This is a genomic window from Phytopseudomonas straminea, from assembly GCF_900112645.1.
Lineage (GTDB): Bacteria > Pseudomonadota > Gammaproteobacteria > Pseudomonadales > Pseudomonadaceae > Aquipseudomonas > Aquipseudomonas straminea.
The window spans coordinates 114,905-170,806 of sequence record NZ_FOMO01000003.1 but is presented as its reverse complement, the minus strand read 5'-3'; the positions used below and the strand labels follow the sequence as shown (position 1 = coordinate 170,806).

The 55,902-nt window shown below is 63.7% G+C and carries 53 protein-coding genes and 1 tRNA gene (2 of these 54 only partly in view); 20 read left to right on the top strand and 34 right to left on the bottom strand.

The window, feature by feature from the left end; all coding sequences use genetic code 11:
- On the top strand, positions 1-283 hold the end of the coding sequence (locus tag BM279_RS08550) for a DMT family transporter (protein WP_093502815.1). 605 nt of this gene lie to the left of the window's left edge; the window shows 283 of its 888 coding nt (coding positions 606-888); the start codon falls outside the window, past its left edge; its stop codon occupies positions 281-283.
- An 11-nt stretch (positions 284-294) separates the two neighbouring features.
- Positions 295-1,455 carry a cyanate transporter gene (locus tag BM279_RS08545; RefSeq protein ID WP_093502813.1) on the top strand — a complete coding sequence of 387 codons (1,161 nt, stop codon included), beginning with the start codon at positions 295-297 and terminating at the stop codon, positions 1,453-1,455.
- 4 nt (positions 1,456-1,459) lie between these two features.
- On the opposite strand, the gene mnmH is transcribed toward BM279_RS08545, so the two are convergent.
- Positions 1,460-2,551 carry a tRNA 2-selenouridine(34) synthase MnmH gene (gene mnmH, locus BM279_RS08540; RefSeq protein ID WP_093502811.1) on the bottom strand — a complete coding sequence of 364 codons (1,092 nt, stop codon included), beginning with the start codon at positions 2,549-2,551 and terminating at the stop codon, positions 1,460-1,462.
- On the bottom strand, positions 2,551-3,585 hold the full coding sequence (gene selD, locus BM279_RS08535; protein ID WP_093502809.1) for a selenide, water dikinase SelD: 1,035 nt from the start codon (positions 3,583-3,585) through the stop codon (positions 2,551-2,553). The genes mnmH and selD overlap by 1 nt, the downstream gene beginning before the upstream one ends.
- Before the next feature lie 159 nt (positions 3,586-3,744).
- Here selD and BM279_RS08530 point away from each other — a divergent pair, with 159 nt between their 5' ends.
- From BM279_RS08530 to uvsE, 5 genes are all read left to right on the top strand, one after another.
- Positions 3,745-4,596, top strand: a complete 852-nt coding sequence (locus BM279_RS08530) for a putative selenate ABC transporter substrate-binding protein (protein ID WP_093502807.1) — start codon at positions 3,745-3,747, stop codon at positions 4,594-4,596.
- Positions 4,593-5,390, top strand: coding sequence for a phosphonate ABC transporter ATP-binding protein (locus BM279_RS08525; protein WP_093502805.1), 798 nt, complete (start codon positions 4,593-4,595; stop codon positions 5,388-5,390). Before BM279_RS08530 ends, BM279_RS08525 begins: the two co-directional genes overlap by 4 nt.
- On the top strand, positions 5,384-6,211 hold the full coding sequence (locus BM279_RS08520; RefSeq protein WP_093502803.1) for a PhnE/PtxC family ABC transporter permease: 828 nt from the start codon (positions 5,384-5,386) through the stop codon (positions 6,209-6,211). Before BM279_RS08525 ends, BM279_RS08520 begins: the two co-directional genes overlap by 7 nt.
- Positions 6,208-6,975: a phosphonate ABC transporter, permease protein PhnE gene (gene phnE, locus BM279_RS08515; RefSeq protein ID WP_093502801.1), complete on the top strand. Its 768-nt coding sequence runs from the start codon at positions 6,208-6,210 to the stop codon at positions 6,973-6,975. The genes BM279_RS08520 and phnE overlap by 4 nt, the downstream gene beginning before the upstream one ends.
- A gap of 66 nt (positions 6,976-7,041) precedes the next feature.
- Positions 7,042-8,067: a UV DNA damage repair endonuclease UvsE gene (gene uvsE, locus BM279_RS08510; protein WP_093502799.1), complete on the top strand. Its 1,026-nt coding sequence runs from the start codon at positions 7,042-7,044 to the stop codon at positions 8,065-8,067.
- Positions 8,068-8,134: 67 nt separating this feature from the next.
- Here the strand turns inward: uvsE and fadD1 are convergent, their stop codons facing one another.
- Positions 8,135-9,823 carry a long-chain-fatty-acid--CoA ligase FadD1 gene (gene fadD1 / locus BM279_RS08505; RefSeq protein WP_093502797.1) on the bottom strand — a complete coding sequence of 563 codons (1,689 nt, stop codon included), beginning with the start codon at positions 9,821-9,823 and terminating at the stop codon, positions 8,135-8,137.
- A gap of 506 nt (positions 9,824-10,329) precedes the next feature.
- On the bottom strand, positions 10,330-12,039 hold the full coding sequence (gene fadD2, locus BM279_RS08500; RefSeq protein WP_093502795.1) for a long-chain-fatty-acid--CoA ligase FadD2: 1,710 nt from the start codon (positions 12,037-12,039) through the stop codon (positions 10,330-10,332).
- Positions 12,040-12,183: 144 nt separating this feature from the next.
- On the opposite strand from fadD2, the gene BM279_RS08495 reads away from it, so the two are divergent.
- Genes BM279_RS08495 through BM279_RS08485 form a run of 3 tightly spaced genes read left to right on the top strand, consistent with a single transcriptional unit; the run spans position 12,184 to position 14,178 of the window.
- Positions 12,184-13,146, top strand: coding sequence for an alpha/beta hydrolase (locus tag BM279_RS08495; protein ID WP_093502793.1), 963 nt, complete (start codon positions 12,184-12,186; stop codon positions 13,144-13,146).
- Positions 13,143-13,613 carry a MaoC family dehydratase gene (locus BM279_RS08490; RefSeq protein ID WP_013790676.1) on the top strand — a complete coding sequence of 157 codons (471 nt, stop codon included), beginning with the start codon at positions 13,143-13,145 and terminating at the stop codon, positions 13,611-13,613. The genes BM279_RS08495 and BM279_RS08490 overlap by 4 nt, the downstream gene beginning before the upstream one ends.
- A gap of 58 nt (positions 13,614-13,671) precedes the next feature.
- Positions 13,672-14,178: a DUF1993 domain-containing protein gene (locus BM279_RS08485; RefSeq protein WP_093502791.1), complete on the top strand. Its 507-nt coding sequence runs from the start codon at positions 13,672-13,674 to the stop codon at positions 14,176-14,178.
- Between the two features lie 147 nt (positions 14,179-14,325).
- On the opposite strand, the gene BM279_RS08480 is transcribed toward BM279_RS08485, so the two are convergent.
- From BM279_RS08480 to BM279_RS08470, 3 genes are all read right to left on the bottom strand, one after another.
- Positions 14,326-15,042, bottom strand: a complete 717-nt coding sequence (locus BM279_RS08480) for a GntR family transcriptional regulator (RefSeq protein WP_093502789.1) — start codon at positions 15,040-15,042, stop codon at positions 14,326-14,328.
- 160 nt (positions 15,043-15,202) lie between these two features.
- Positions 15,203-15,568, bottom strand: a complete 366-nt coding sequence (locus BM279_RS08475; protein ID WP_093502787.1) for a hypothetical protein — start codon at positions 15,566-15,568, stop codon at positions 15,203-15,205.
- Between the two features lie 43 nt (positions 15,569-15,611).
- Complete coding sequence (locus BM279_RS08470) at positions 15,612-16,094, bottom strand: VOC family protein (protein ID WP_093502785.1); 483 nt, start codon at positions 16,092-16,094, stop codon at positions 15,612-15,614.
- A 493-nt stretch (positions 16,095-16,587) separates the two neighbouring features.
- Here BM279_RS08470 and codB point away from each other — a divergent pair, with 493 nt between their 5' ends.
- Genes codB through codA form a run of 3 tightly spaced genes read left to right on the top strand, consistent with a single transcriptional unit; the run spans position 16,588 to position 20,329 of the window.
- The gene (gene codB / locus BM279_RS08465; RefSeq protein WP_093502783.1) at positions 16,588-17,859 is read left to right on the top strand and encodes a cytosine permease; all 1,272 of its coding nucleotides are present in this window, start codon (positions 16,588-16,590) and stop codon (positions 17,857-17,859) included.
- Positions 17,856-19,097, top strand: a complete 1,242-nt coding sequence (locus BM279_RS08460) for a PucR family transcriptional regulator (RefSeq protein WP_093502781.1) — start codon at positions 17,856-17,858, stop codon at positions 19,095-19,097. Before codB ends, BM279_RS08460 begins: the two co-directional genes overlap by 4 nt.
- Positions 19,094-20,329: a cytosine deaminase gene (gene codA, locus BM279_RS08455; RefSeq protein WP_093502779.1), complete on the top strand. Its 1,236-nt coding sequence runs from the start codon at positions 19,094-19,096 to the stop codon at positions 20,327-20,329. Before BM279_RS08460 ends, codA begins: the two co-directional genes overlap by 4 nt.
- A 164-nt stretch (positions 20,330-20,493) precedes the next feature.
- On the opposite strand, the gene BM279_RS08450 is transcribed toward codA, so the two are convergent.
- The 7 genes from BM279_RS08450 to BM279_RS08425 form a co-directional block, all read right to left on the bottom strand.
- Positions 20,494-21,345 carry an efflux RND transporter periplasmic adaptor subunit gene (locus tag BM279_RS08450; RefSeq protein WP_093502777.1) on the bottom strand — a complete coding sequence of 284 codons (852 nt, stop codon included), beginning with the start codon at positions 21,343-21,345 and terminating at the stop codon, positions 20,494-20,496.
- A 10-nt stretch (positions 21,346-21,355) separates the two neighbouring features.
- Positions 21,356-21,559 (bottom strand): DUF1656 domain-containing protein, encoded by a 204-nt coding sequence (locus BM279_RS08445; RefSeq protein WP_075932084.1) that lies wholly within the window; start codon positions 21,557-21,559, stop codon positions 21,356-21,358.
- Positions 21,546-23,531 carry an FUSC family protein gene (locus BM279_RS08440; RefSeq protein WP_093502775.1) on the bottom strand — a complete coding sequence of 662 codons (1,986 nt, stop codon included), beginning with the start codon at positions 23,529-23,531 and terminating at the stop codon, positions 21,546-21,548. The genes BM279_RS08445 and BM279_RS08440 overlap by 14 nt, the downstream gene beginning before the upstream one ends.
- Before the next feature lie 194 nt (positions 23,532-23,725).
- A complete protein-coding gene (ccoM, locus tag BM279_RS23655; RefSeq protein ID WP_279626491.1) occupies positions 23,726-23,842 on the bottom strand; it encodes a cytochrome c oxidase subunit CcoM in 117 nt (38 codons plus the stop codon).
- Positions 23,843-24,192: 350 nt separating this feature from the next.
- Positions 24,193-24,354: a hypothetical protein gene (locus BM279_RS23355; RefSeq protein ID WP_093502773.1), complete on the bottom strand. Its 162-nt coding sequence runs from the start codon at positions 24,352-24,354 to the stop codon at positions 24,193-24,195.
- The gene (locus BM279_RS08430) at positions 24,351-24,974 is read right to left on the bottom strand and encodes an alpha-ketoglutarate-dependent dioxygenase AlkB family protein (protein WP_093503513.1); all 624 of its coding nucleotides are present in this window, start codon (positions 24,972-24,974) and stop codon (positions 24,351-24,353) included. Before BM279_RS08430 ends, BM279_RS23355 begins: the two co-directional genes overlap by 4 nt.
- Positions 24,975-24,979: 5 nt before the next feature.
- Complete coding sequence (locus BM279_RS08425; RefSeq protein WP_093502771.1) at positions 24,980-25,276, bottom strand: aspartate-semialdehyde dehydrogenase; 297 nt, start codon at positions 25,274-25,276, stop codon at positions 24,980-24,982.
- A gap of 176 nt (positions 25,277-25,452) precedes the next feature.
- Between BM279_RS08425 and rapA the strand changes: the two genes are divergently transcribed.
- The gene (gene rapA, locus BM279_RS08420) at positions 25,453-28,296 is read left to right on the top strand and encodes an RNA polymerase-associated protein RapA (protein WP_093502769.1); all 2,844 of its coding nucleotides are present in this window, start codon (positions 25,453-25,455) and stop codon (positions 28,294-28,296) included.
- Positions 28,297-28,396: 100 nt separating this feature from the next.
- Here the strand turns inward: rapA and BM279_RS08415 are convergent, their stop codons facing one another.
- Positions 28,397-29,218 carry an aldo/keto reductase gene (locus BM279_RS08415; protein WP_093503511.1) on the bottom strand — a complete coding sequence of 274 codons (822 nt, stop codon included), beginning with the start codon at positions 29,216-29,218 and terminating at the stop codon, positions 28,397-28,399.
- A gap of 168 nt (positions 29,219-29,386) precedes the next feature.
- Between BM279_RS08415 and BM279_RS08410 the strand changes: the two genes are divergently transcribed.
- The gene (locus tag BM279_RS08410) at positions 29,387-32,497 is read left to right on the top strand and encodes a transglycosylase domain-containing protein (RefSeq protein ID WP_093502767.1); all 3,111 of its coding nucleotides are present in this window, start codon (positions 29,387-29,389) and stop codon (positions 32,495-32,497) included.
- Between the two features lie 304 nt (positions 32,498-32,801).
- Here BM279_RS08410 and BM279_RS08405 read toward each other — a convergent pair whose 3' ends face one another.
- The 3 genes from BM279_RS08405 to putA form a co-directional block, all read right to left on the bottom strand.
- Entirely contained in the window at positions 32,802-33,014 is a 213-nt protein-coding gene (locus tag BM279_RS08405; RefSeq protein ID WP_093502765.1) for a VF530 family protein, read from the bottom strand.
- 100 nt (positions 33,015-33,114) lie between these two features.
- The gene (gene putP, locus BM279_RS08400) at positions 33,115-34,605 is read right to left on the bottom strand and encodes a sodium/proline symporter PutP (protein WP_093502763.1); all 1,491 of its coding nucleotides are present in this window, start codon (positions 34,603-34,605) and stop codon (positions 33,115-33,117) included.
- Between the two features lie 183 nt (positions 34,606-34,788).
- Positions 34,789-37,965 carry a bifunctional proline dehydrogenase/L-glutamate gamma-semialdehyde dehydrogenase PutA gene (gene putA, locus BM279_RS08395; RefSeq protein ID WP_093502761.1) on the bottom strand — a complete coding sequence of 1,059 codons (3,177 nt, stop codon included), beginning with the start codon at positions 37,963-37,965 and terminating at the stop codon, positions 34,789-34,791.
- A gap of 457 nt (positions 37,966-38,422) precedes the next feature.
- Between putA and BM279_RS08390 the strand changes: the two genes are divergently transcribed.
- Positions 38,423-39,334 (top strand): pyridoxal-phosphate dependent enzyme, encoded by a 912-nt coding sequence (locus tag BM279_RS08390; protein ID WP_093502759.1) that lies wholly within the window; start codon positions 38,423-38,425, stop codon positions 39,332-39,334.
- Positions 39,335-39,382: 48 nt separating this feature from the next.
- On the opposite strand, the gene BM279_RS08385 is transcribed toward BM279_RS08390, so the two are convergent.
- The 4 genes from BM279_RS08385 to dapA form a co-directional block, all read right to left on the bottom strand.
- Complete coding sequence (locus BM279_RS08385) at positions 39,383-39,985, bottom strand: recombinase family protein (protein ID WP_093502757.1); 603 nt, start codon at positions 39,983-39,985, stop codon at positions 39,383-39,385.
- Between the two features lie 348 nt (positions 39,986-40,333).
- Positions 40,334-41,200, bottom strand: a complete 867-nt coding sequence (locus BM279_RS08380; RefSeq protein WP_093502755.1) for a phosphoribosylaminoimidazolesuccinocarboxamide synthase — start codon at positions 41,198-41,200, stop codon at positions 40,334-40,336.
- A 154-nt stretch (positions 41,201-41,354) separates the two neighbouring features.
- The gene (gene bamC, locus BM279_RS08375; RefSeq protein WP_093502753.1) at positions 41,355-42,473 is read right to left on the bottom strand and encodes an outer membrane protein assembly factor BamC; all 1,119 of its coding nucleotides are present in this window, start codon (positions 42,471-42,473) and stop codon (positions 41,355-41,357) included.
- A 17-nt stretch (positions 42,474-42,490) separates the two neighbouring features.
- Entirely contained in the window at positions 42,491-43,369 is an 879-nt protein-coding gene (gene dapA / locus BM279_RS08370) for a 4-hydroxy-tetrahydrodipicolinate synthase (protein ID WP_093502751.1), read from the bottom strand.
- Between the two features lie 212 nt (positions 43,370-43,581).
- Between dapA and BM279_RS08365 the strand changes: the two genes are divergently transcribed.
- Entirely contained in the window at positions 43,582-44,139 is a 558-nt protein-coding gene (locus BM279_RS08365) for a glycine cleavage system transcriptional repressor (RefSeq protein ID WP_093502749.1), read from the top strand.
- 13 nt (positions 44,140-44,152) lie between these two features.
- Entirely contained in the window at positions 44,153-44,623 is a 471-nt protein-coding gene (locus BM279_RS08360; protein ID WP_093502747.1) for a peroxiredoxin, read from the top strand.
- Positions 44,624-44,680: 57 nt separating this feature from the next.
- Here BM279_RS08360 and BM279_RS08355 read toward each other — a convergent pair whose 3' ends face one another.
- Positions 44,681-44,932, bottom strand: coding sequence for a sulfurtransferase TusA family protein (locus BM279_RS08355; RefSeq protein WP_093502745.1), 252 nt, complete (start codon positions 44,930-44,932; stop codon positions 44,681-44,683).
- 108 nt (positions 44,933-45,040) lie between these two features.
- On the opposite strand from BM279_RS08355, the gene BM279_RS08350 reads away from it, so the two are divergent.
- A complete protein-coding gene (locus tag BM279_RS08350) occupies positions 45,041-46,477 on the top strand; it encodes a M48 family metalloprotease (protein WP_093502743.1) in 1,437 nt (478 codons plus the stop codon).
- Between the two features lie 253 nt (positions 46,478-46,730).
- Here the strand turns inward: BM279_RS08350 and nadA are convergent, their stop codons facing one another.
- Entirely contained in the window at positions 46,731-47,789 is a 1,059-nt protein-coding gene (gene nadA, locus BM279_RS08345; protein ID WP_093502741.1) for a quinolinate synthase NadA, read from the bottom strand.
- Positions 47,790-48,155: 366 nt separating this feature from the next.
- Between nadA and BM279_RS08340 the strand changes: the two genes are divergently transcribed.
- A complete protein-coding gene (locus BM279_RS08340) occupies positions 48,156-49,175 on the top strand; it encodes a branched-chain amino acid aminotransferase (protein WP_093502739.1) in 1,020 nt (339 codons plus the stop codon).
- A 120-nt stretch (positions 49,176-49,295) separates the two neighbouring features.
- Here the strand turns inward: BM279_RS08340 and BM279_RS08335 are convergent.
- The 10 genes from BM279_RS08335 to ybgC all read right to left on the bottom strand — a co-directional run.
- Positions 49,296-49,371: transfer RNA gene (locus tag BM279_RS08335), tRNA-Lys, on the bottom strand.
- Positions 49,372-49,451: 80 nt separating this feature from the next.
- The gene (queC, locus tag BM279_RS08330) at positions 49,452-50,126 is read right to left on the bottom strand and encodes a 7-cyano-7-deazaguanine synthase QueC (RefSeq protein WP_093502737.1); all 675 of its coding nucleotides are present in this window, start codon (positions 50,124-50,126) and stop codon (positions 49,452-49,454) included.
- A gap of 1 nt (position 50,127) precedes the next feature.
- Positions 50,128-50,775: a 7-carboxy-7-deazaguanine synthase QueE gene (queE, locus tag BM279_RS08325; protein WP_093502735.1), complete on the bottom strand. Its 648-nt coding sequence runs from the start codon at positions 50,773-50,775 to the stop codon at positions 50,128-50,130.
- 175 nt (positions 50,776-50,950) lie between these two features.
- Positions 50,951-51,757, bottom strand: a complete 807-nt coding sequence (gene ybgF, locus BM279_RS08320; RefSeq protein WP_093502733.1) for a tol-pal system protein YbgF — start codon at positions 51,755-51,757, stop codon at positions 50,951-50,953.
- Positions 51,758-51,763: 6 nt separating this feature from the next.
- Positions 51,764-52,261 (bottom strand): peptidoglycan-associated lipoprotein Pal, encoded by a 498-nt coding sequence (pal, locus tag BM279_RS08315; RefSeq protein WP_093502731.1) that lies wholly within the window; start codon positions 52,259-52,261, stop codon positions 51,764-51,766.
- Positions 52,262-52,318: 57 nt separating this feature from the next.
- Complete coding sequence (gene tolB / locus BM279_RS08310) at positions 52,319-53,617, bottom strand: Tol-Pal system beta propeller repeat protein TolB (RefSeq protein WP_013790641.1); 1,299 nt, start codon at positions 53,615-53,617, stop codon at positions 52,319-52,321.
- Positions 53,614-54,633, bottom strand: coding sequence for a cell envelope integrity protein TolA (gene tolA, locus BM279_RS08305; protein WP_027904827.1), 1,020 nt, complete (start codon positions 54,631-54,633; stop codon positions 53,614-53,616). The genes tolB and tolA overlap by 4 nt, the downstream gene beginning before the upstream one ends.
- The gene (tolR, locus tag BM279_RS08300; RefSeq protein ID WP_013790639.1) at positions 54,630-55,088 is read right to left on the bottom strand and encodes a protein TolR; all 459 of its coding nucleotides are present in this window, start codon (positions 55,086-55,088) and stop codon (positions 54,630-54,632) included. The genes tolA and tolR overlap by 4 nt, the downstream gene beginning before the upstream one ends.
- 33 nt (positions 55,089-55,121) lie before the next feature.
- Positions 55,122-55,793: a protein TolQ gene (tolQ, locus tag BM279_RS08295; RefSeq protein ID WP_036986435.1), complete on the bottom strand. Its 672-nt coding sequence runs from the start codon at positions 55,791-55,793 to the stop codon at positions 55,122-55,124.
- 32 nt (positions 55,794-55,825) lie between these two features.
- Positions 55,826-55,902, bottom strand: partial view of a tol-pal system-associated acyl-CoA thioesterase gene (gene ybgC / locus BM279_RS08290; protein ID WP_093502729.1) — the final stretch only. The gene runs 379 nt beyond the window's last position; only the last 77 of its 456 coding nucleotides appear in the window; the start codon falls outside the window, past its right edge; it ends in the stop codon at positions 55,826-55,828.

Sequence of the window (55,902 nt, the reverse complement as noted above, 5' to 3'; positions counted from 1 at the left end):
CACAGCGCTGTTTGGCGTGGACTTCTCGCCCAACCTGAACACCCCCCTGGCCGTCGGCCTGATGCTGGTGCAGATGCTGTTGTTCGCAGCGGTCTATGCGCTGTTCTTCATCCTGCAGAAGCTGGCGGGCACGGTATTTCTCAGCCAGATCGGCTCGGTGGCGGCGATCACGGGGGCGGCCATGGCCATCGGCCTGCTCGGCGAACAAGGTAGCCTGAGTCTGGCACTGGCAGCGCTGTGCATCGTCATCGGCGTTTTGCTGGTGGCCTGGCGCGGGGCCTAGGAGAACGCGCAATGAAACGGCAAACCCTGTTGCTGCTGGCGATCATCCTGCTCGGCCTGAACCTGCGCCCGGTACTGGCGGCGGTGGGCCCGCTGCTCGACCGCATCCAACTGGACACGCACCTGGGGCATGTGGGCGCCAGCCTGCTGACCAGCCTGCCGATCGTGATCATGGGCCTCGGCGCCCTGGCTGCGACCTTTTTGCGCGGACGGCTTGGCGAGCGACGCGGCATCCTGCTGGGTACCTTGCTGATCGCCTTCGCCTGCCTGGCCCGCGGCCTGCTGCCGGGCGCCACGCCGTTATTGGTCAGCGCCCTGCTGGCCGGCGCCGGCATCGCTTTAGTACAGGCGTTGCTGCCAGGGTTGATCAAGGCGCGCTTCAGCCACGACGCTGGCCGGCTGATCGGTTTCTACAGCTGCGCGATCATGGGCGGCGCGGCCTTCGGTGCCGCGCTGACGCCCTGGCTGGCCCAGTGGCTGGGCTGGGCCTGGGCACTGGCGGCCTGGGCAGTGCCGGCCATCGCCGCCTGCACAGTGTGGAAGCGCGCCGCGCCGGCGGACGAGCCAACCGCGAAAAGCTCGGCTGCGCCGCTCAACCCCTGGCGCTCGCCACGCGCCTGGCTGCTGATGGCGTTCTTCGGGGTCGGTACGGCGGGTTACACGCTGGTGCTGGCCTGGCTGCCGCCCTACTACACATCGCTGGGCTGGAGCGCCGAATCCAGCGGCCTGCTACTGGCCGCCCTGACGCTCTGCGAAGTAGCGGCCGGCCTGCTGGCGTCGAGCCTGCTGGCACGCTGCCCGGATCGCCGCCTGCTGTTGGCTTTCGTACTGACGTGCCTGCTGCTCGGGCTGATCGCCCTGGTGGTAGCACCCTTGGCGCTGGTGGCGGTGATCTGCGTGCTGATCGGCATCGGTATCGGCGCGCTGTTTCCACTGTCGCTGGTGGTGGCTCAGGACCATCTCGACGACCCACGCCAGACCGGCGACCTGCTGGCCTTCGTACAAGGCGGCGGTTACCTGATCGCTGCCACCTCGCCACTGCTCGCCGGCCTGCTGCGCCAGTACACCAACGATCTGCGCCTGAGCTGGCTGATGATGGCCGCCGCCACGCTGCTATTGATGATCATGGCCGCGCGCTTCAAACCGGGCAGCGGGCATTTTCGCACCCGCTGATAGGTCAGCGCGCCTCGCGCAGGTAGGCGACCACCGCAGCCTCGTCGCCGGCGAACACGATGCGCTCGGCCTTGCTGTCGCGCTGGTAGGCGTACATGGGGTCGTAGTACTCGCGCAGCAGCCCGGCAATCCAGTCGCGGTGGAGGTCCACGGCGCCGCTACGCTGCTGGGCGCCGAGGGCATCGACCATGATCGCCCGCAAGCGCTGGTGGCGTTCACCGCCCAGGCGCTTGTGGATGTTGTCCAGGCTCTGCAGCAGCCGCGCAGCGAACAGGTCGAAGCCGCGCGCCTCACCGTTTACGGCGATGAACTCGGCGCAGAGGTCGATCACGTAGTCACGCAGGATGCGCTCCACACGCCCGTCGAAACTGTCTTCAAGCCACACCAGCGGGTAGCCCTGCATGCCCTGATGCAGCGACAGCGGCACGTTGCAGCTGCCGACGATGCGCCCTTCGTCTTCGATCACGAAGCGCTCGATACCCGCCGCCCGCTTGCGCAGGATGTCCACGGCCAGGGCGTTCTCGAAATCGATCTGTGCCGGCTGCCCGGTGGCGCGTTTGCCGAAGCTGGAGCCGCGGTGGTTGGCATGGCCTTCCAGGTCCAAGCCATCGGGCAGTTGGGCCAGCACGTCGGTCTTGCCGGTGCCGGTCATGCCGCCGACCACCATGAAGCGGCACTGCGCCACAGCGTCTTCGATAGTGTCGAGCAGGAAGGTACGCATCGCCTTGTAGCCGCCGGTGATGCGTGGATAGTCGATGCCCGCCTCGCGCAGCCACTGCTGGACGATCTGCGAACGCAGGCCGCCGCGAAAGCAGTAAAGATAACCGTTCGGGTGGGCGCGGGCGAAGGCCGCCCAGGCGGCGACGCGTTCGGCCTTGATGTCGCCGCCGACCAGTTGATGGCCGAGCTTGATGGCGGCGTCCTGACCGTGCTGCTTGTAGCAGGTGCCGACCTTCTGGCGCTCCAGGTCGGTCATCAGCGGCAGGTTGACCACGCTGGGGAACGCGCCCTTGGCGAATTCCACCGGCGCGCGGGTATCCATCATCGGCACGCCGTCGAGGAAGATCGTTCGAAAATCGCGGGCATCGTCGCGCATCAGAACACCTCGACGGCGTGACGCTGTCGCTCCACCAGTACGCCGATGGGCGCCAGGCGCAGACCCAGCTCGGCCGCCACGGCCAGAAACTCGTCCTGGCCCGCTTCGCTGACGGCGATCAGCAGGCCGCCACTGGTTTGCGGGTCGCACAGCAGGTCGCGCTGGCTGTCGCTCAGGGCGGCGATGCGCTCGCCATAGCTATCGAAGTTGCGCAGCGTACCGCCGGGCACGCAACCTTCGGCCAGGTAATGCTCGACGCCCGGCAGGCGCGGCACGGCGGCGTAATCCAGGCGTGCGGTGAGGCTGGCGCCGTCGGCCATTTCCACCAGGTGGCCGAGCAGCCCGAAGCCGGTGACATCGGTCATGGCGTTGATGCCGGTCAGCTTGCCGAAGCGGCTGCCCGGCTTGTTCAGGGTGCACATCCAGTCGCGGGCCAGGCCCACGTCCTCGGCGCGTAGCTTGGCCTTCTTCTCGGCGGTGGTGAGGATGCCGATGCCCAGTGGCTTGGTCAGGTACAGGGTGTCGCCGGCCTGGGCGGTGTCGTTGCGTTTCATGTTCTGCTTATCGACGACGCCGGTCACCGCCAGGCCGAAGATCGGCTCGGGTGCGTCGATGGAGTGCCCGCCGGCCAGCGGAATGCCGGCGGCATCGCACACCGCACGGCCGCCGCGAATCACCTCGCGGGCGACCTCCGGCGGCAGCAGGTTGACCGGCCAGCCAAGGATGGCGATGGCCATCAGCGGGTCGCCGCCCATGGCGTAGATGTCGCTGATCGCATTGGTGGCGGCGATGCGGCCGAAGTCGAAGGGATCATCGACGATGGGCATGAAGAAATCGGTGGTCGAGACCACGCCGCGGGTTTCGTCCAGGGCATACACCGCCGCATCGTCACGCGAGGCATTGCCGACCCACAGTTTGGGGTCGAGATTCTGCGCACCGCTGCCCGCGAGGATCACCTCCAGCACCTTGGGGGAAATCTTGCAGCCGCAGCCGGCTCCGTGGCTGTACTGGGTCAGGCGGATCGGCTCACTCATGGCAACGCTCTCGTCAACGGGAAACAGGCGGCGGATTCTAGCAAAGCTGGTCTTTCTCGCACCGCCTCCTATAATCGCCGCGATTCCCTGCCAATCCTGGCAAGCGCATCTGTATAGCGCTTGTTATCCGTTTTTTCCGCCATTGAACCGGAGAACTCCATGCTCAAGCGCACCCTGTCGTTGGTCGCCGGCCTTGCCCTGTCCGCTGCCGCCCTCACCGTCCATGCCGCCGAAACCCTGCGCGTATCGGCGATTCCCGATGAAGCGCCCACCGAGCTTTTGCGCAAGTTCAAGCCACTGGGCGCCTACCTGGAGCAGCAACTGGGCATGAAGGTCGAGTTCGTACCGGTGGCCGATTATCCGGCAGTGGTCGAAGCGCTGGCCACCGATCGCCTGGACATGGCCTGGCTGGGCGGCTTCACCTTCGTGCAGGTGAACCTGAAGACCGGCAACGCGATTCCGCTGGTGCAGCGTGAGCAGGACGCGGCCTTCACCAGCACCTTCATCAGCGCCGACCCGCAGGTCAAATCGCTCAAGGACCTGAAAGGCAAGACCTTCGCCTTCGGCTCGATTTCCTCCACCTCCGGCAGCCTGATGCCGCGCTACTTCATGCTGCAGGACGGCATCAAGCCGGAAAGCTATTTCAGCCGTGTCGCTTACTCCGGCGCCCACGATGCCACCGCCGCCTGGGTGCAGGCCGGCAAGGTCGACGCTGGGGTGCTGAACTCCAGCGTGTGGGACAAGCTGGTCAAGAGCGGCAAGGTCGACACCACCAAGGTCAAGGTCTTCGCCACCACGCCAACCTACTTCGATTACAACTGGACCGTGCGCGGCACCCTCGACCCGGCGCTGGCCGAGAAGATCAAACAGGCGTTCCTGGCCCTCGACCCGGCCAACCCGGAGCACAAGGCAATTCTCGACCTGCAGGCGGCCAGCCGCTTCATCGAGACCAAGCCTGAGAACTACAAGGGCATCGAAGAGGCTGCCCGCGCTGCCGATCTGCTCAAATGAGCCTGCGCCTGACCGCCGTCGGGCTCAGGCACGGCAATGGCGTGCAGGCGCTGCAGGGCATCGACCTGCAGGTCGAACAGGGTGAGCGGATGGCGATCATCGGCCCGTCCGGGGCCGGCAAGTCGAGCCTGCTCAACCTGCTGGCCACCGCCCTGGCGCCAAGCGCAGGCGAGCTGCAGGTGCTGGGCGAACGCCCGTGGCAGCTTTCCAGCCGCCAGCGCCAACGCCTGCGCACGCGCATCGGTCTGATCCATCAGGCGCCGCCTCTGCCCCTGCGCCAGCGAGTGGTCACCGCCGTGCTGGCCGGACGCCTGGGCCAGTGGAGCCTGGCCAGGAGCCTGGTCAACCTGCTGTATCCGCTGGACATCCCCGGTGCGCGAGCGCAGTTGGACAAGCTCGATCTGGGCGACAAGCTGTTCGCCCGCTGCGGCCAGCTCTCCGGCGGCCAGCTGCAGCGTGTCGGCATCGCCCGCGCCCTGTATCAAGGCCCACGGTTGCTGCTCGCCGATGAGCCGGTCTCGGCCATGGACCCGCGCCTGGCCGATCACACCCTGTCGCTATTGGTCAGCCATGCCGAAGCCGGCGGCGTGACCCTGGTCGCCAGCCTGCACACGGTGGAACTGGCCCTGGCGCATTTTCCGCGCATCGTCGGGGTGCGTGACGGGCGCATCGCCTTCGACCTGCCGGCCAGTGAAGTCGACTCCGAGCGCCTGCAGGCGCTGTATGCCAACGAACAGCTGAACCCGGCACGCGCTGGTGAGCCTGCTCCGGATGCCTGGGCGGCGCGATGCTGAAACGCGATCAGCGCGATCCCGCTGCTCTGCCGCGCCTGGCGCTCGTGCTGCTGGCCGTCGCCCTGCTATGGCCGGGCATGCGCCTGGCCGAGCTGGACCTGGGCGTGTTGCTGCACCCGGACAGCGCCCAGTCCATGGGCAGCTTCCTGAAGGATTTCTGGCCGCCCGCCCACAACGAAGACTTTCTCAGCCTGCTGCTGGACGCCACCCTGCAGACCCTGGCCATCGCCACCGCCGGCATGGCCCTGGCGCTGCTGCTGGCGGTACCGGCAAGCCTCTTGGCCAGCCGCGCGCTGTCGCTCTCGGCAGCCTCGCGCAGCGGCCAGCCAAGTGCCCTGGGCCGCTGGCTGCGCTGGCCGGTGCGCGGTTTGCTGATCGTGCTGCGCAGCGTGCCGGAAATCGTCTGGGCGCTGCTATTCGTGCGCGCCGTGGGCCTGGGGCCGACCGCCGGGGTGCTGGCCATCGCCATCACCTACGCGGGCATGCTCGGCAAGGTCTACGCGGAAATCTTCGAGTCGGTGGACCAGCGCCCGGTGCACGCCCTGCTGCAGAGCGGCAGCGGGCGCCTGGCCGCCTTCGCCTACGGCGTTCTGCCAGCCGCCGCCGCGGAGCTGACCTCCTACACCGTGTACCGCTGGGAATGCGCGGTGCGCGCCTCGGTGGTGATGGGCTTCGTCGGCGCCGGCGGCCTGGGCCAGCAGATCGACCTGTCGATGCGCATGTTCGCTGGCGCCGAAGCGGCCAGCATGCTGCTGACCTTTCTGCTGCTGGTGCTGCTGGCTGACCAGCTCAGCCACCTGCTGCGCGGAAGGCTCACATGAGGCGCCTGGGCAACCTGCTGCTCGCGCTGGCCATCATCGCAGCAGTGATCGGCTCATTCGTCTACCTCGGGCTGGATCTGGCCGGCCTGTTCGGCGCCGACAGCCTGGGGCAGATGGGTAGCTATGCGGCGCGTTTCATGCACCCCGACTTCAGCGCCAGCCATCTGTTGGCTACCGCCCATGGCGCCCTGGAAACCCTGGCCATGTCGGCCGTCGGCACCCTGCTCGCCGCCGTGCTCGGTCTGCTGCTGGCGCTACCGGCGGCCGGGCGCCTGGGTGCCCTCGCCCAAGCTGCCACTCGGCTGCTGCTCAATGCCCTGCGCGCCATTCCCGAACTGGTATGGGCGGTGCTCATGGTGCTGGCGGCTGGTCTTGGCCCCAACGCCGGCACTCTGGCACTGGCGCTGCATACCGCGGGCGTACTCGGCCGGTTATTCGCCGAGGCCCTGGAGAACACCCCAACGCAGCCAGCGGACGCCATTCGTCTGCAGGGCGGCGGCGCCTGGGCCGCGTTCTGCTATGGCACCCTGCCGGCATTGTGGCCACAATTGCTGGCCTACAGCCTGTACCGCTGGGAGAACAATATCCGCATGGCGGCGATCATGGGCTTCGTCGGTGCCGGCGGCCTGGGGCAGATGCTCTACGTCAGCCTGAGCCTGTTTCAGGAAGCCCAGGCCGCCACGGTGATCCTCGCCATGTTGCTGCTGGTGCTGGCCGTGGACGCCTTCAGCGGCTGGATGCGCCAGCGCTGGGTACGCAATTAATCTGGGAGTTCCACGGCTAAGGCTGTGGTCAGATTCCGTCTGCAGACCTGAATCCGAGACCTGTCCATGTCGCTACACCGCATTGGCTTTGCCTGTCAGTACCGCCACCCCGACCAGAGCCTGCCGGCCGGCGAGCTGAAAACCATTGAGGCGGCGTTCAACCCGCGCACCACCACGCTGCGCTGGATGGATAGCGTCAGCCAGGCGGTGGCCTACGCCAAGCTGACCGAAATCGTCGAGCACAACCTGCAGGCTCAGCTGCGCCTGCTCGCCTACGTCGCCACGCTGCCCAAACCCCTACAGATGCTGCGCTTGAGCAGCGACCTGCTGCCGTTCTACAGCCACCCGAAGGTCGCGGCCTTCTATCAGCAGCCGCAGATGCAGGGTTACCTGATCGAGCAGTTCGCCGCCATCGGCGAGGTGGCGCGCACGGCCAACATTCGCCTGTCCATGCACCCGGGCCAGTACTGCGTATTGGGCTCGGACCGCCCGGACGTGGTGGAGAACAGCGTCGCCGAATTCGAGTACCACGCCGACATGATCCGCATGATGGGTTACGGGCGAACCTTTCAGGATTTCAAGTGCAACCTGCATATCGCCGGCAAGCTCGGTGGCGACGGCATCCGCGCAGTGTGGCCGCGCCTGTCCCATGAGGCGCGCCAGTGCATCACCTTCGAGAACGACGAGAAGACGTACGGCGTCGATGCCTGCCTGGAGCTGGCCGATCTCGCCCCCGTGGTGCTCGACGTGCACCACTGCTGGATCCACGAGGACGACTACATCGACCCACACAGCGAGCGCGTGGCGCGGATCATCGACAGCTGGCGCGGTATTCGCCCGACCATGCACTTGTCACAGCCCCAGGAGCGTTTGCAGGAGCTGGGCCTCAGCGCCGAACGGAAACTGGAGATGCCCGAGGTGCTCAAGGTCGCGCCCAAGCGCGAGCTGTACGGCCACAGCGCGCGGATGTGGAACCACTGGACCAACCAATACGTGCTGCAGTTTCTCGATCGCTTCGACATCATGTTCGAGTCCAAGGACAAGAACGCAGCGACTCTGGAGTTCTACGAGCGTTATCTGAGGAACGCCTGACCTGGACTACGGACCGACACAACGCAAAAGGCCCTGCAATGCAGGGCCTTTTGCTACAGCGCGACGCTTATTTCTTGCCGAGCTTCTTCAGCTCTTCGTCACGCAGCTCGCGGCGCAGAATCTTGCCGACGTTGGTGGTCGGCAGGCTCTCGCGGAACTCGACCTGCTTGGGTCGTTTGTAGCCGGTGAGGTTGTCGTGCATGTGCTGCATGACCTGTTCCTTGGTCAGGGTCATGCCCGGCTTGACCACCACGAACACCTTGATCGCCTCACCCGAGCGCTCGTCCGGCACGCCGATGGCAGCGCACTGCAGCACGCCCGGCAGGGTCACCAGCACTTCTTCCAGCTCGTTCGGGTAGACGTTGAAGCCAGACACCAGAATCATGTCCTTCTTGCGGTCGACGATGCGGATGTAGCCGTCGGGCTGGATGATGCCGATGTCACCGGTCTTGAACCAGCCGTTGGCATCGATCACTTCATCGGTGGCTTCCTGGCGCTGCCAGTAGCCCTTCATCACCTGCGGGCCCTTGATGCACAGCTCGCCGGTTTCGCCCATGGCCAGATCGTTGCCCTGGTCGTCGATGACCTTGAACTGGGTCGACGGCACCGGAATGCCGATGGTGCCCATCTGGTTATGGGTCACCGGGTTGACCGAGGCCACTGGGCTGGTTTCAGTCAGGCCGTAACCTTCGCAGATGGCGCAGCCGGTGACCTGCTTCCAGCGCTCGGCGGCCGCCTGCTGCAGCGCCATGCCGCCGGAAAGGGTGACCTTGAGCTTGGAGAAGTCGAGCTTCTGGAAACCCTCGTGGTTACTCAGCGCCACGAACAGAGTATTGAGGCCCACGAAGGCGCTGAACTGGAACTTGGCCAGGTCCTTGACCAACGCCGGCAGGTCGCGCGGGTTGGTGATCAGGATGTTGTGGTTGCCGCAGTGCATCATCGCCATGCAGTGAAAGGTGAAGGCGTAGATGTGGTACAGCGGCAGCGGCGCCACGATGATTTCGCTGCCCTCCGCCAGGTTCGAGCCCATCAGCTCGCGGCACTGCAGCATGTTGGCGATCAGGTTGCGGTGCGTGAGCATCGCGCCCTTGGCCACGCCGGTGGTGCCGCCGGTGTACTGCAGCACGGCGACGTCCTGGGCGTCCGGGCTGGCCTCGTTGACCCCCTTGCCACGGCCCTGGTTCAGGGCATCGGTGAACTTCACGGCTGCCGGCAGGCTGTAGGCCGGCACCATCTTCTTCACGTACTTGACCACGCTATTGACCAACAGACGCTTGAGCGGCGGCAGCATGTCGCCGACCTCGGTGACGATCACCGTCTTCACGCCGGTCTTGGGCACCACCTGCTCGGCCAGGTGTGCCATGTTGGCCAGGCACACCAGCGCCTTGGCACCGGAGTCGTTGAACTGGTGTTCCATTTCCCGGGCGGTGTACAGCGGGTTGGTGTTGACCACCACCAGGCCGGCACGCATGGCGCCGAATACGGCCACCGGGTATTGCAGAACGTTGGGCAGTTGCACGGCGATACGGTCGCCGGGCTTCAGATCGGTGTGCTGCTGCAGGTATGCAGCGAAGTGACCGGACTGCTCGTAGAGCTGACCGTAGGTGATCGTCTTGCCCAGATTGGTGAAAGCGGGCTTGTCGGCATAACGCTGGCAGGACTGCTTCAGCACCGCCTGAACGTTGGGGTACTGGTCGGGATCGATCTCGGCCGCGACCCCCTCGGGATATTTGTCCGTCCAGAAGTTTTCGGTCATGGACACCCACTCCTAAGCAACAGCTTGTCGTCACCGCGTCGGCGGTTGTTTGTTGTATGTATGCCTGGCTGTTCGCCCCTGAGGAGCGCAAAAGCGGGCCGAGATTAGCAGAGTTGCCTGAGACCGACCAGAGCATGAAAAGGCTGCCAGGTATTGAAAATGACCATAAAGAAAATACTGGTCACAGAATTTTTACCGAAGCAATCCGGCGGGCAGCACTCGTCTGACGGCAGGCAACGCCCATGATAGACGCCTGCGCGCTTTCCTGCAGGTTGACATCGAGTGGTGAAGGATAAGAGCCGGCGCTCGCGCCGGCTATGCCATACGCGGCAACACCGGACATCACCCGAGAGCGCTGTAGCCTGGGTCGAGCGCAGCGACGCCCGGGGCACTGCCCTGGGTATCAGTACGCTCAACACCAGGCTACGAATCCGAGCGGGCGCCAGCCGCCAGGAAGCAAAAGGCCCCGCAATGCAGGACACTTGTCGTTGAATGGATGCAGCAGGCTAGGCGTTGGTGGGCGCCTTCACCGCTTCATCGCGCAGCTCGCGGCGCAGGATCTTGCCGACGTTGGTCATCGGCAGCGACTCCCTGAACACGATCTGCCGCGGCACCTTGTAGGCGGTGAAGTTCTCCTTGCAGTAGGCCTTGAGCTCCTCGGCGGTCAGGCTGTCGTCGCGCTTGACCACGAACAGCTTGACCGCCTCGCCGGACTTCTCGTCCGGCACGCCGATGGCTGCGCAGCTGGCCACCTTGCTGTGGGCCATCACTACGTCCTCGATCTCGTTGGGATACACGTTGAAGCCGGAGACGATGATCATGTCCTTCTTGCGATCGACGATGCGCACGAAACCGTCTTCGTCGATCACCGCGATGTCGCCGGACTTGAACCAGCCCTCGGCATCCAGCACCTCGGCGGTGGCCTCCGGGCGGTTCCAGTAGCCCTTCATCACCTGCGGGCCCTTGATGCACAGCTCGCCGCGCTCGCCAATCGACAGCTCGTTGCCGTCGTCATCGATGACCTTGAACGCGGTGCCCGGCACCGGAATGCCGACCGTGCCCAGGCGCGCCAGGTCACCACTAGGGTTGGCGCTGGCGATCGGCGAGGTTTCAGTGAGCCCGTAGCCCTCCACTACCGCGCAGCCGGTCAAGCGCTGCCAACGTTCGGCGGTGGCCTTGACCAGCGCCGTACCACCCGAATTGGTGACTTTGAGATGGCTGAAGTCGAGCTTGTCGAAATCGGGATGATCCATCAGCGCCACGAACAGCGTGTTGAGGCCCAGCAGCGCGGAGAACTGCCACTTGCCCAGTTCCTTGACGAAACCGGGAATGTCCCGCGGATTGGTGATCAGCACGTTGTGGTTGCCGTTGACCATCATGCACATGCAATTCATGGTGAAGGCATAGATGTGGTACAGCGGCAGCGGCGCGATCATTACCTCCTGGCCAGGCTTCATCAGCGGTGTGCCATCGGGGCCATGCTGCAGCATGCAGGCATTGGCCTGCAGCATGTTGGCGATCAGGTTGGCGTGGGTGAGCATGGTGCCCTTGGCCACGCCGGTTGTGCCGCCGGTGTACTGCAGCACGGCGATATCGTCCTGTTTGGCCGACACCGGGCGCAGGCTGAGCCGCGCACCATCGCCGAGCACCTGCTTGAACGCCAATGCCTGGGGCAGATGGTAGGCAGGCACCATCTTCTTGACCTTCTTGACCACGGTGTTGACCAGCCAGCCCTTGAACGTGGGCAGCAGGTCGCCCATGCGCGCTTCGATCAGGTACTCGATCTGGCTGTCAGGCAGTACTTCCTGCACCAGCTTGCCGAACATGTTCAGGTACACCAGGGCGCGCACGCCGGCATCCTTGAACTGGTGGCGCATTTCGCGGGCGGTGTACAGCGGGTTGGTGTTGACCACGATCAGCCCGGCACGCATGGCACCGAACACGGCAATCGGATACTGCAGCACGTTGGGCATCTGCACGGCAATGCGGTCGCCGGGCTTGAGGTCGGTGCGCTGCTGCAGGTAGGCGGCGAAGGCGGCGGACAGTTTGTCCAGCTCGCCGTAGGTCAGCGTTCTGCCCAGATTGCTGAACGCGGGGCGGTCGGCGAAAGTCTTGCAGGAGCGCTCGAACACCTCGACCACCGACTGGTAGGCGTCCATGTCGATGTCGTTGGCCACGCCAGGGGCGCGTTTATCGTTCCAGAAATCGGGCTGCATTGTTGTTATCCCTTGGTTTCCGACGGTGATATCACCGGCACGAACTTAGCAGCCGGCCACAGCCTGGCAAAGCCACAATCAATACCGTGAATTTCAGCACCTGCAGGGTCTACAATGCCCGACATCGCAGAAAGGGACTTTGCCATGCAACAGCGCAGCTTCTGGCTCGACAGCAGTGATGGCGTGCCGCTGTACGTCAATCACTGGCATACCCAGCAAGCGCCCAGGGCGGTGGTGATGCTCGCCCACGGCATGGCCGAACACAGCGGCCGCTATGCACGCCTCGGCGAGGCGCTGGTTGCCGCCGGCCTCGAACTCTACGCGCTCGACCACCGTGGACACGGACAAACGGCGCAACATGGCCTGCTCGGCCACTTCGCCGACGAGAACGGCTGGAACCATGTAGTCGGCGACCTCTGCGAGCTCAACCATCACATCCGCCATCAGCACCCGCAGACACCGATCATTCTGCTCGGCCATAGCATGGGCAGCTTCATCTCCACCGCCTACCTGATGCACCACAGCAGCAGCGTGCAGGGTGCGATTCTCAGTGGCTCGAATTACGGCAAGCAGGGCACTTATCACGCGGCGGCGCTGGTGGCGCGCTTCGAGCGCTGGCGCCAAGGCGCGACCGGGCGCAGCTCCCTGATCGACTGGCTGTCGTTCGGCGCCTTCAACAAGGCCTTCGCCCCGGCGCGCACGCCGTTCGACTGGCTCAGCCGTGACAACGCCGAGGTCGACCGTTACATTGCCGACCCCCTGTGCGGTTTTCGCTGCACCAACCAGTTATGGCTCGACCTGCTGGAAGGCCTGCAGCGCATCACCGCGCCCGCCTCGCTGAAGCAGATCGCCCCGCAGTTGCCGATCCTGATCATCGGCGGCGACCACGACCCGGTCAGCCGGGGCAACGGCCTGCAACGCCTGGCCGATGCACTCAGGCAGGCAGGACACAGCCGCACCACGTTGAAGATTTATTCACAGGCCCGCCACGAAACGCTCAACGAAACGAACCGTGACGAGGTCACCCGCGACCTGATCGACTGGCTGGAGCAGACGCTCTCGCAGCCCCAGCAGCGACCATCAAACTCTCAGGAACCCCATCCATGACGCAAAGCAGCAACACGCCTTACGAAGCCCTCGAAGTGGGCCAGACCGCCAGCTACAGCAAGAGCGTGGAAGAACGCGACATCCTGCTGTTCGCTGCCGTTTCCGGTGACCACAACCCGGTGCACCTGGACGCCGAATACGCCGCCACCACCATGTTCAAGGAACGCATCGCCCACGGCATGTTCAGCGGTGCACTGATCAGCGCGGCCGTGGCCTGCACCCTGCCCGGCCCGGGCACCATCTATGTGGGCCAGCAGATGAGCTTCCAGAAGCCGGTGAAGCTGGGCGACACCCTGACCGTGCGCCTGGAAATTCTCGAGAAGCTGCCGAAATTCCGCGTACGCATCGCCACCCGGGTGTTCAACCAGCACGACGAACTGGTGGTCGACGGCGAAGCTGAAATCATCGCGCCACGTAAAGCCGTTACCGTCGAATTGGCTACCCTGCCGCCGATCAGTATCGGCTGATTTTCCAAGCCCGACCCATCCTACTGTTAAGCGCCCCCTGCCTTCCCCTGGAGCTTCCATGCCACTGTCCATGCATTCCATTACCATCCCGGTGTTCACCCGCCAGCTGACCAACCTGTCGACCCTCCTCGGCATCGCCGCAGCCAATGCCGAAGCCCGCAAGATCGAGCAGAGCGTGCTGCTCGGCTCGCGCCTGGCACCGGACATGTTCCCGCTCAGCCGCCAGGTGCAGATCGCCTGTGACACGGTGAAATCCGGCGTGGCCCTGCTGGCTGGCGTCGAAGTGCCGAGCCATGCCGATGACGAAACCAGCTTCGCCGAGCTGCAAGCACGTATCGCCAAGACCCTGGAGTTCGTGCAGGGCATCAGCGCCGCCCAGCTCGACGGCAGCGAAGACCGCACGGTGACGCTAAAGCGCCGCGACAAGGAAACCCACTTTCAGGGCTTGGCCTTCCTGCAGGATCACGTGCTGCCGAACCTGTACTTCCACATCACCACCACCTACGCCATCCTGCGCCACAACGGCGTGGAGCTGGGCAAGCGCGACTTCCTCGGCACTCGCTGAGATCGCGTTCGCGTCTTGCATCACGGGTAACGACGTCGGGCTGCCACGCGGCTCGGCGCGTAGGCTGGATCAGGGCGCGGCTAGCCGCCGGCAGATTTCTCAGGGCGGGCAACAATAGCCGCCCTGTCTTCTCTTATCTGCCAGCAGTCACTCGGGCTCGCCGGCCGCCTTGCGGCGACGCTTGCTGCTGAGCGAACGGGAGCTGCTGTCCATGTCCATCAGCAGGTTCATGCCGCGTTCCGCGTAGCTCAGCGCGGCCACCAAGGCCGCCTCGGCGGACTTCGCATCCTTGCGGCGCAGCGCTTCGAGAATCTCGCGAAGGTGGGCGTGGATCTTGACCACGAAGATCGGCGCCTCGAAAACCGCGTTCGAGGGAGGTGCGACATGCACCCAGGCATACTCGATGACTTCCAGCAGCGCGCTTGAGCCGCCGATGCGATACAGATCCATGAGCAGCGCGTTGAAGCGCTGGGCATAGCCGCTGGTGCGGCCCGCCTCTATCTCCTCCTGGATATGCTCTGCGCGCTCGATCAGGTTCTGCAGCTGTTCATCGGTAATGCGCTGCGCCGCGCGCTCGATGGCCAGGGTCTCCAGGCGCACGGTGATTTCATAGAACTCGGAGAAGCGCTGCTGGGAGATCTCGGGTACGCGTGCCGAACGGTTTTCCTCGACCGCCAGTGCGCCCTCCTCGCCGAGGCGTTTCAAGGCCAGGCGCACGGGCATGGCGCTGACGCCGAATTCTGCCGCCAGATCACGAATTTTCAGCCGGTACCCGGTGGGCCAGCGGCACTCCATCAGGTCCTTGCGGATGGCGTTGTAGATCTGCTCGGCAATTGTCTCTTTGGGGGCCGCGGGAGGCCGCATAGCTATTCCTTGTGATCGCCATTACTGAGAGTGGTGACGATATATCCTGTGCGGCTTCACAAATCCAGTCTGCGCGCCAATCAACTGCCTGCCGCCTGGCCCGGTGCGCCTGTCGGGACGCATATGGCCGCGCCACCTGGTGCGGCCATACAGCCGATTGCTAGTCGAAGCTCAGGTTACAACCCCAGGCTTCGATGACGCTGACCCACACTTCGACACCCAGACTGTCGCCGAACTGGGCATTCCAGCCACTGACGATCTGATCACAAAGCGCCTGAAATTCAGGGCGAAGTTCGACGTCACTGGTGGATACCTTGATCGCCACATCGGGCACCGCGGCAGCACGTACCGCAGAGGCGTTGAATGCCAATACCTTGCACTGATCGAGCTCGATGATGATGTCGTGCTCGGGCACCTTGAATACCGACCGGACGGCGTCCTGCAGCATCTCCATCAACTGGGCACAACACTCGGTCAGCTGTGCTTGCGCGGCTGCCGATTTGGGGAATATTTCGATATAGGCCATGGCGGTGATTCACTCCGGGTAGCGCGGCAAGGTTTGCGGGGCGTCAGGGCGCCTTTATTTCCATCAACTCGATGGGAAAGCCGATGGAAGGCTGCATGTCCATTTTCACTTCCCGCGAGTGTTCGGATGAAAGCGAGTCGGTCATGCGCCAGCCGAGTTTCGACAGTCGCTCCACTTCGGCATCCATATCCGGGGTGAGGAAGCCGATCTCGCTCAGGTGGCCAATGGGCGTGGCGCAGCCGGTGTCGTAGCCCAGCTGCTGCATCTCCAGGGGCTTCATGAGTTCGAGGTAGAACTCGTCGCTAACCCAGGCGCCACTGACCGCCGCCTCACCTTTGAATAGCGACCCGGTAACCCGGTTGAAGGCACCGATGCCGAACGACTCGGCCAGCAGCTTTTCCGTGCGGTCGATATCTTCGACGCGAACACAGACGTGATTCATGATCAGGCGTTTCTCGCGATGACATTTTTCCACCAGGCGCATCATGCAGCTGTCGAAATCGTCTTCAGTGCTCTGTCCTTCCATCGTGATTCCTCCAGCCAGCCCGTCGAGGTGCTGGCAAGACGTTGAATGAAGAAGCCTGCAGGGCCTGTCACCGCCAGCCCCTGCGCCGTTGCGGCGAGTGGCCAATCTAGGTCTGGCAGCTCAACGAGCCGCACCGACACGGAGCACAAAATATCACAAGAATATTTGATATCCATATCAAATTAATCACAAATGGCATTTTCGCTCTCATTGTCGACGTTCGTGGAGTGAAGAGAAGAACGCCGGTCGTCAGTTCGCCCAGACCAGCCAGGGTAGCTTTTATCGACCGCAAGGGCCTGGTGCATAACGGCCTATCAGCGCACCAAGACAGGTCATGAATAGTGACAACTTACAAATAAACGCCGGCTATTCGCTGAAAATCCGCAGCCTCTTGTGCACATCGCACAATGCGCGCTGTATGCGCCACCCAAAAGGTTCGGTTGGCACGTCGCCTGCTATAGCCATGGCTTCCCTCACCCTGTGGAGCCAGGCCATGACTCATCCCACCACCGACAGCGACTACCCTTTGAGCGAAGTGCCGGCCGGCGCCCGCAAGGGGCTGTTTTCCACGTCGATCATGCTGTTCTCCTTTACCTTCTTCACCGCCACCATGTTCGCTGGCGGCAAGATCGGCATGGCCTTCGACTTCACTACGCTGATCGGGGCTGCTGTGATCGGCAACCTGCTGCTCGGTGCCTATGCCGCGATCCTCGGCCTGATCGCCTGTCGCAGCGGCCTCAATTCGGTATTGATGGGCCGCTTCTGCTTTGGCGAGGCCGGCAGCAAACTCTCCGACGTGCTGCTCGGTTTCACCCAGATCGGCTGGTACGCCTGGGGCACCGCCACGGTAGCCATCGTGCTGGTGAAGATTCTCGGCTTGCCTGAGGGGCTGACCATTCCCCTGATGGTGCTGTTCGGCTTCGCCTTCTGCATCACCGCGTTCATCGGCTACAAGGGGCTGGACATCCTGTCGCGCATTTCCGTGCCGGCGATGCTCGCCCTGCTGGTCTGCTCGCTGTGGATCGCCACCGACGACATCGGCGGCCTGAGCGCGCTGATGGCCATCGAGCCGACCCAGAGCATGACCCTGAGCGTGGCCATCACCATGGTCTTCGGCACCTTCGTCAGCGGCGCGACGCAAGCCACCAACTGGACGCGCTTCGCCCGCACCGGACGCATCGCGGTGATCGCCAGCATGGTCGGCTTCTTCCTGGGCAACGGCCTGATGATCGTCGCCGGGGCTTACGGCGCCATCGTCTACCAGCAGCCGGACATCGTCGAAGTACTGGTGCTGCAGGGTCTGTCCATGGCCGCGGTGGTGATGCTGTTCCTGAACCTGTGGACGACCCAGGACAACACCATCTACAACTTCGCCGCCGCCGGCTGCAACCTGCTGCGCACCGGCCGGCGCAAGACGGTGACCGTGGTCGGCGCCGGCATCGGCACGCTGCTGGCCATCGGCGGCATGTACGAGATGCTGATTCCGTTCCTGATCCTGCTCGGCTCGATCATCCCACCGATCGGTGGTGTGATCATGGCCGACTATTTCTACGGCCATAAGAGCCGCTACCCGCTGCTCGCCGAGGCGCGCATCCCCGCCTTCAACTGGGTCGGCCTGGGCGCTTACGGCGTCGGTTCGCTGTGCGCCTACTTCTCGCCCTGGGTCGCGCCGCTGGTGGGCATCGCCGTCGCGGCAGTGGTGTACATCGTGCTGTTCGAAGCGAAGAAGATCCTCGCCGCCCGTGGCCAGGTCGCCCGCGCATGAGCCTGAGCGTCGCCGATGTACTGGCCCTGCCCGGCTTGCACGAGCTGCGCCTGCGCGCTGGCCAGGCAGCGCTGGGCAATCCGGTGCGCTGGCCCTACGTGGCCGAGAACGAGGACATCGCCGCCTGGGTAATGGGCGGCGAACTGGTGTTCGTCACCAGCATCAACCACCCGCGCGACGAAGCCAACCTGCTGCTCCTGGTGCGCCAGGCGGTCGAACGGGCCACCGCCGGGCTGGTGATTCTTACCGGCGCCGAATACATCCAGGCGATTCCCCTGGCGGTGATCGCCGAGGCCGACCGCCTGGGCCTGCCGCTGCTGGAGCAGCCCTACGGGCTGAAGATGGTTGTGGTCACCCAGGCCATCGGCACCGCACTGGTGCAGCAGCAGATGCTCGGTAGCTCGCGCCAGCACGTGCTGGAGCAACTGCTGGAAGGCGATTACCAGTCCCTCGACGTGCTGCTGCAACGTGCAGCCAGCCTCGACCTGCCGCTGGGCGTGCCGCGTCAGGTCGCCCTGCTGCGCCTGCAGAACAGCGAGCAGTTGTTCGACGGCGAGGCAGTGGCCAGCGGCGAACGCCTGCTGCGCGACAACCGCCAGTGCCTGCAGCAGCGCCTCGAGCAATGCCTGCAGCAGTTGGGCGCAGCCCTGCCACTGATCAGCCAGGGCGAGCACTGGATCGCCCTGCTGCCGTGCACCGGCAGCCAGGACGAGCAACGCAACCGCCAGGCATTGATGGACCTGCTCGGCGAGCTGGACGAACGCCTGCAACCGCAGCGCCTGTTTCTCGGCCTGAGCAGCGGCAATCATCACCCCGAGCATTTCGCCCGGGCGCTCGGCCAGGCCCGCCAGGCGCTGGTCGCCGCCCAGGCCTTTCCAGAACGCCTGGGGCTGTGCAGCTTCAACGAACTGGGAGTGATCGAGCTGCTCGCCGCGATCCGCGACCGCAGCCTGCTCGAGCGCTTCGTCGAGCGCACCCTGGGCCCGCTGATAGGCGATGATTCACGCCACGAACCGGTGCTGATGCCCACCCTGGAAGCCTGGTTCTTCGAGAACGCCAACCTGGCCCTGGCCGCGCAACGCCTGGGCGTACACCGCAACACCCTGAGCTACCGTGTACAACGTATCGAAGCGCTGACCGGCTGCTCGTTCGATGATCCTCACGACCGGCTGAACATCAGCATCGCCCTGCTGATTCGTCGCCTGTCGTCTCATAGCCTGCCAAGGAGTACCCCATGAACATCGTCAACGCCCGCCTGCGTGGCCGCGAAGGTCTTTTCCACATTGCACTGGATGGCTCGCAGATTGCCGCCATCAACGAACAGCCGGCAGTAGTCAGCGCTGCCGCAGGCGATCTCGACGCCGCCAGTAATCTGGTGGTCGCGCCCTTCGTCGAGCCGCACATTCACCTCGACGCGACGCTGACCGCCGGCGAGCCGGCCTGGAACATGAGCGGCACGCTGTTCGAGGGCATCGAGCGCTGGGCCGAGCGCAAGGCGCTGGTCACCCATGAGGACACCAAGACCCGCGCCAAGAAGACCATCGACATGCTGGTCGACCATGGCATCCAGCACGTGCGCACCCACGTCGACGTCACCGACCCGACCCTGGCCGCGCTCAAGGCGATGCTCGAAGTACGCGAGGAAACCCGTCACCTGATCGACCTGCAGATCGTCGCCTTTCCCCAGGAGGGCATCGAATCTTATGCCAACGGCCGCGCACTGATGGAGCAGGCGGTGGAACTGGGCGCCGACGTGGTCGGCGGCATTCCGCATTTCGAGAACACCCGCGACCAGGGCGTCAGCTCGATCAAGTTTCTGATGGACCTGGCCGAGCGCACCGGCTGCCTGGTGGACGTGCACTGCGACGAGACCGACGACCCGCAGTCGCGCTTTCTCGAGGTGCTGGCCGAAGAAGCCCGGGTGCGCGGCATGGGCGCACGGGTCACCGCCAGTCATACGGTGGCCATGGGCTCCTACGACAACGCCTACTGCTCCAAGCTGTTTCGCCTGCTGAAGATGTCGGGCATCAACTTCGTCTCCTGCCCCACCGAGAGCATCCACCTGCAGGGGCGCTTCGACAGCTACCCGAAACGCCGGGGCCTGACCCGCGTGGCGGAGATCGATCGCGCCGGCATGAACGTCTGCTTCGGCCAGGATTCCATCGTCGACCCCTGGTACCCGCTGGGCAACGGCAACATCCTGCGCATTCTCGAGGCCGGCCTGCACATCTGCCATATGCTCGGTTACGAAGACCTCAAACGCAGCCTCGACCTGATCACCGACAACAGTGCCCGCACCCTGCACCTGGGTGAGCGCTATGGCCTGGAAGTGAATCGCCCGGCCAACCTGCTGATTCTTTCGGCGCCCGACGATTACGAGATGATCCGCACCCAGGGCCATGCGCTGGTTTCGGTGCGCCATGGTGAAGTGCTGATGCGCCGCACCCCGGCGAGCGTGCAGCGCGGCTGATCAATCGCCGCCCCGTAGCCAGGGGTTGAGCGTAGCGATACTCAAGGAATGTCACGGGTGTCGCTACGCTCGACTTGGGCTACGAAATCGTGGGAGGGGCTTTAGACCCGATAAGCCCTTAAGAGCTCGGGGCTAAAGCCCCTCCTACAATGACCAAGCGCGCTCTATTCCACCCGTACGCTTGCAGTCATGCCGGCGCTCAGTTTGACGCTCTCCGGCACGTCATCGAGCTTGATGCGTACCGGAATGCGCTGGGCCAGGCGTACCCAGTTGAAGGTCGGCTCGACGTTGGCCAGCAATTGACCGTCCGGGCTGGCATTGCGGTCGGTGATGCCGCGGCTGATGCCTTCCACCTCGCCACGAATCTCCTGCTCACCGCCCATCAACCAGATTTCCACCGGCGCACCGACCTGGATGCGCGGCAACTTGGTTTCCTCGAAATACGCCTGCACGTAGAACGAGCCGGTATCGACCAGGGCCATCACCGCCTGCCCAGCGGTCACGTAGTTGCCCTGGGCCAGCCTCAGGTTGGTGACCTGGCCATCGCGCGGCGCGCGCACTTCGCTGCGCTCCAGGTTGAGCTGGGCGATACGCAGGTCTGCTTGGGCCTCGCGGAATTCGCTGCGGGCCATCTCGGCGTTGATCTGCGCGTTCTCACGCAGCTCGGCGCTGATCGCCTGGCTGCCCAGTTGCGCACGGCGCGAAGCTTCGTGCTCGCGCAGGCTGAGCTGCTGCTTGCGGATGTCCACCACGGCCTGGGCCTTTTCCACCGCGGCCTGGTAACGGTCACGGTCGATGGTCATCAACAGATCGCCAGCCTTGACCTGCTGGTTGTCGCGTACCTTGAGCTCGAGCACCCAGCCGGACACGTCCGGCGCGATGGTCACCACATCGGCGCGCACCCGGGCATCCCGGGTCCACGGCGAATACATGTAGTGCTGCCAGATCCACGAGCCGGCGAGAACCGCCACCGCCACCATGGCCAGGGTGATGCCGACGCGAATGGTCGAACGCATGCTTTTCTCCTCAAGTCGCCAGGACGGCAATCACCGCCGCCAGGACGCAAACGAACAGGGCGCAGTCGAACAAGGCCTCGTGCCAGATCCACTGCGCCAATCCCACGCGCTGCAGCCCCAGGCGGATCACGCCGGTGAGCAGCAGCGCCAAAACTGCATAGGCCGCCATCGGGCTCAATAGAACACCGCCCAGCGACCACTCATGTAAGCCCATTGGCTTCTCCTCTTAGCTGGCACCAGTGGCGCCAGCCGTTCTGCAACTGCAACAGCGCCGCTTCGGCGAGGCGCTTGTCGATGCTCGGCGTGCAGGCGCGCAGGGCTTGCTGCAACTCGGCCACCGGGGCGTTCAGGTCATCCTCGCGGCCCGGCGCCGGGCCGCGCTCCAGCGCATCGTCGAGGCGGTCCAGAAACCGTCGCTGCGAGCGCGCCAGGCCGGCATCGGCCTTGGCCAGACAGGCGCGCAGGTGCAGCAGCTCGTCACCCAGGTCCAGGCCGGCAACCCCTTCGTCCCAGCGGCTGCGCGCCTGATCCGGACGCGCCGGGTAGTGCCGCGCCAGCTGCAGCAAGCGGTCAGCCATGCGCCCACCAAACCAGTTTTCCGCGCGGCCCAGGTCACGGCGCGTCAGCCGGCCGAGGTCGACCAGCATGGCATGCACCAGACGCCGGCCATGCCACACCGGGTTGCGCAGCACGATCACGCGAAACGCCATGACCGCCACGGCCACGCCCATGAGCATGCCCGGCGCCTCGTTGAGGAAATATTCCACGTTGTAGCCGACGCTCGGCGGCGGTATGCAGAGCACGATGAAGTGCAGGCAGAAGGCCGTCGAGGTTGCGGCCACCGCCGGCTTGGCCATGCCCAGCACGCCAAAGAATAATGGCACGCCGAGCACCATGCAGAGCATCACGAAGCCGTCGATCTGCGGCATCAGGATCTGCCCGACAAAGAACGCCACCGGCAGCGCATAGAGGATGCCGCGCAAGAACATCATGCCGATCTGCGGCGCCGCCTCCAGCCGTGCGAACAGGCTACACACCACGCAGGCGAGCAGCATGGCGCCGGTGGCGTGGGTCCAGCCAGTGGCCAGCCAGAAGCTCGCCAGGGTCAGAAACGCCAGGGCGCTGCGTGAACCGAACACCAACGCGCTCTGCCAGTCGTAGTGCCAGGACAACGCCCGGGGCGCATCGGCCGGCGCCCGGCCCTGTTCGACCGCCAGCAGCGCGCGGCTGGCGTCCTCGATACGCATCAGCAGCACGGCCATGCGCTCCAGGCACAGTTGCTGGCCGCCATTGAGTTCATCGTCCGCGGCGGCCTGGCGCAGGCGCTCGATCAATTGGGTTCTGTCCTCGGCATCGTCCTGCAGGCGCTCGTCCACTTCCTGCAGCCAGGGCGCCACGGCCTCGGCCTCGCGGCTGCTCAATTGCCGCCACTGACGGGCCACACCACGCGCCAGACGCAGTACGCCCAGCAGGTCGCGACTGAGCACGCGCAAGGCGATGGCCCGCTGGCGACCACGCTCGCCCTCGAACCAGGCGTGCTCGCGCTGGGCGTCCACGGCGACGATCCGCGACAGGGCTTCGAGCAGCCCCTTGCGCGCCTCCTCCTCGCCGGTCAGCGCCTGGCGTGCGGCCTTGAGGCCAGTCTGCCAGGCATCGCGGGCCTGCTGCGCCAACTGGCGCTCGACCCGCTGCGGCCACAGCAACGCGCTGCTCAAGGTGGCGCAGACGATACCCAGGCAGATTTCCGTGGAGCGAGCGATGGCTTCGTCGAAGATCACCTGGGGCTTACCGATGGCCGGCAAACCGATGATCGCCACCGTGTAGCCAGCCAGCACGAAGGCGTAGGACCAGGCGCTGCGCAACATGGTCGAGGCCGCCGTACACAGGCCCAGCCACAGGGCGAAGGCCAGGACGAAGAGCAGCGGCATCTGCGCGAACAGCGCCATCATCACCACCGCCATGAAGGTGCCGACCAAGGTGCCGAGCAGGCGCGCCAGGCCCTTCTGCACCACCATGCCGGACAACGGCTGGGCAACGATAAAGGCGGTCATCAGCGCCCATTGCGGCTGCTCCAACCCCAGGCGCAGGGCGAGCCAGAGCGCCAGACCGCCGCCGAGCAGGGTCTTGATCGCGAACTGGATGGCTTGGGTGCTTGGCGCAACAAACGCCAGCAGGGAATCACGCACGGTGCTTACCTAAAAGGGTCTCAGCTCTGAACATAGCCGTAGCCAAAGGGTTCCGCCTCCGTGCAGGGTACGAATTATTAGCTAGCTAAGCATGTACTGTCCAGAGAGCGCCCACCCGCAAGCGAATTAAATGCAGACGAAAAAAAGGGCGACCGAAGTCGCCCCAATGCCTTGCGTGCTCGTGAATCCGGAAATCACTGCGGCTTTTTCTTGTTCGCATCCTTCCAGACGAAATAGGTGAACCCGGCGCCAAACAGAATCATCAGTCCAACGGTGCCGATACCGGCGAGAACCACCACATCTAAGAACATGCTGCCTCCTTGCACCTGCTGCTCGGGTATGGCGCTACGTTAACAGCCATACGCCGCCCGCCATTGACCCAGGTCAACGGCCAGGCACGGACGAGCATCAACGCCGGACAGCGACTGATCTTCATCAATTTGGACGGGCTTGGGCGGCGCGGACGGATACGCAGCGAAGCCGCACTGGCATCCGTTCGCGATCTTTCATGAGTGCGCAAACAGCAGAAATGGCAGGTTGAGCAAAGCGTTTGATATGTAGGAGTGGCTTTAGCCACGAGCCCCTGGCATCTCGAAATAGCTCGTGGCTAAAGCGGATCGCCGCGCGATCCTCTACAAGATCGCGACCGGATCGCAGGCTCTCAGCGTTTCTTCGGCTTGTTCTTGGACTTTTTCTTGCCCTTGGGCAGGGGCAGCGCCTGCTCGAAGGCGTTGCGCATCTCTTCGAGCTTCCTGTCGCGCAGGTCGTGGATGCGCTTGTCGCGCTCGGCGGCGAAGTCGATCAGTTTCACATCATTGCTCATAGCGGTGTCCGGATCAGACGAAACGTCAGGTTCAGTCGTGGGGCACAGGGCTTGCGCGTCTTGGCCACTTGGTGCTGCCAATGATGCTGCGTCTGGCCGCTCATGACCAGTAGCGAGCCATGGGCCAGTTGCAGCGAGTGCTCGATGCGCGTGTGGCCCTTGCGGCGCAAGTCGAAACGACGTTCGCCACCCAGGCTCAACGACGCCACCAGCGGCTCGGCGCCCAGTTCGCGCTCGTCGTCGCTGTGCCAGCCCATGGAGTCCTGACCATCGCGGTAGTAGTTGAGCAGCACGCCATTGAGCGGCTGGCCAAGGTTGTCGACCAGGCGCTGACGAATCTCGGCCAGCAGCGGCGTCCAGGGCAGCGGTTGATGGGTCATGCCGGAATAGCGGTAACGGGCATCGCTGTCACCATACCAGGCTACCAGGCGCGGCACCGGCAACTGACGGCCGAACAGCACCACTTCGGGTTGCTGCCAGGGTGTTTGCTCGACCAGGCGCTGCAGCCATTCACCGGCTGTGGCCTGGTCGAGCCAGTCGGGTTGATAAGTGAGTTCGGCATCGGGCAGTTGCAGCGCTGCCTGCTCGAACAGCCCGCCCTGGGCGGTGATTCCATCCACCGGCGTCAAACCTCGACGTCCACCCACAGGCCCTGGCGCGGCAACTGGTCGATGGCAGGCTCATCCGCCTCGTCGACTTCGCCCTCGGCCAGCTCGGCGGCGCTGTAGCCGCGTCGCTGCCGACGACGCTGCTCTTCACGCAGCCGCTCGGCCACCTCATCAGGGTGGCGCTTGTCCAGGCCGACCGAATCTTCCTGAGCCGTTTCAGCAGTGGGCGTCACCGGTGCGATCTCCGGGCGCGGCTTGACCACGTCCTGCTGGGCGGTAACCGGACTCAGGCTGTGAGGAATCGGCGGCAGCATGAAACACCTCTCTTTGCAGCCTTATCGGCCAAACGGCGGGCGACTTTATGGCTGCATGACTAGACTGTCTGACCGGACGCGCGTCGGTAAGTGCCAAATCGACCCTGATGCACCTTTGGTCAAGCCTGGCACTGCGGTAACATAGCCGGCTTTTTTGACAGGTGGAGACAGGCAGCATGGCGGAGTATCAACCGGGGCAACGCTGGATCAGCGACAGCGAAGCGGAACTGGGCTTGGGCACCATCCTCATGCAGGAAGGCCGCATGCTCACCGTGCTCTACCCCGCCACCGGCGAAACCCGTCAGTACGCGGCGCGCAATGCGCCGCTGACCCGGGTGCGCTTCTCGCCGGGCGACGAGATCACTCACTTCGAAGGCTGGAAACTGACCGTGCGCGAAGTCGACGACGTCGATGGCCTCTTGGTCTATCACGGCCTCGACACCAAGAACCAGGCCGTCACCCTGCCGGAAACCCAGCTGTCCAACTTCATCCAGTTCCGCCTCGCCAGCGACCGCCTGTTCGCCGGTCAGATCGACCCGCTGCCGTGGTTCGGGCTGCGCTACCGCACTCTGGAATTCACCAGCAAGCAGGTGCAATCCTCGCTGTGGGGCCTGGGCGGCGTACGTGCCCAGCCCATCGCCCACCAGCTGCACATCGCCCGCGAAGTGGCCGACCGCATAGCCCCGCGCGTGCTGCTGGCCGACGAAGTGGGCCTGGGCAAGACCATTGAAGCCGGCCTGGTGATTCACCGCCAGCTGCTTTCGGGTCGCGCCAATCGCGTGCTGATCTTGGTACCGGAAAACCTGCAGCACCAGTGGCTGGTAGAGATGCGCCGCCGCTTCAACCTGGAAGTTGCGCTGTTCGATGCGGAGCGCTTCATCGAGAGCGACGCCAGCAACCCGTTCGAAGACGCACAACTGGCGCTGGTCGCGCTGGAGTGGCTGTGCGAGGACGAAAAGGCCCAGGACGCACTGTTCGCCGCTGGCTGGGACCTGATGGTGGTCGACGAAGCCCACCACCTGGTCTGGCAGCCGGAAAAGGCTAGCCGCGAGTACAGCCTGGTCGAACAACTGGCCGAAGTGATTCCTGGCGTGCTGCTGCTCACCGCCACCCCCGAACAGCTCGGCCAGGACAGCCACTTCGCGCGCCTGCGCCTGCTCGACCCGAATCGCTTCCATGACCTAGAAGCCTTCCGCGCCGAGAGCGCCAGCTACAAGCCGGTGGCCGAGGCGGTGCAGGAGCTGCTCGACGAAGGCAAGCTCAGCGCCCAGGCCCGCGATGCCATCGGCAGCTTCCTGGGCGATGAAAGCCGCGAGCTGCTCGACGCTGCTGACGGTGGCGATGCCGACGCCCGCGCACGCCTGGTACGCGAGCTGCTCGACCGCCACGGCACCGGCCGCCTGCTGTTCCGTAACACCCGCGCCGCCGTACAAGGTTTCCCCGAGCGCGAACTGCACCCCTACCCGCTGCCGAACCCGGACGAATACATGGAGCTGCCGCTGGGCGAGCACGCCGAGCTGTACCCGGAAGTCAGCTATCAGGGCCAGGCCGACATCGAGGAAGATCAGCGCTGGTGGCGCTTCGACCCGCGCGTCGAGTGGCTGATCGACACCCTGAAGATGCTCAAGAAATTCAAGGTGCTGGTGATCTGCGCCCACGCCGAAACCGCCATGGACCTGGAAGACGCCCTGCGCGTGCGCTCCGGCATCCCGGCCACCGTCTTCCACGAGGGCATGAGCATCCTCGAACGTGACCGCGCCGCTGCCTACTTCGCCGATGAAGAATTTGGCGCCCAGGTGCTGATCTGTTCGGAAATCGGTTCCGAAGGCCGCAACTTCCAGTTCGCCCATCACCTGGTGCTGTTCGATCTGCCGGCCCACCCGGACCTGCTCGAACAGCGCATCGGTCGCCTCGACCGCATCGGCCAGAAGCACAAGATCCAGCTGCACGTGCCGTACATGGAAAACAGCCCGCAAGAGCGCCTGTTCCAGTGGTACCACCAAGCGCTGAACGCCTTCCTGGCCACCTGCCCGACCGGCAACGCCCTGCAGCACCAGTTCGGCAGCCGCCTGCTGCCGATGCTGGAAAACGCCGACGACGGCCAGTGGCAGACGCTGATCGACGAAGCCACCGCCGAGCGCAAGCGTCTGGAAGGCGATTTGCACGCCGGTCGCGACCGCCTGCTGGAACTCAACTCCGGCGGTGCCGGTGAAGGCGAGGCGCTGGTCGAAGCGATCCTCGAGCAGGACGATCAGTTCGCCCTGCCGATGTACATGGAGCAGCTGTTCGACGCCTTCGGCATCGACAGTGAAGACCATTCCGATAACGCCCTGATCCTGCGCCCGAGCGAGAAGATGCTCGATGCCAGCTTCCCGCTCGGCAACGACGAAGGCGTGACCATCACCTACGACCGCGATCTGGCACTGTCCCGCGAGGACATGCAGTTCCTCACCTGGGAGCATCCCATGGTGCAGGGCGGCATGGACCTGGTGCGCTCCGGCTCGATGGGCAACACCTCGGTGGCTCTGATCAAGAACAAGGCGCTCAAGCCCGGCACCGTGCTGCTCGAGTTGCTGTACGTCAGCGAGGTGGTAGCGCCACGCAAGCTGCAACTGGGCCGCTACCTACCGCCGGCCGCATTGCGCTGCCTGCTCGACGGCAACGGCAACGACCTGGCCGCCAAGGTGTCCTTCGACACCCTCAACGACCAGCTCGAAGCCGTGCCGCGCGCCAGCGCCAACAAGTTCGTGCAGGCCCAGCGTGATGCTCTAACGCCGAAGATCGCCGCCGGCGAAGCCAAGGTCTCGCCGCGCCATGTCGAGCGAGTCACCGAAGCCAAACGCCGCCTGGCCGCCGAGCTGGACGAAGAACTGGCCCGCCTGACCGCCCTGCAAGCGGTCAACCCGAGCGTGCGCGACAGCGAACTGGACGCCCTGCGCGAGCAGCGTGAGCAAGGCCTGGCCATGCTCGACAAGGCCGCCCTGCGCCTGGAAGCGATTCGGGTATTGGTTGCGGGTTAAGGCGAGCCGCCAGCCATTTATGGGTTTCATCCATCCTACAGACTGAACCAAGTCTCGTAGGATGGGTGAAACCCATCAAAATACCTCCCTGCAAACGCCCCTACACCATCTGCAACCGCTGCTTGCGCGTCGGTGCCGGGTAGGCGCTGTCGATCGCCTGCAGATCGGCGGCGCTGAGCTGCAGCTCGGCTGCTGCCGCGTTCTCGGCCAGGTGTCGGGGATCGCTGGCCTTGGGAATCACCAGCACGTTGGGTTGACGTAGCGCCCAGGCCAGGGCGACCTGGGCGGCGGTCACGCCATGCTGCTGCGCCACCTGCTGCAGCGCCGGATCGGCCAGCAGCGCACCGCCCTGCCCCAGCGGGCAGTAGGCCATCAACGGCATGCCCTGTTTCTGCTGCCAGGGCAGCAGGTCGAACTCCACGCCGCGCTCCTCGGGGTTATAGAGCACCTGATTGGTCGCACAGGCCGGCGCACCGAGCTCCTGCAGATCATCCAGATCGAAGTTGGAAACGCCCCAGCGGCCGATCTTGCCCTGTTCGCGCAGGCGCTCGAAAGCCTCGACCGTTTCTTCCAGCGCGTACTGGCCGCGCCAGTGCAGCAGATACAGGTCGATATGCTCGGTGCCCAGACGCCTCAAGCTTCGCTCGCAAGCCGCTGCCACGCCACTGCGGCTGGCGTTGTGCGGGTAGACCTTGCTGACCAGAAACACCTGGTCGCGCTTGCCGGAAATCGCCTCGCCGACGACCTCTTCGGCGCCGCCTTCACCATACATTTCGGCGGTGTCGATCAAGCGCAAACCGCGCTCGATGCCCTCGCGTAGCGCAGCGATTTCGCCTCTGCGCCGATCGCGATTTTCGCCCATGCGCCAGGTGCCCTGGCCTATCACCGGCACCTGAGCGCCGGCCAATTCGAGTGTGCGCATCATGCTTCCTCCTGTGATTGCATCCTGACCAGCCCATATAGCTCAGGTTCAGACCAACGATCCGACCCTAGGCATATGTAAAGACTGGATTTTTTTGACCGATCGGTCGGACAGCGCACGCCAGAGCGGCTACTCTGTCAGGAAAGGACAAGCCAGGGCCAGTTAACCATGGGCGCACTATGGCGATCCGACTCCGCACCGCCTGCTCGCGAACACAAGGTTGCGACCGCGGTGCCGCGTAAACCCAAGCCCCGCAAGCATCACGTGCGCTGGGTGGTTGGTTCGACGCTGCTGCTCGGGCTGATGGGTATCACGGGGCTGGCAGTCTTCGAGCTACGCACCGCCTACTTCCAGTCGACCGAGCTGAGCCGCTACGCCGCCACGCTTACCTATGAGGTGAAGGATGGCGCCAGCGACGCCATCATCTACCCCGGCAATGGCCCCTTCGATAAGCGTCAGGGCTACAGCCGCCTGCCGACCTTTATCGAGCGCCTGCAAAGCCGTGACTTCGAAGTGCTGCAACAAGCGCGCTTCTCCCCTGCCCTGGCCGACTACACCCAGCGCGGCTTCTTCCCGCCCTACGCCGAGAAGGCGCAGACCGGCGTGAACATCGAGGATTGCCGCGGCACGCCCTTCTATACCGTGCGCAACCCGCGCCAGCGCTACCCCAGCTTCGCCGACATTCCACCGTTGGTGGTCGGCAGCCTGCTGTTCGTCGAGGACCGTCAGCTGCTCGCCGCAGAACCGGCTGAAGCCAACCCGGCTGTGGACTGGCCGCGCTTCGTCAAGGCAGCTTTTTCCCAGGTCGGCAAGTACGCCGGCATGCAGGATCAGTCCGCCGGCGGCAGCACCCTGGCCACCCAGCTGGAGAAATACCGTCACTCGCCGGACGGCATCACCCATGCGCCCGTCGAGAAATTGCGGCAGATGGTCTCGGCCAGTGTACGCGCCTACCAGAGCGGCCCGCAGACCCTTGCTGCGCGGCAGAACATCCTGCGCGACTACCTCAACAGCGTGCCGCTCTCGGCTGCCCCCGGCCATGGTGAAGTGCACGGTTTGGCCGACGGCCTGCGCATCTGGTTCGGCGTGGATTTCGTCACCACCAATCGCCTGCTCGCCGCGGACCAAAGCGATGAGACAAACCTGGCCGAACGCGGCCTCGCGCTGCGCCAGGTGCTATCGCTGATGATCGCCCAGCGCCGCCCCTCCTACTACCTCGCCCAGGGCCGGGCAGAGCTGGCCGCCCTGGTGGACAGCCATCTGCGCCTGCTGACCGATGGTGGCGTGCTGGACGCCAAGCTACGCGACGCGGCCCTCGCCCAGCAGGTGACTTACCGCGACTGGCAGACCGATCCGAACCTGCAACGTATCGACAGCGACAAGGGCGTGAGCATGGCGCGGGCGCGACTGGCCGGGCTACTCAACCTGTCCTATTACGAACTCGACCACCTCGACCTGGACGCCCGCGCCAGCCTCAACTCCGACCTGCAGCAACAGGTCAGCCTGTATCTGGAGCAACTCGCCGACCCGGCGTTCGCCGAAAGCGTCGGCCTGTTCGGCGACCGACTGCTGTCGCCCAGTAAGACCGGCGACGTCAGCTACAGCTTCACCCTGTTCGAGCGCACCCCCAACGGCAACCAGGTGCGTGTACAGACCGACAACACCCATCAGCCGTTCGACATCAACGAGAGCAGCAAGTTGGAGCTGGGCTCCACCGCCAAACTGCGGGTAATGGCCACTTATCTGGAGGTGATCGCCGAACTGCATGGACGCCTGGCCGGCCTGAGCCCGGCGCAATTGCGCGGGCAGGATATCGCCGATCAGGATCTGCTCAGCCGCTGGGCCGTCGATTACCTGCTGCGCAACCCGGGCGCCGACCTGACCAGCATGCTCGACGCAGCCCTGGAGCGCCGCTACTCGGCCAGCCCGGCGGAGCGCTTCTTCACCGGCGGCGGCCTGCACACCTTCGGCAACTTCCGCCGCGAGGACGACGGCCGACTGCCCACCCTGCGCGAGTCGCTGCGCGAATCGATCAACCTGCCTTTCGTGCGCCTGATGCGCGACCTGGTGCGCTACAGCACCTATCAGGCGCCGGGCAACAGCGCCGCCCTGCTCAGGGACGACAAGGACCCACGGCGCCAGGAATACCTGAGCCGCTTCGCCGACCGCGAGGGCACCACCTTCATGCTGCGCTTCTGGCGCAAGTACCAGGGCCAGTCCGCTCAGGAGCGTCTGGACACCTTTATCGGCGGCCTGCGCCTGACCGATACACGGCTGGCCGCGGTGCACCGCTACCTGATGCCGGAAGTGGATCAGGCGACCTTTGCCAACTTCATCCGCGCCCATCTGCCCGGCGTGCGGATCAGCGACAAGCGCATCGACGAGCTTTACCGGCGCTACGGCCCAGGCGCCTTCAGCCTGCCTGATCAGGGCTATATTGCCCGCGTGCATCCGCTGGAGCTGTGGCTGCTGAAATACCTGATCGACCATCCGCAAGCGTCGTTCAACGACGCGGTGAGCGCCAGCGCCGAGCAGCGCCAGGAGGTCTATGGCTGGCTGTTCAAGAGCCGCCACAAGAGCGCCCGCGACAGCCGCATTCGTATCATGCTGGAGGTCGAGGCGTTTCTGGATATCCATCAGCGCTGGCAAAACCTGGGTTACCCGTTCGAGTACCTGGTGCCGTCGCTGGCCACCGCCCTGGGCAGCTCGGGTGATCGCCCTGCAGCCCTGGCCGAGCTGATTGGCATTATCCAAAATGACGGCATCCGCCTGCCCACCGTGCGCATCGACAGCCTGCATTTCGCCGGCAGCACGCCCTACGACACGCGCCTGGGGCACGTGCTCGAAGCGGGCAAGCGAGTGATGGCCCCGGAGGTCGCCGCAGCGCTGCGCGAAGCCCTGTCACAAGTAGTGGATGGCGGCACCGCGCGACGCTTGCAGGGCGCCTTCACCCTGGCCGACGGCAGCCCGCTGATCCTCGGCGGCAAGACCGGCACCGGCGACAACCGCATGACCAGCGTCGGCCGCGACGGCCAGGTGATCAGCTCGCGGGTGCAGAACCGCACCGCTACCTTCGTGTTCTTTCTCGGCCCCGATCACTTCGGCACCCTCACCGCCTTCGTACCGGGCCGCGCCGCAGAGAACTTTCGCTTCACCTCGGCGCTGCCGGTGCAGGTGCTCAAGGGCATGCAGCCGATTCTGGCGCCCTATCTGCAAACCGGGGCACGGACGCAATGTGCGCCGCCACCGCAGCAACAGACGACGCAATTGCTTCGCTAGAGGCTGCTGCGATTTAAGCTGACGCTACGTGGCGAAATCGGCCATTCGCATGATCCATAGGAGCGGCTTTAGCCGCGAGCTCTTCAAGCCCTAATAAAGCTCGGGGCTGAAGCCCCTCCTACGAAAGCGGCAGCAACTCTGCCCACTTGTACCTTATTTAAGATCGCTCCCACGCTCCTGCGTACTAGCCCAGCCAGGGTGCTCTGCGTCCGCTTGTGCAGGAACGTGACATTTGGAAGCGGACGCAGAGCATCCAGAGAGGCATCCCCACGCGGAGCGTGAGGAACGATCAGGGTAATGGCGCTTAGCGCTTGCGCTTCAGATAAAGTGCCTCAACCTTCTCCCGCGCCCAGGGCGTTTTGCGCAGAAAGGTCAGGCTCGACTTGATGCTTGGGTCGCTCTTGAAGCAGCGGATGTCGATGCGCTGGGCCAGGCCGTCCCAGCCCAGTTGCTCCACCAGCTCGGTAAGAATGGCCTGCAAAGTAATGCCGTGCAGCGGGTCTTTGGACGTGGTCATGGCGGGCTCCTGATGGCTGGGCGGCAAGCTTACCAGCAGGCACCAATGAAAAGGCCCGGACAATGTCCGGGCCTTCGATCAACAGGCTACGCAGGTACGATCAGAGATGCGCGTCCTGGTATTCCTTCTCGGCTTCGTCGAAGCGCTTGACCATCGCTGGCGAGGCCGGACTACCGATCTTGCTGAATACCACGATAGCCAGGGTGGCGAGGATGAAGCCCGGAATGATCTCGTACAGGCCCAGACCGATGAAGTTCTTCCACAGCACCACGGTGGCCGCACCGACCACCATGCCGGCCAACGCGCCGTTGCGGGTCATGCCTTTCCAGACCAGCGACAGGATCACCACCGGGCCGAAGGCCGCGCCGAAACCAGCCCAGGCGTAGGACACCAGGCCCAGCACCTTGCTGTCCGGGTTGGAGGCGATGGCGATGGCGACGATGGCGATCAGCAGCACCATCAGGCGGCCGACCCACACCAGTTCCTTCTCGCTGGCGCCCTTGCGCAGGAAGGCCTTGTAGAAGTCTTCGGTCAGGGCGCTGGAGCACACCAGCAGCTGGCAGCTCAGGGTGCTCATCACCGCGGCCAGAATGGCCGACAGCACGATACCGGCAACCCACGGGTTGAAGAGGATCTTGGTCAGTTCGATGAACACGCGCTCGCTGTTATCACTCACCGGGCCGGCCAGGGCCGGGTTGTTGGCGAAGTAGGCGATACCGAAGAAGCCCACGGCCACGGCGCCGCCCAGGCACAGGATCATCCAGATCATGCCGATGCGGCGTGCCGCCGGGATCGACTTGACCGAGTCGGCCGCCATGAAGCGCACCAGAATGTGCGGCTGGCCGAAATAGCCCAGGCCCCAGGCCAGCAGCGACACGATGGCGACGAAGGACAGACCGCGGAACATGTCGAAGTTGGCTGGGTTGGCCTGCTCGATGGTGGTCATCGCGGTATCGAAATCGCCAAGGGCAAGGATCACGAACACCGGGGTGATCAAGAGCGCGAAGATCATCATGGTGGCCTGCACGGTGTCGGTCCAGCTCACCGCCAGGAAGCCGCCGACGAACACATAGGCGATGGTCGCTGCAGCACCGACCCATAGAGCCACGTCGTAGCTCAGGCCGAAGGTGGATTCGAACAGGCGCGCACCGGCCACCACGCCCGAGGCGCAGTAAATGGTGAAGAACACCAGTATCACCAGCGCCGAGAAGATGCGCAGCAGCTTGCTGTTGTCTTCGAAGCGGTGGGTGAAGAAGTCCGGCAGGGTCAGCGCGTTGTTATTGTGCTCGGTGTGCACACGCAGGCGACCGGCAACGAACAGCCAGTTCAGCCAGGCGCCGAGGATCAGGCCGATGGCGATCCAGCTTTCCGAGATACCGGCGATGAAGATGGCGCCCGGCAGGCCCATCAGCAGCCATCCGCTCATGTCCGAGGCACCGGCGGACAGCGCCGTCACGAAACTGCCAAGGCTGCGACCACCGAGGATGTAGTCGGAGAAGTTCTTGGTCGCGCGGTAGGCAATGAAACCGATCAGCACCATGGCCAGGATATAGACCACGAAGGTGACCAGCATGGGAGTACTTGCAGTCATTGGGGAAAGCCCCTCTCGTTTGTTTTTATTAAAACCGGGTGACCCGGTCCAGTTGGCACATCACGACCATCAATCACGGCCGTGCTCCAGGTACGCCACTCTTGTGGCGGCGTTACCGATTCGGGGCATCAGCCCCCAATAGCAAAACGGGCAGAAATCTCATCGATTCCTACCCGTTGTCTGTTACTCGTCGCCCAGCGACAGCAATGAAGCGTTGCCGCCCACCGCCGTGGTGTTCACTGAGGTGGTGCGCTCGTTGACGAAGCGCAACAGGTAGCTCGGGCCGCCGGCCTTAGGGCCGGTGCCGGACAGGCCGCAACCGCCGAACGGCTGCACGCCGACCACCGCACCGATCTGGTTGCGGTTCACATACAGATTGCCGACACGCGCCAGGGCTTCGATGCGGGCGGCAGTTTCCTCGTTTCGGCTGTGAATGCCAAGGGTCAATCCGTAACCGGTGGCGTTGATGGCTGCCACGACCTTCTCCAGATCGCCGGCGTCGTAGCGCACCACGTGCAGCACCGGGCCGAACTGTTCTTTCTTCAGTTCGTGAATGCCGCCGATCTCGAAGGCCACCGGCGCGACGAAATGACCGTTCAGGTCGCCTGCCACCGCAGCCTCGGCGATCAGCTTGCCCTCGCCTTTCAGCTGGTCGATATGCGCCAGCAGGCCTTCGCGGGCCTCGGCATCGATCACCGGGCCGATATCGTTCTCACGCAGGTGGGTCGGACCGATCTTCAGCTCGGCCATGGCGCCCTTGAGCAGGTCGATCACTCGGTCGGCGATGTCACGCTGCACGTACAGCACGCGCAGGGCCGAGCAGCGCTGGCCGGCACTGGTGAAGGCCGAGCCGACGGCATCCTTGACCACCTGCTCGGGCAGTGCGGTGGAGTCGACGATCATCGCGTTCTGGCCGCCGGTCTCGGCGATCAGGGTGGCGATCATGCCGTCTTTCTCGGCCAGTTGGCGGTTGATGATCCGCGCCGTGTCGGTGGAGCCGGTGAAGCACACGCCGGCCACACGCGGGTCGCGGCAGAACACGCCGCCCAGGGTGGCGCCGTCGCCCGGCAGAAAGGCGATCACGTCCTTCGGCAGGCCGGCTTCGAACATCAGTTCCAGGGCACGGGCAGCGATCAGGCTGGTCTGCTCGGCCGGCTTGGCCAGCACCACGTTGCCGGCCACCAGGGCAGCAGTGATCTGACCGAGGTAGATGGCCAGCGGGAAGTTCCAAGGGCTCACGCAAACGAAAATGCCGCGGCCTTCATGGAACAGCTCATTGCGCTCGCCGGTCGGGCCCTTGAGTTCTTCGCGGCCCAGTTTCAGGCGCGCCTGCTGGGCGTAGTAACGGCAGAAGTCGACTGCCTCGCGCACTTCGTCGATACCGTCCTGCATGGATTTGCCAGCTTCCACGGTGCACAGCGCCATCAGCTCGGCACGGTGTTTTTCCAGCAGGTCGGCCAGGCGCTCGAGCACGCTGGCACGGGCGTCGATGGTGGTGGCGTTCCAGTTCGGCCAGGCAGCGCTCAGGCCATCCAGCGCCTGGGCGGCCTGAGCGGCGGTGGCGAACTGGGCGGTGCCGACCATCTTGTTCAGATCATACGGGCAACGAACCTCCTGAGCGGTGCCGCTCAGGGTCTGGCCATTGATCACCGGCGCCGCCTGCCACTGGCGATCAAGCTGCGGACGGTAGGCATTTTCGAGTTCGGTCAGCGATGTCTGGATGTTCATGTTGATGCCTTGGGAGTTTTTCCGTGTGGCCCCGTACAGCGCAGGCGGCAGCGGGATTTTGTTATTGGCGAGGCTGGCGAACTTGCGCAGCTGGGTGACCGGATGATCGATCAGCGACTCGACCGGTACGCTCGGGTCGACCAGCTGGTGCACGAACGACGAGTTGGCACCGTTCTCCAGCAGGCGACGCACCAGGTACGGCAGCAGGTCCTTGTGGGCGCCGACCGGGGCGTAGATGCGTACGGTCTTGCGGTGCTTCTCCAGCACCGTGTCGTACAGCGCGTCGCCCATGCCGTGCAGGCGCTGGAACTCGAACTCGCGCGGCGATGCCTGCTCGGCGGCCATGGCCAGGATGCAGCTGACGGTGTGGGCGTTATGGCTGGCGAACTGCGGGTAGATCACGCCGCGGGTGAAATCGCTGAGCAGGTAGCGCGCGCAGGCCAGATACGAGGTATCGGTACCTTCCTTGCGGGTGAATACCGGATAGCCGTCGAGGCCCCACACCTGGCACTGCTTGATCTCGCTGTCCCAATAGGCGCCCTTTACCAGGCGCAGCGGCATCTTCTCACCAAGCTCCTTGCCCAGCAGGGTCAGCCACACCAGCACCGGCAGGCAGCGTTTGGAGTACGCCTGGATGACCAGGCCGAACTCGCCCCAGCCGGCGATGGCCGGGTCACGCAGCAGTTTTTCGTACAGCTCCAGGGACAGCTCGAGGCGATCCGCCTCTTCGGCATCCACCGAAATGCCCACGTTGAGCTTGCGCGCACGGATGGCCAGCTCGCGCACGTTGGCAAACAGCTCGCTGAGCACGCGCTCGCGCTGGGCCGTTTCATAACGCGGGTGCAGCGCGGACAGCTTGATGGAGATCGACGGCTTCGGGCCTGGACCGACCTGCGGCTCGGCACCGACGGTGTCGATGGCCTTGCGGTAGTCGGCCATGTACTTTTCGGCGTCCTCGGCGGTCAGCGCCGCTTCGCCAAGCATGTCGAAGGAATAGGTGTAACCCTTCTCGCGCTCCGGGCGACCGTTCTTCAGCGCCTCGCTGATGGTGCGACCGAGCACGAACTGCTTACCCATCAACTTCATGGCCTGGTTCATCGCCGCGCGAATCACCGGCTCGCCGGAACGCTGGATGAGGCGACCGAGCACTTTCTTCGGGCGCCCGTCGGCAGCTTGCGGGTCGACAACCTTGCCGGTCATCACCAGGCCCCAGGCCGCGAAGTTGACCAGCACGTTGTCGCTCTTGCCCAGGTGTCGCTCCCACTCGGCAGCGCTGAGCTTGTCGCGAATCAGCGCATCGGCGGTGCTGGCATCCGGCACGCGCAACAGCGCTTCGGCCAGGCACATCAGCATCAGGCCTTCCTGGGTATCCAGGCTGTACTGGCGCAGCAGTGCATCGAGGGTGTCGACCGCATTGTCGCGACCGCGCACGTCCTGAATCAGGCTACGCGCCTGCTGACGAATGCTCTCGATACCCGCAGCACCGGGATCGGCGAGCTTGAGCAGCTCCTCGAGGTACGCGGTTTCGTCGACGTTGTAGTTGGCACTGATGGCGGGAAAGAAATCGGCGGCTTTGGCGGCGGAGACCTGCGCGAGAAACTCCGGCTGCAAGACCTGGCTGGCTTTGAACATCACGCCCATCCTCTTGTAGGGATTATCTATGGGGTACCCCTGCTTTGAGTCTAGCCCAGATACGAGGATCTGGCGATCACAGGCTTGCAGAAGCGGATGGCGGAATTTAGTGGCAGATCGGTGACGGCTTCTTGCGGAAAGCTCTGAAGTTTTTGCAGAAAACTCCGAATAGCCCACCAGCCCTGAAGACTGACGGAGTAGCGGGGCTATGTGCGGATGAGATGAGTGACGCCAGCCCCCCTCAGGTCAGCCGCCGAAGTGACCTTGCCCGGCGTATCCCGCTGCGGATGAGCAAGTATTCTTGCCGCCACTTCCCGTCGACGCGCTATCGTGTCGACCTTGAAGCAATCCTGGAAAAGCGCAGACGCGCCTTCGGCGAACGAGGCGAGAATCCAGCTGTAACCTCCTTCCCTGCAAGCCATGAACCGAGTTACCCCATTACACGGAGTTGAAAAGCATGTCGCTGAGCATCAAGACCCCTCTTCTGGAATCGCTGCCTCTGAGTAACCGTGTCGGTACCAAGGTGTGGATGAAGATGGAGGCCATGCAACCAGGCGGATCCTTCAAGATTCGTGGCGTTGGCTTCGCCTTTGAGCAGCACCACGAAAGGGGCGCCGAGCGCTTCATTTCGTCCTCGGGCGGCAATGCCGGACTCGCCGTCGCCTACGCCGGGCGCCGCCTGGGTGTACCGGTGATCGTGGTCGTTCCGCAGACGAGTTCGGAGCGCGCGCGAAGCCTGCTCAAGATGGAAGGGGCTGAAGTGATCGTTCACGGCGAGTCCTGGTTCGAGGCCAACGAGCTTGCCCGTTCCTTGCAGACAGCAGCTGACGCCTTCATTCATCCGTTCGACGATCCGCTTCTGTGGACCGGTCATGCGTCGATGATCGATGAGGTCGTCGCCGATGGCCTACGTCCGGATGCCGTTGTGCTCTCTGTTGGCGGTGGCGGCCTCCTGGCTGGCGTCGATGAGGGCTTGCGTCGCAATGGCCTCGTCAATGTGCCGATCTATGCGGTCGAGACACACGGAACCGCATCGCTGCAGGCCTCCATCAGCGCAGGACAGCTCGTGGAGATTCCAGCGGTTTCCGGGGTCGCGACCTCCCTTGCAGCGCGTCAGGTTTGCCGCAGAGCCTTCGACGTGTCAGAAGAGCGGCCCGTGATACCTGTTCAGGTCTCGGATCGAGAGGCTGTAGAGGCTTGCCTGACCTATCTGAACGATCACCGCACCCTGGTCGAGCCAGCCTGTGGCGCAGCCCTGGCTGTGTTGTATGGAGGCAAGGTTTCCCTCGCTGAGTTGAACAACGTGCTGGTCATCGTATGCGGTGGCTCCACGGCGGCCATCGAGTCGCTGCTCACCTTACGTGGCTGATGCCTGACTTATAGGCACATGGCGCGAGTAGATAGCGGTCTTGGATGGTTACTGTTTTTCGACTCGCCGCAGCGCGCGGTAAAGCGTAGACCGATGCACATTGAGCGCCTTGGCCGCTTGATCGACTGACTGGCCTTGCTGATCGATCAGCCGTTTCGCCTCGTCGATCTGCTCATTGGTCAGCGTCGGCTTGGCGCCGAATTTCACGCCGCGCGCCTTGGCAGCCTCGCGGCCGTCCTTGGTTCGCTCCAGGATCAGCGAGCGCTCGAATTCGACGATGCCGGCGAAGACCGCCAGCACGGCCAGGCCGTTTTCCGTGGTGGTATCCGCCCAGGGTTCGGACAGGCTGCGCAGCCCCGCGCCACTGATATGAATGCGCTCGGCGATTTCCAAAAGCTCCCGGGTGCTGCGCGCCAGGCGATCAAGCTTGGTGACGGTGAGTACGTCGCCGGGGCCCAGCTCACTGAGCAGGCGGGTCAGTTCGGGACGGTTGCGCCAGTTGTTCTTGGTCTGCTCGGACACTAGCCGGTTACAGCCCGCCAGCTCCAGGTCGAACAGCTGGCTGATCAGATTGGCAGTTTCACTGGCACGCGCGTAACCCAGATAACGGGGACCGCTTTCCTCTTGTTCCAACTCCGACAATTGGCTCATCGCTGAGCAGCTCCCATCGAGGCGTCATGGCGAGCCACGGGAACAGTGGAAAGCGTTTCCGGATGTGAGGGGAAGGATTGGCGAGACAAGGCTGGAATCATCGCGGCGTGTGCTCTGCGCTGGCGGCCCGACCGGCGCGGAAATGAACCTGCCTTGCCGCAACTGCGGTGGCACCCAGCCGCTAACCTACACCAAGCGCCATGGCGGGAAAAGGTTGCGACGTGGCCCTCGCCAATGCCAAAACCGCAAGCTGCTGGATGCGCCAACTGGATTGAGTTACAGACGAACCCAACGAAAACGCCGCCACTCCCTTTCGGCAACGGCAGCGTCTGCGTTGGCAACGCGTGATCAGGCGGTCAGCCGGGTCAGCGCTTCGCGATATTTGTCGGCGGTCTTCTGGGCGACATCAGCCGGTACGGCCGGGGCCGGCGGCTCCTTGTTCCAGCCGGTGGACTCCAGCCAGTTGCGCACGAACTGCTTGTCGAAGCTCGGCGGGTTGCTGCCCTCGGCGTAGCTGTCGGCCGGCCAGAAGCGGCTGGAATCCGGGGTCAGCACCTCGTCCATCAGGGTCAGGGTGCCGTCTTCGTCGAGGCCGAACTCGAACTTGGTGTCGGCGATGATGATGCCGCGGGTGGCCGCGTATTCCACCGCTGCCTTGTACAGGGCGATGGAGGTGTCGCGCACCTTGGCGGCCAGTTCGGCGCCGATGATCGCCTCGCACTGGGCGAAGCTGATGTTCTCGTCATGGTCGCCCACGGCGGCCTTGGTCGACGGAGTGAAGATCGGCTCGGGCAGCTTGGCCGCTTCCTTCAGGCCGGCAGGCAGCGCGATGCCGCACACGGTGCCGCTCTTCTGGTATTCCTTCCAGCCGGAACCGACGATGTAGCCGCGCACGATGGCCTCCACGGCCACCGGCTTGAGGCGCTTGGCGACCACGGCGCGACCTTCGACCAGGGGCAGCTCGGCGGCCGGCACCACGTCTTCGACGCGATCACCGGTGAAGTGGTTGGGCACCACGTGGGCCAGCTTATCGAACCAGAAGTTGGAGATCGCGGTGAGGATCTTGCCCTTGTCCGGAATCGGCTGCTCGAGGATCACGTCGAAGGCCGAGAGGCGATCGGTGGCGACCATCAGCATGCGCTTGTCGTCGATCTCGTAGAGGTCGCGGACTTTGCCCGAATAGATCTTTTTCAGGCTCAGAGAAGGTGTGCTCATGTCGGGATTGCGCCTCGTCGCGGGATAGTCGCGCCGCACGGCGTCAAACGGACGCACCACGGCTGTAAGGGGCGGCAGGAAAACGCCCTGCCTGTGAAAACAAAAGGCGAAACCCAAGGGGTTTCGCCTGTCGCCAAACTCGTGCCAGGAGTCCCTAGCCGAGGTTCTCCTGGATCATGTCCAGCACCTTGCGGGCCACATCGGCCGGCGCCACGGTGTTGATGTCCTTCTCGACGGTTACCTGCACGGTGTCGCCCACGGCGGTCAGGCGCACCTGGTAACGCTCGGCGCGCGCTTCGATGGCAGCCTTGTCTTCCGAGCCGCCGAACATGCGCTTGAAGAAGCCCGGCTTCTCGTTGTTGCGCTGCGGGCCTTCGGCCAGGTTGACGTAGTACACGCCCAGAGTACGGTTGATATCGTCGACGCGCAGGTCAGCCATGCGCAGCGAGCGGCCCACGCCGGACCAGGCGCGGTCGAAGTCGGTGCTCAGGTTGAGGATCGGGTTGCCGTTGCCATCCTGCGACAGCGCTACGCGATTCGGCGCATCGAAGTCGCGGCCGGCGAGCAGCGAAACCGAGCCGCCCTGCTCCACGCTGCGAGTCAGGCTGGCCTGCAGCTCGTCGAGCAGTGCGGCGTCGAGGGTCTTGTTAACGCTGCGCTCGGTGAACGGCACGTCAGCATTGCTGCCGGCCGGACGCTGGGCGCTGACCACGAAAATTTCGCTGGTATTGCGCTGCACGCCTGGCTCGAGACGCACGTGCACACGGGTTTCTGTGTTGCTGTCCAGACCACCGACGCGGCCGGTCAGGCGGCTCTGCATGCTGCTGGACAGGGCGTCGAAACGCTGCCAGTCGGTGCTGAATTCACCGGTCTGCGGGCGCTCGTCGACAATGCGGAAACCGCCGTCTTCGAAGAACTGCCGCGCGCCTGGCCACACTTCGGCCGGTACGCGCTGGGCGACCAGCCAGCTGGAGTCGCCGCTGTTCTGCAGGCTGAAGTCGCTGACGTTTGCGGCGACGGTGAGCGCCTGTGGGCGCGGCACTTCATATTCGCCCTTCACGTCGCTGTCGCGAATCTGCTGGGGAACCGGCAGCAGCGGGTCGAGGCGCTTGGCTTCGACGTCGGCTGGCAGCTTCATCGGCGCGGTTTGACGTGCGCCCAGGTAATCACTGCCGCGGTCGCGGAAGTAGCCATTTTCGCCCCAGATCCAGCCACAGCCACTGGTGCTGGTGATGATCAGGGCAAGTGCGGAAAGTCCGGCCAGTCGCTTCATGCGTCGTAGTTCCTCGATTAGACCAATACACCGGACTGGCGCAGGGCCTGACGCAGCGGTTCGTGACAACGGGGGCTCAACCAGGTCAGCGGCAGGCGAATGCCGTCGGCCATCATGCCCATTTCATTCAGGGCCCACTTCACCGGAATCGGATTGGCTTCGATGAACAGGTTCTTGTGCAGGGGCATCATACGGTCGTTGATGGCCCGGGCGATTGCGGCTTCACCGCGCATGGCAGCGGTGCACATGTCGCTCATGGCGCGCGGTGCGACGTTGGCGGTCACCGAGATATTGCCTTTGCCGCCGAGCAGGATCAGCTCGACCGCGGTCGGATCGTCACCGGAGTAGAGGCTGAAGCTCGAGCCGACGCGGTCGAGGATGTCACGGGCACGCTGCAGGTCGCCGGTGGCTTCCTTGATGCCGATGATGTTATCGACCTTGGACAGGCGCTCGACGGTTTCCGGCAGCATGTCGCAGGCGGTACGACCTGGCACGTTGTAGAGAATCTGCGGGATGGCCACGGCTTCGGCGATATGGCGGAAGTGCAGATACAGGCCTTCCTGGGTCGGCCGGTTGTAGTAAGGGGTGACCAGCAGGCAGGCGTCGGCGCCGGCGCTCTTGGCATTCTGGGTCAGCTCGACCGCTTCCCGGGTGGAGTTGGCGCCGGTGCCGGCGATGACCGGGATGCGCCCGGCGACCTGATCCACCACGCGACGAATCACTTCGATGTGCTCGTTGACATCGAGCGTCGCCGATTCGCCTGTGGTGCCGACCGCGACGATGGCATGGGTGCCCTCTTGCAGGTGGAAGTCCACCAGTTTGCTCAGGGCCTCCCAGTCGAGATTACCCTGCGCATCCATGGGCGTGACCAGTGCCACCATACTGCCCGCAATCATGCAACCGCTCCTGCCGAAAAAGAGAGCCGTAATGGTACTGGCGCCACCAGCCTTGCACAAGCGACCAAGTGGCTGTGATGGCGGGCATTGCGCATGCTCGACAGCACGGCCAGAACATAGATGGTCATTCCCCTGACGAGCGCTTTTCGCTACCCTGCGAGTTTGTTTGGCGCTGTCTATAGCGTCGGGCGTTCAACGTTTAGGAAGGCTGCATGTCCACCCCCCCAGTTCGCGAACAATTCCTCGTCATCAGCGCACTTGGCAGCAACGCCATGGAGCTGACCAACGTGCTGTGCCGAGCCAGCCATGAAAACCGCTGTGCGGTGATCAGCACGCGCCTGAGCCGCCACGGCGAACTCAGCGCACTGGTGCTGCAGATCTCCGGCAACTGGGATGCCCTGGCTCGCCTCGAAGCCGGCCTGCCGGCCCTGGCCAAGAAACACGAGTTCACCGCCAACGTGATCCGCAGCGCCGCCCAGGAGGTACGCCCCCAGGCGCTGCCCTACGTGGCCTACGTCAGCTCCGTGTACCGCCCGGACATCCTCAATGAACTGTGCCAGTTCTTCATCGACCACCGCGTCGAGCTTGAAGCGCTGACTTGCGATACCTATCAGGCGCCGCAAACAGGCGGCACCATGCTCAACGCCACCCTGACCGTCACCCTGCCCGCGGGCACCCAGATCAGCTGGCTGCGCGACCAGTTCCTGGATTTCGCGGACGCACTGAACCTGGATGCCCTGATCGAACCCTGGCGCCCACAGAATCCATAAGGAGCCCTGCCCCATGGCCATCGCTATCGATTCCCCCGTTCCCGACTTCAGCGCGCCGGCCACCGGCGGTGATTTCAACCTGGCCGCCCACAAGGGCACGCAGCTGGTGATCTACTTCTACCCGAAGGACAACACCCCAGGCTGCACCACCCAGGGCCAGGGTTTTCGCGATGCTAATGAGGCCTTCGCCGCCGCCAACACGGTGATCGTCGGGGTTTCACGCGACAGCCTGAAGACTCACGAGAACTTCAAGGCCAAGCAGGGCTTTCCCTTCGAACTGATCTCGGACAAGGATGAAAGCGTCTGCAACCTGTTCGACGTGATCAAGCTCAAGAAGCTCTACGGCAAGGAATATCTGGGCATCGACCGCAGCACCTTTCTACTCGACAAGAACGGCGTGCTGCGCCAGGAATGGCGCGGGGTGAAAGTGCCCGGCCATGTCGACGAAGTACTGGCCGCCGCCCAGGCCTTGAACAAAGCCTGATACAGATAAAAATGCCGCTCTCGAGCGGCATTTTTCATTCAGTGCACGGCACTCGCATCACGCCTTGCGCAACCAGTAGCGAAACACCCCGCCCTCGCTTTCCTCACGCAGTAGCATGTGACCAGCCAGGCGCGCGAAGGCACGAAAATCGCGCTGCGACCCGGCATCCGTGGCCGACACCTTCAGCACCTCGCCACTGGCCAGGCCATTGAGCGCCACCTTGGCCTTGAGCAGCGGCAGCGGGCAATTCAGCCCGCAGGCATCCAGCTCGGCCTGATGCTCGCCCTGCCAATCCGACACTTCACTCATGACACCCTCCCGTTTGCAGGCTGACAGCATAACCCAAGCCCTGCCGGCGCTGGTCAGGCAACTGCCTGGCCGCTACAGTACGGCACTGATCAAACAAGAGCCCTGTGCATGAATGTTCTGCGCCCCACTCTGCTGACGCTCGCCTGCCTGCTGGCACAACCGGCCATGGCCAGCGACCTGCCCTCCCTCGGTGACGCCAGCTCGGCGATGGTCTCGCCGCAACAGGAATACCAGCTGGGCCGCGCCTGGCTGAGCATCGTGCGTGGCCAGGTCAGCCAGCTATCAGACCCGCAGCTCAAGGACTACGTCGAGAGCAGCGTCTACCGCCTGGCCGAAACCAGCCAGGTACAGGACCGGCGCCTCGAGTTCGTGCTGCTCAACAGCCCGCAGATCAACGCCTTCGCCGCGCCCGGCGGGATCATCGGCGTCAACGGCGGCCTGTTCCTCTATGCCCAGACCGAAGGCGAATACGCCTCGGTACTAGCCCACGAACTGGCGCACTTGTCACAGCGCCACTTCGCCCGCGGCCTGGAAGCCCAGAAGCGCATGCAGTTGCCGGTCATGGCCGCCATGCTCGCCGGCATCGTCGCTGCCGCAGCCGGCGCCGGTGATGCCGGTATCGCCGCCATCGCCTCGACCCAGGCGGCGGCCATTCAGGAACAGCGGCGTTTCTCGCGGCAGAACGAGCAGGAGGCTGACCGTATCGGCCTGGTCAACCTGGAAAAGGCCGGTTACGACCCGCGCTCGATGCCAAGCATGTTCGAACGCCTGATGCGCCAGTACCGCTACGACCGCATGCCGCCGGAATTCCTGCTCACCCACCCGGTTTCAGAGTCGCGGATCGCCGACACCCGCAACCGCGCCGAGCAGTTCCCCGCTGGCGGCACCGAAGACAGCCTGCGCTACCAACTGATGCGCGCGCGCGTGCAACTGACCTATGAGGAAACCCCGGGCATTGCCGCCAAACGCTTCCGCGCTCAGCTCGACGAAAACCCGAACATGGATGCCGCCCGCTATGGCCTGGCCATCGCGCTGATCAAGGGTAGTCAGTTCGACGAAGCCCGTGACGTGCTGGCACCGCTGCTGCAGAAGGCACCCAACGACATCACCTATAACCTGGCGCAGATCAGCCTGGACTCTGCCGCCAACCACCTGCCAGCGAGCGAGCAGCGCGTCAGCCGCATGCTCGACCTGTACCCAAACAATTACCCGCTGAACCAGGCGCGCATCGACCTCTTGCTCAAGCAGCGCAAGATTCCCGCCGCCGAGCAGGCGCTCAACGATCTGCTCAAGCGGCGCATGAAGGATCCGGATGTCTGGTATCAGGTGGCGGAAGTGCGCGGATTGAGCGGCAACACCATCGGCCTGCATCAGGCCCGTGCGGAGTACTTCGCACTGGTCGGCGATTACAACCAGGCCATCGAACAGCTCGACTTCGCCAAGCGCCGCGCCTCCAACAACTTCCAGCTGGCCTCGCGTATCGACGCTAGGCAGAAGGAGTTGATCGAAGAGAAACGTATGACCGAGGAAATGCTGCGCGGCTAAGAGCCTGTTCACGATCTGCTGCGCGTCGGCCCTACTGTGTTAAAAACAGGCTCGGCAAGCCGCTTGCGGCTAACGCGCTTTAGCGCGGCCCGCAGGGCGAGCGAAGCGAGTACTGCTCATTTACAGCTCGTAAACTCCGCTTCCTCGCCTGTTTTTGCCTTGTATGGCTCTAGCTCGCGAGATCGTGAACAGGCTCTAAGGGCGCAGCACGAGCCCGATACGCTATCGGCCGATGGCGTATCGGGCTGGGGAGTCAGGCGTTGCCGGCCTGCTTCAGGCGGGCGGCCTGGGTGAAGTCCAGCATGCGCTTGAGCGGCTTGATGGCCCGCGGAATCAGCGCCGGGTCCACGAACACTTCATTGCTACCCTCGCGCAGGCACTGCAGCGTGCGCTGCAAGGTGTTCATCGCCATCCAAGGGCAGTTCGCACAACTGCGGCACGCCGCGCCGTTACCGGCAGTCGGCGCTGCCACGAATTCCTTGTCTGGGCAAAGCTGCTGCATCTTGTAGAAGATGCCGCGGTCGGTGGCGACGATAAAGGTCCTGTTGGACATGAGCTGGGCCGCGGCGATCAGTTGGCTGGTCGAGCCGACCGCATCGGCCAGCTCGATCACCGCCGTCGGCGACTCCGGGTGCACCAGCACCGCAGCTTCCGGGTACAGCGCCTTCATGTCCTGCAGCTGACGCGCCTTGAACTCCTCGTGAACGATGCAGGCACCATCCCAGAGCAGCATGTCGGCGCCGGTCTTGTTCTGGATGTAGCGGCCCAGGTGTTGGTCCGGCGCCCAGATGATGCTCTCGCCGTTGTCCATCAGGTGCTCGACGATCTCCACCGCGCAGCCAGAAGTCACCACCCAGTCGGCGCGCGCCTTCACGGCCGCCGAGGTGTTGGCATACACCACCACGGTGCGCTGCGGGTGCTGATCGCAGAACGCGGCGAACTCATCGACTGGGCAACCCAGGTCCAGCGAGCAGGTGGCCTCCAGCGTCGGCATCAGCACGCGCTTTTCCGGGTTGAGGATCTTGGCGGTCTCGCCCATGAACTTGACGCCAGCCACCAGCACGGTCTGCGCCGAATGCTGGTTGCCGAAGCGCGCCATTTCCAGGGAGTCGGACACGCAGCCGCCAGTCTCTTCGGCCAACGCCTGCAGCACCGGGTCGCAATAATAGTGAGCGACCAGCACGGCGTTCTGGCGCTTCAGCTCCTTGGCAATTTCATCACGGTAGAACGCTTCCTGCTCCGCGGTCAGCGTCTCTGGCTGCTTGGCGTCGAGGTGAGCCTGGACTAGAAGTCGCTCGGCAATCTGCGTCATGTCATCAGGCCCTATCGAGGTCTATCTGCACGGGACGTGGAGTATACCGCCAGACGCACTGCGCCTGCCGGAGCGCGCCGCCGCCTCGCCTGCAAAAGCAGCAATGTCGGGTGGCGCGGGCGCGCATGGTGGTGCATTGACCAAGTTTTTTCAATCTCGCCGCGCCTGCCAGCGCGACACCGGTTGATCGCCACGATAATCCGCCGCATCATCACCGCTACGGCCATCGTTAGCGATCAGGCACGCCTTGGGCCTGACGAACAGCCCACCCTTTTACCGACTGCACAAGCAAGCGCCTGTGCGGTCACCCTGAAAATTCAACGGACATACGCACGCCGCAGTGGCCGTTCAGCGATTGAGGATGTCATGGCTTACGAAAACATCGAATGGGACAAGCTGGGTTTCGACTACATCAAGACCGACCAGCGCTACCTGTCGCACTGGCGCAACGGCGACTGGGATCAGGGCACGCTGACCGAAGACAACGTGCTGCACATCAGCGAGGGCTCGACCGCCCTGCACTACGGCCAGCAGTGCTTCGAGGGCCTCAAGGCCTACCGCTGCAAGGACGGCTCGATCAATCTGTTCCGCCCCGACCAGAACGCCCTGCGCATGCAGCGCAGCTGCGCCCGCCTGCTGATGCCGGCGCCGTCGACCGAGCAGTTCATCGAAGCCTGCAAGCAGGTGGCCAAAGCCAATGAGCGCTTCATTCCGCCGTATGGCTCGGGCGGCGCGCTGTATCTGCGCCCGTTCGTGATCGGCGTGGGCGACAACATCGGCGTGCGTACCGCACCCGAGTTCATCTTCTCGGTCTTCTGCATCCCGGTCGGCCCGTACTTCAAAGGCGGCATGAAGCCGAACAACTTCGTGATCTCCAGCTATGACCGTGCCGCGCCTCAGGGCACCGGCGCCGCCAAGGTCGGCGGCAACTACGCCGCCAGCCTGATGCCGGGCTCGCAAGCCAAAAAGAACAACTTCGCCGACTGTATCTACCTCGATCCGCAGACCCACACCAAGATCGAGGAAGTCGGCTCGGCCAACTTCTTCGCCATCACCCACAACGACGAATTCGTCACCCCGAAATCACCGTCGGTACTGCCAGGCATCACCCGCCTGTCGCTGATCGAACTGGCCCAGAGCCGCCTGGGCCTGAAGGTCATCGAAGGCGACGTGTTCATCGACAAGCTGAGCGAATTCAAGGAAGCCGGCGCTTGCGGCACCGCGGCGGTGATCACACCGATCGGCGGCATCGAGTACAACGGCAAGCTGCACGTGTTCCACAGCGAGAAGGAAGTCGGCCCGGTGGTCAGCCGCCTGTACGCTGAACTGACCGGCGTGCAGTCCGGTGACGTCGAAGCCCCAGAAGGCTGGATCGTCAAGGTGTAAACCGCGCAGCTGGCGGCTCCCTGGAGCTGCCAGCCCGGTTCCTTGAGACAGAAACTAAAAAGCCCGAACCTCTGTAGAGATTCGGGCTTTTTAGTGCGCCTTCACTTAGAAGGCTTGAGATGGTGGGTCGTGTAGGATTCGAACCTACGACCAATTGGTTAAAAGCCAACTGCTCTACCAACTGAGCTAACGACCCGTGGTGCGAGCGCTATGATACTGATTTAACTCAGGAATTCAACACCCGCCGAAAACTTTTTTACTGCCCCTGCATTCTTTTCACTGATAGCGCGTTGGGTCAGGCATACCGGCCGCCACAAAACCCGCTGCGCGCAGCCTACAGCTGTCGCACTTGCCGCAGGCACGACCATCGACATCGGCCAGGTAGCAGGAAACGGTGAGGCCGTAATCGACCCCCAGACGCGAGCCTGCCTGCACGATCTCGGCTTTGCTGAGCATCTGCAGCGGCGCCTGGATACGAACGCGCCGCCCTTCCACACCCATCTTGGTCGCCAGGTTGGCCATGTGCTCGAACGCGCTGACGAACTCCGGTCGACAATCCGGGTAGCCCGAATAGTCCACCGCATTGACACCGATAAAGATGTCCTGGGCCTCCAGCACCTCGGCCCAACCCAGCGCCAGGGACAGGAACACGGTATTGCGAGCCGGTACATAGGTGACCGGAATGCCCGTGGTCGGGCTCTGCGGTACCTCGATGCTGGCATCGGTCAGCGCCGAACCACCGATACCATCGAGATTGATGCCGATGACCTTGTGCTCGACCACGCCGAGCTGGCGCGCCACCCGCTCGGCCGCCTGCAGCTCGGAGCGATGCCGCTGCCCGTAATCGAAACTCATGCTGTAGCAGCTGTAACCCTGCTCCCTGGCCATTGCCACCACAGTGGCGGAATCGAGGCCGCCCGACAGCAGGATGACCGCTTTCTTATCGCTCATGTCAATGCCCCGGCTCATCGTTCCAAAGAATCTTGTGCAACTGCAGCTGCATGCGTACCGGCAGGTTGTCCGCAATCACCCACTCGGCCAACTGGCGACCGCTGACCTGCCCATGGCTGGGCGAGAACAGCACTTCACCGACACGTGCGGGAAGGTCGTACTGAATGACCTTGCTCACCGACCAGTCGTAGTCCTCGCGCGAACAGATCACGAACTTGACCTGATCGCGCGGCTGCAGGTGCACGATGTTCTCGTAGCGGTTGCGGCCCATTTCGGCCGAGCCCGGGGTTTTCAGGTCCACAACCTTGCTGACCCGAGGATCGACGGCGGCAACGTCCAGCGCTCCGCTGGTTTCCAGAGAAACGTCGTAGCCGGCATCGCACAGTTTTTCGAGCAGGGGGATGCAGTTGGGCTGCGCCAACGGCTCACCACCAGTCACGCAGACGTATCGCGGCCGGTAGCTCGCCACCTGTTCGAGAATGGCATCCAGGGTAAGTAACTCGCCGCCGCTGAAGGCATAGGCGGTGTCGCAGTATTGACAGCGCAGGGGGCAGCCGGTCAGGCGCACGAATACTGTCGGCAAGCCGGCGGTACGCGCTTCCCCCTGCAGCGAGAAGAAAATCTCGGTGATGCGCAGGGTATCTTTCATAGGGGCACCGGGCGTGACAGCTAAACAGGCCATCCGCCTCCGTTGCGAAAAAGGGCGGCAATTCTAAACGAAACACGCGGTGGCAGGCCATCGCTCAGAAGTCGCACGGTGGCCACCCATTTTCCAGGCATAAAAAACCCGCGACTGGCGCGGGTTTCTTGAATAAGCGTTCCGATCAGCGAATACGCTGCAGATCACGCTGCGCCAACTGAGCGGCAGAGGTGCCCGGATACTGGGCGATGACCTGCTGCAAGGTGCTCTTGGCCTTGTCGTTGTTGCCCATGCGGATTTCCACATCGGCCAGCTTATACAGTGAATCCGGCACCTTGCTGTGCTGCGGATAGGCTTGGCTGACCTTGGCGAATGCCTGGCTCGCGCCCTGCAGATCGCCCTTGGCGAGGTTAACCTCACCCAGCCAGTATTGCGCGTTGCCGGCGTACTGACTGTTGGGATAACGACGCAGGAAAGCGGCGAATGCCTGGCTTGCCTTGTCGAAATCCTTGGCTTTGATCAAGTCGAAAGCTGCATCGTAGAACAGCTTTTCCTTCGCAGGATCGGCCGGCTCGGCAGAGGCTTGCTGCCCTGCCTCGCCCGCACCTGCGGACGTACCACCGGCACCATTGCTGGCACCCGCGGTTTGAGAATTCTGTGTGGCGGGGCCACTACTCAGTCGTTTGTCGAGGTCCTGATAACGCTCCAGGCTTTCCTTCTTCAAACGCTGAATATCGTTCTGCTGCTCTTCGAGCATGCCACGCAGTTGCGCAATATCCTGCTGCATCTGCTGGAGCTGACTGAACAGCATGCCCTGCGCTGTAGATGGAGTTTGCACCCCACCTCCAGCGTAGGCGCCAGACGTGCCGTAACCGGCATTCGAGTTGCCACCACCGTTACCGGTGCTGCCATCTTGTACGGGCACCTGAGCAAAAGCCGCAAGCGGCAGACTCAGGACCATAGCGGTTACTACACGCTGGCAAATTCGCATATCGAATTACTTACGCAGCTCGACGCGACGGTTCTGGGCCCAGGACTGCTCGTCATTGCCAGTAGCAACCGGACGCTCTTCGCCGTAGGAAACCAGCTCCAGCTGAGCAGGGGAAACGCCCTGCAGAACCAGGTAACGCTGAACGGCCTTGGCGCGACGCTCGCCCAGAGCCATGTTGTATTCGCGGGTACCGCGCTCGTCAGCGTGGCCTTCCAGAACGACGCGAGCGCCGTTGGCTTTCAGGTCCTTGGCATGAACGTCCAGAGCGCGCATGGCTTCCGGCTTCAGGTCAGAGCTGTCGTATTCGAAGTAGAAAGTGGTGATAGCGCGCAGAGCGGCTTCTTCACTCAGGCTGCCATCAACGGCGCCGGTGTTAGCACCGTAGCCAGCGTTCGGATCTACAGCGCCTTCGCCAGCAGCGTCGCCGCCTTTGGAGGAACAGCCAACAGCCACGGCGAGAGCCAGGCTCAGTGCAGCAAACTTGCCAAATTTCAGCATTTCCATGTGTAACTCCTAATGAACCCCAGTGTGTTAAGCATCAAACAGGTAAAGCACCGCGCATCAGTTCAGGAAGGGGGACCAGGATGGCTCTCGAACTTCGCCTTGAGCGGTAGGTAGAGGGAGCCTAACGCGACCATTGGTGGACGCTAACATCAGGACTCCCCGCCCCTGCTGGCGGGTAGCGTAGATTATCATGGTGCCATTGGGCGCAACAGTAGGCGACTCATCCAAACTTGTATCTGAAAGAATGCGCAGATTGCCGCGTTCCAGGTCCTGAGCCGCTACCTTGAACACGGTGTAACCATCCTGGCGATGAATCATTACCAGGGTTTTTTCGTCAGCGGACAATTTAGGGTTGGCATTGTAGTTACCGACGAAGGTCACTCGGTCGACCGCACCAGAATTGATGTTGGTCTTATAGATTTGCGGCTTGCCGGAACGGTCGGAGGTGAAATAGATGGTCTGGCCATCCTTGCCCCAGAACGGCTCGGTATCGATAGCCGAATTGTTGGTGATGCGACGCAGGTTACGCGAACCCATGTCCATTACGTAGATTTCCGGGTTGCCGTCACGCGACAGGGTGAACGCCAGCTTGCTGCCGTCCGGCGACCAGGCCGGCGCGCCATTGAGGCCTTCGAAATTGGTGATCTGCTCGCGGCGACCGGTATCGACGTTCTGCACGAAGATGCGCGGGCGCTTCTGCTCGAACGACACATAGGCGATGCGCTTGCCATCGGAAGCGAAGGACGGCGACAGAATTGGCTCGCGCGACTGCAGCAGGGTCACGGCGCGGGCACCGTCATAGTCCGAGCGTTGCAGGGTGTAGCGGGTGTTGTTCACACCGAAGCGCTCGGCCGTCACGTAGAGCATGCGCGTGGAGAAGGCACCCTTGACGCCGGTGAGCTTCTCGAACGACTGGTCAGCAATGTAGTGCGCCATGTCGCGCAGCTGATCGGTGCCGCCACCTACGGTGCCGGTCATCACCTGCTGCTCGGTCGCCACGTTGAACAGCGCGTATTGCACCTGCAGGCGCGCGCCATTGGGCACGATGTTGCCGACCAGCACGTACTGAGCACCGAGCGCCTTCCAGTCGCGGAAGATGACCTCGCTGGCCTGAGTCGGCAGGCTGATCATATTCTGGCGCGGAATCGGTTCGAACACGCCAGTGTTGCGCAGATCGTTACCGACGATGGTAGAGATGTCTTCGGGCAGCACATTGCCGCCCTGCCAGCCGAAAGGTACTACAGCAATGGGAGTGGCTCGATCAGTACCGGTACTGATGACCAAGGGATCAGCCGCTTGCACGGTACCGACCAGCATGGCCAGGCCCAGTACAACGATTCGCATCAGGGTATTCACAGACCTAAATCCTCCGGTTTGAAGACGGCACGACGCTGCCGGTAAAGCCGATCGAACGTGGCACGATCAAGCTGCTGCATTTCTGCAATACGCCCCACGTTGCGTACTGCCTGTACCGCTGAACTGTCGAAGGGCGCATCACCGCTGGAGCGACTCACGCTGGCATTGGTGATGGTGCCATCGGGCAACATCTCGATCAGCACTTCAACGCTCATGCCATTGCGAGCAGACGGCGGACGTCGCCACTGCTCACTCACCAGTTTGACGATCAGATCATCAAGACTGCCGGCGACCTGGTCACCCTGGGTCTCTGCCAGCGCCTGCTGACGCTCGGTATCGTCGGACAGCAGCTCGGCCAGTGCCGCTGCCTTCTTGTCCTCGACCGCCTTGCGCTCTGCCGCCTGCGCCGCTTTCTTCTTGGCATCTTCGGCAGCCTTTTTCTTGGCTGCTTCAGCTGCCGCTTTCTTCTTCGCCTCTTCGGCTGCCTTTTTCTTGGCATCCTCGGCGGCTTTTTTCTTCGCTGCTTCGTCAGCGGCCTTTTTCTTCTCGGCCTCTTCCGCTGCTTTCTTCTTCGCCGCTACATCAGCGAGCTTCTTCTGCTCGGCAGCTTTCGCTGCGGCATCGGCCTCAGCCTTCTTGGCTGCATCGGCTTTTCGAGCCTCGTCGGCTTTCTTTTGTTCCGCCGCTTTGGCCTCTGCCTGCTTCTGCGCCTCAGCCTTGGCCTGAGCCTGTTTTTCGGCCTCGGCCTTTTTCTGTTCCAGCTGCTCGGTTTCGTATTGCGGCGCGGCAGTCTTCTTCGCTTCGCCGGCAATCTTCTGGTTGGTCTGGGTAGTGGCCTGGCTCTGCGACTTCAATTGGTACAGGGTAGCCTGCACGATCGGTTTTGCCGGCGGCAGCTCGGGTGCGAAGGCGAAACTGACGAACAACATGCCGAACATCAGCACGTGCAGCCCTACGGCCCAAACCACCGGCCAGAACAGGCTTTCCGAAGGTGAGCGTTCACGCTGCTGCATCAGGGCGCCTCGGTGATCAGGCCGACGTTACCCACGCCCGACTGCTGCAGGCCGCCCATGGCGGACATCACGGTGCCGTAATCGACGGCCTTGTCGCCGCGCACGAACACCTGCACCTGCTTACCCTGACTGCGGCTCTGGTTGATGATGGCGGTCACTGCGCGGGTCATTTCATCCAGCGTCAGGGCGCGATCCTGAACCGTATCGGTGTCCACCTCGGTGCCCATGTTCCAGTAGTACGACTTGTCGGACTTGATGGAAATGGTCAGCACCTGGGAATCGTTATCCTGGGGCAGCACATCGCTGCTGACCTGCGGCAGGTCGACCTTGACGCCCTGGTTGAGCATCGGCGCCGTCACCATGAAGATGACCAGCAGCACCAACATCACGTCGATGTAGGGCACCACGTTCATCTCGGCGACGGGCTTGCGTCTGTTGCGAATTCTGGCTCTGGCCATGGTATTGAAACCTGTGTTGAGTGCGCCGGAAGCTTATTCTTCGCTGCTGTGTACTTTGCGGTGCAGGATCGCCTGGAATTCGTCGGCGAAGGTGTAGTAGCGGCCGATCAGCATTTCACCGCGAGCGGAGAAACGGTTGTAGGCGATGACCGCCGGGATGGCCGCGAACAGACCGATGGCCGTAGCGATCAGTGCCTCGGCAATACCTGGAGCGACGGTCGCCAGGGTGGCCTGCTGAACCTGCGCCAGGCCGCGGAAGGAGTTCATGATCCCCCATACGGTGCCGAACAGACCGATGTACGGGCTGGTGGAACCGACGGTGGCGAGGAACGGCAGGCTGGTTTCCAGCTTTTCTTCCTCACGGGAAATAGCCACGCGCATGGAACGGGCGACGCCGTCCATCACGGCGTCAGGATCCATGCCCGGCTGCTGGCGCAGGCGCGAGAACTCCTTAAACCCGGCGCGGAAGATCTGCTCCAGGCCCGAGTCCGGATCCGGGTTGCTGCCGGCCTGGCGATACAGCTTGGACAGGTCGATACCCGACCAGAAACGCTCCTCGAAGCTATCCAGCGAACGCTTGGCCGAGCGCAGGAAATTGCTGCGCTGGAAAATCATCACCCACGAGATGACCGAGGCGGCCACCAGGGTGAGCATCACCAACTGCACCACCAGACTGGCGTTGCTGATCAGACTCCACATCGACATGTGGTCAACGGCATTTGCGTTGGCTTGCACGCTTACTCTCCTGCAGTAGATGTACCGGCAACGTCACCCTGCCCTGCAAACGCCGTTCGCAGAGACGGGGACATGGCCC

Excerpts from the sequence above, each read along its gene's own strand:
- codA (WP_093502779.1), top strand. The coding sequence starts at position 19,094 with ATGAACATCGTCAACGCCCGCCTGCGTGGCCGCGAAGGTCTTTTCCAC.
- fadD1 (WP_093502797.1), bottom strand. The coding sequence starts at position 9,823 with ATGACCGAAAACTTCTGGACGGACAAATATCCCGAGGGGGTCGCGGCC.
- bamC (WP_093502753.1), bottom strand. The coding sequence starts at position 42,473 with ATGAAGCGACTGGCCGGACTTTCCGCACTTGCCCTGATCATCACCAGC.
- phnE (WP_093502801.1), top strand. The coding sequence starts at position 6,208 with ATGAGGCGCCTGGGCAACCTGCTGCTCGCGCTGGCCATCATCGCAGCA.
- BM279_RS08410 (WP_093502767.1), top strand. The coding sequence starts at position 29,387 with ATGGGCGCACTATGGCGATCCGACTCCGCACCGCCTGCTCGCGAACAC.
- BM279_RS08355 (WP_093502745.1), bottom strand. The coding sequence starts at position 44,932 with ATGAGTGAAGTGTCGGATTGGCAGGGCGAGCATCAGGCCGAGCTGGAT.
- BM279_RS08525 (WP_093502805.1), top strand. The coding sequence starts at position 4,593 with ATGAGCCTGCGCCTGACCGCCGTCGGGCTCAGGCACGGCAATGGCGTG.
- BM279_RS08390 (WP_093502759.1), top strand. The coding sequence starts at position 38,423 with ATGTCGCTGAGCATCAAGACCCCTCTTCTGGAATCGCTGCCTCTGAGT.
- BM279_RS08485 (WP_093502791.1), top strand. The coding sequence starts at position 13,672 with ATGCCACTGTCCATGCATTCCATTACCATCCCGGTGTTCACCCGCCAG.
- BM279_RS08490 (WP_013790676.1), top strand. The coding sequence starts at position 13,143 with ATGACGCAAAGCAGCAACACGCCTTACGAAGCCCTCGAAGTGGGCCAG.
- putA (WP_093502761.1), bottom strand. The coding sequence starts at position 37,965 with ATGTTCAAAGCCAGCCAGGTCTTGCAGCCGGAGTTTCTCGCGCAGGTC.
- BM279_RS08380 (WP_093502755.1), bottom strand. The coding sequence starts at position 41,200 with ATGAGCACACCTTCTCTGAGCCTGAAAAAGATCTATTCGGGCAAAGTC.
- BM279_RS08340 (WP_093502739.1), top strand. The coding sequence starts at position 48,156 with ATGGCTTACGAAAACATCGAATGGGACAAGCTGGGTTTCGACTACATC.
- pal (WP_093502731.1), bottom strand. The coding sequence starts at position 52,261 with ATGGAAATGCTGAAATTTGGCAAGTTTGCTGCACTGAGCCTGGCTCTC.
- ybgF (WP_093502733.1), bottom strand. The coding sequence starts at position 51,757 with ATGCGAATTTGCCAGCGTGTAGTAACCGCTATGGTCCTGAGTCTGCCG.
- uvsE (WP_093502799.1), top strand. The coding sequence starts at position 7,042 with ATGTCGCTACACCGCATTGGCTTTGCCTGTCAGTACCGCCACCCCGAC.
- mnmH (WP_093502811.1), bottom strand. The coding sequence starts at position 2,551 with ATGCGCGACGATGCCCGCGATTTTCGAACGATCTTCCTCGACGGCGTG.
- BM279_RS08530 (WP_093502807.1), top strand. The coding sequence starts at position 3,745 with ATGCTCAAGCGCACCCTGTCGTTGGTCGCCGGCCTTGCCCTGTCCGCT.
- BM279_RS08480 (WP_093502789.1), bottom strand. The coding sequence starts at position 15,042 with ATGCGGCCTCCCGCGGCCCCCAAAGAGACAATTGCCGAGCAGATCTAC.
- queE (WP_093502735.1), bottom strand. The coding sequence starts at position 50,775 with ATGAAAGATACCCTGCGCATCACCGAGATTTTCTTCTCGCTGCAGGGG.
- dapA (WP_093502751.1), bottom strand. The coding sequence starts at position 43,369 with ATGATTGCGGGCAGTATGGTGGCACTGGTCACGCCCATGGATGCGCAG.
- BM279_RS08415 (WP_093503511.1), bottom strand. The coding sequence starts at position 29,218 with ATGCGCACACTCGAATTGGCCGGCGCTCAGGTGCCGGTGATAGGCCAG.
- BM279_RS08450 (WP_093502777.1), bottom strand. The coding sequence starts at position 21,345 with ATGCGTTCGACCATTCGCGTCGGCATCACCCTGGCCATGGTGGCGGTG.
- BM279_RS08475 (WP_093502787.1), bottom strand. The coding sequence starts at position 15,568 with ATGGCCTATATCGAAATATTCCCCAAATCGGCAGCCGCGCAAGCACAG.
- ccoM (WP_279626491.1), bottom strand. The coding sequence starts at position 23,842 with ATGTTCTTAGATGTGGTGGTTCTCGCCGGTATCGGCACCGTTGGACTG.
- tolQ (WP_036986435.1), bottom strand. The coding sequence starts at position 55,793 with ATGTCGATGTGGAGTCTGATCAGCAACGCCAGTCTGGTGGTGCAGTTG.
- BM279_RS08365 (WP_093502749.1), top strand. The coding sequence starts at position 43,582 with ATGTCCACCCCCCCAGTTCGCGAACAATTCCTCGTCATCAGCGCACTT.
- BM279_RS08520 (WP_093502803.1), top strand. The coding sequence starts at position 5,384 with ATGCTGAAACGCGATCAGCGCGATCCCGCTGCTCTGCCGCGCCTGGCG.
- BM279_RS08385 (WP_093502757.1), bottom strand. The coding sequence starts at position 39,985 with ATGAGCCAATTGTCGGAGTTGGAACAAGAGGAAAGCGGTCCCCGTTAT.
- BM279_RS08470 (WP_093502785.1), bottom strand. The coding sequence starts at position 16,094 with ATGGAAGGACAGAGCACTGAAGACGATTTCGACAGCTGCATGATGCGC.
- codB (WP_093502783.1), top strand. The coding sequence starts at position 16,588 with ATGACTCATCCCACCACCGACAGCGACTACCCTTTGAGCGAAGTGCCG.
- BM279_RS08350 (WP_093502743.1), top strand. The coding sequence starts at position 45,041 with ATGAATGTTCTGCGCCCCACTCTGCTGACGCTCGCCTGCCTGCTGGCA.
- selD (WP_093502809.1), bottom strand. The coding sequence starts at position 3,585 with ATGAGTGAGCCGATCCGCCTGACCCAGTACAGCCACGGAGCCGGCTGC.
- nadA (WP_093502741.1), bottom strand. The coding sequence starts at position 47,789 with ATGACGCAGATTGCCGAGCGACTTCTAGTCCAGGCTCACCTCGACGCC.
- fadD2 (WP_093502795.1), bottom strand. The coding sequence starts at position 12,039 with ATGCAGCCCGATTTCTGGAACGATAAACGCGCCCCTGGCGTGGCCAAC.
- BM279_RS08360 (WP_093502747.1), top strand. The coding sequence starts at position 44,153 with ATGGCCATCGCTATCGATTCCCCCGTTCCCGACTTCAGCGCGCCGGCC.
- BM279_RS08445 (WP_075932084.1), bottom strand. The coding sequence starts at position 21,559 with ATGGGCTTACATGAGTGGTCGCTGGGCGGTGTTCTATTGAGCCCGATG.
- tolR (WP_013790639.1), bottom strand. The coding sequence starts at position 55,088 with ATGGCCAGAGCCAGAATTCGCAACAGACGCAAGCCCGTCGCCGAGATG.
- BM279_RS08460 (WP_093502781.1), top strand. The coding sequence starts at position 17,856 with ATGAGCCTGAGCGTCGCCGATGTACTGGCCCTGCCCGGCTTGCACGAG.
- BM279_RS08425 (WP_093502771.1), bottom strand. The coding sequence starts at position 25,276 with ATGCTGCCGCCGATTCCTCACAGCCTGAGTCCGGTTACCGCCCAGCAG.
- BM279_RS08545 (WP_093502813.1), top strand. The coding sequence starts at position 295 with ATGAAACGGCAAACCCTGTTGCTGCTGGCGATCATCCTGCTCGGCCTG.
- BM279_RS08405 (WP_093502765.1), bottom strand. The coding sequence starts at position 33,014 with ATGACCACGTCCAAAGACCCGCTGCACGGCATTACTTTGCAGGCCATT.
- putP (WP_093502763.1), bottom strand. The coding sequence starts at position 34,605 with ATGACTGCAAGTACTCCCATGCTGGTCACCTTCGTGGTCTATATCCTG.
- BM279_RS08495 (WP_093502793.1), top strand. The coding sequence starts at position 12,184 with ATGCAACAGCGCAGCTTCTGGCTCGACAGCAGTGATGGCGTGCCGCTG.
- BM279_RS23355 (WP_093502773.1), bottom strand. The coding sequence starts at position 24,354 with ATGAGCAATGATGTGAAACTGATCGACTTCGCCGCCGAGCGCGACAAG.
- rapA (WP_093502769.1), top strand. The coding sequence starts at position 25,453 with ATGGCGGAGTATCAACCGGGGCAACGCTGGATCAGCGACAGCGAAGCG.
- queC (WP_093502737.1), bottom strand. The coding sequence starts at position 50,126 with ATGAGCGATAAGAAAGCGGTCATCCTGCTGTCGGGCGGCCTCGATTCC.